Origin of the sequence: Microcoleus sp. N3A4 (assembly GCF_036701805.1) — a bacterium.
Classification (GTDB): Bacteria; Cyanobacteriota; Cyanobacteriia; order Cyanobacteriales; family Microcoleaceae; genus Microcoleus.
Genome location: NZ_JAUBRJ010000018.1, coordinates 1 through 56,809, shown reverse-complemented (window position 1 = coordinate 56,809; position 56,809 = coordinate 1). Strand labels below are relative to the sequence as shown.

At 46.0% G+C, this 56,809-nt stretch carries 58 protein-coding genes and 1 tRNA gene (1 of these 59 cut by a window edge); 29 read left to right on the top strand and 30 right to left on the bottom strand.

What is annotated here, in order from left to right; translation table 11 throughout:
• Positions 1-146, top strand: partial view of a pyroglutamyl-peptidase I family protein gene (locus QUA56_RS13090; protein ID WP_445242904.1) — the 3' portion only. It extends 433 nt beyond the left edge of the window; the window shows 146 of its 579 coding nt (coding positions 434-579); the start codon falls outside the window, past its left edge; it ends in the stop codon at positions 144-146.
• A 220-nt stretch (positions 147-366) separates the two neighbouring features.
• On the opposite strand, the gene QUA56_RS13085 is transcribed toward QUA56_RS13090, so the two are convergent.
• The 4 genes from QUA56_RS13085 to lgt form a co-directional block, all read right to left on the bottom strand.
• Positions 367-849 carry a flavin reductase family protein gene (locus QUA56_RS13085; protein ID WP_333358104.1) on the bottom strand — a complete coding sequence of 161 codons (483 nt, stop codon included), beginning with the start codon at positions 847-849 and terminating at the stop codon, positions 367-369.
• A 152-nt stretch (positions 850-1,001) separates the two neighbouring features.
• A complete protein-coding gene (locus QUA56_RS13080; protein WP_333358101.1) occupies positions 1,002-1,838 on the bottom strand; it encodes a dienelactone hydrolase family protein in 837 nt (278 codons plus the stop codon).
• Between the two features lie 109 nt (positions 1,839-1,947).
• Complete coding sequence (gene cobM, locus QUA56_RS13075; RefSeq protein WP_333358098.1) at positions 1,948-2,727, bottom strand: precorrin-4 C(11)-methyltransferase; 780 nt, start codon at positions 2,725-2,727, stop codon at positions 1,948-1,950.
• 120 nt (positions 2,728-2,847) lie between these two features.
• Positions 2,848-3,741 carry a prolipoprotein diacylglyceryl transferase gene (gene lgt, locus QUA56_RS13070; RefSeq protein ID WP_333358095.1) on the bottom strand — a complete coding sequence of 298 codons (894 nt, stop codon included), beginning with the start codon at positions 3,739-3,741 and terminating at the stop codon, positions 2,848-2,850.
• A gap of 366 nt (positions 3,742-4,107) precedes the next feature.
• Between lgt and rlmN the strand changes: the two genes are divergently transcribed.
• Complete coding sequence (gene rlmN / locus QUA56_RS13065) at positions 4,108-5,217, top strand: 23S rRNA (adenine(2503)-C(2))-methyltransferase RlmN (protein ID WP_333358091.1); 1,110 nt, start codon at positions 4,108-4,110, stop codon at positions 5,215-5,217.
• A 247-nt stretch (positions 5,218-5,464) separates the two neighbouring features.
• Here the strand turns inward: rlmN and QUA56_RS13060 are convergent, their stop codons facing one another.
• The 4 genes from QUA56_RS13060 to QUA56_RS13045 form a co-directional block, all read right to left on the bottom strand.
• Positions 5,465-6,574, bottom strand: coding sequence for a class I SAM-dependent methyltransferase (locus QUA56_RS13060; protein WP_333358088.1), 1,110 nt, complete (start codon positions 6,572-6,574; stop codon positions 5,465-5,467).
• A complete protein-coding gene (gene purN / locus QUA56_RS13055; protein ID WP_333358085.1) occupies positions 6,567-7,241 on the bottom strand; it encodes a phosphoribosylglycinamide formyltransferase in 675 nt (224 codons plus the stop codon). Before purN ends, QUA56_RS13060 begins: the two co-directional genes overlap by 8 nt.
• A gap of 143 nt (positions 7,242-7,384) precedes the next feature.
• Complete coding sequence (locus QUA56_RS13050) at positions 7,385-8,311, bottom strand: type IV pilin-like G/H family protein (protein ID WP_333358082.1); 927 nt, start codon at positions 8,309-8,311, stop codon at positions 7,385-7,387.
• Between the two features lie 49 nt (positions 8,312-8,360).
• On the bottom strand, positions 8,361-8,936 hold the full coding sequence (locus tag QUA56_RS13045; protein WP_333358080.1) for a GNAT family protein: 576 nt from the start codon (positions 8,934-8,936) through the stop codon (positions 8,361-8,363).
• A 59-nt stretch (positions 8,937-8,995) separates the two neighbouring features.
• On the opposite strand from QUA56_RS13045, the gene QUA56_RS13040 reads away from it, so the two are divergent.
• Positions 8,996-9,886, top strand: a complete 891-nt coding sequence (locus QUA56_RS13040) for a sugar ABC transporter permease (protein WP_333358077.1) — start codon at positions 8,996-8,998, stop codon at positions 9,884-9,886.
• 270 nt (positions 9,887-10,156) lie between these two features.
• Here QUA56_RS13040 and QUA56_RS13035 read toward each other — a convergent pair whose 3' ends face one another.
• A complete protein-coding gene (locus QUA56_RS13035; protein WP_333358074.1) occupies positions 10,157-10,750 on the bottom strand; it encodes a DJ-1/PfpI family protein in 594 nt (197 codons plus the stop codon).
• A 78-nt stretch (positions 10,751-10,828) separates the two neighbouring features.
• On the opposite strand from QUA56_RS13035, the gene QUA56_RS13030 reads away from it, so the two are divergent.
• Positions 10,829-11,197, top strand: a complete 369-nt coding sequence (locus QUA56_RS13030) for a hypothetical protein (protein WP_333358071.1) — start codon at positions 10,829-10,831, stop codon at positions 11,195-11,197.
• A 172-nt stretch (positions 11,198-11,369) separates the two neighbouring features.
• Here QUA56_RS13030 and QUA56_RS13025 read toward each other — a convergent pair whose 3' ends face one another.
• Positions 11,370-11,516 (bottom strand): photosystem I protein PsaX, encoded by a 147-nt coding sequence (locus QUA56_RS13025; RefSeq protein ID WP_333358069.1) that lies wholly within the window; start codon positions 11,514-11,516, stop codon positions 11,370-11,372.
• 122 nt (positions 11,517-11,638) lie between these two features.
• Positions 11,639-12,601: a lipoyl synthase gene (gene lipA / locus QUA56_RS13020; protein ID WP_333358066.1), complete on the bottom strand. Its 963-nt coding sequence runs from the start codon at positions 12,599-12,601 to the stop codon at positions 11,639-11,641.
• Positions 12,602-12,795: 194 nt separating this feature from the next.
• Between lipA and QUA56_RS13015 the strand changes: the two genes are divergently transcribed.
• A complete protein-coding gene (locus tag QUA56_RS13015) occupies positions 12,796-13,347 on the top strand; it encodes a response regulator (protein ID WP_333358063.1) in 552 nt (183 codons plus the stop codon).
• A gap of 301 nt (positions 13,348-13,648) precedes the next feature.
• Positions 13,649-14,740 carry a PfkB family carbohydrate kinase gene (locus tag QUA56_RS13010; RefSeq protein ID WP_333358061.1) on the top strand — a complete coding sequence of 364 codons (1,092 nt, stop codon included), beginning with the start codon at positions 13,649-13,651 and terminating at the stop codon, positions 14,738-14,740.
• 213 nt (positions 14,741-14,953) lie between these two features.
• Here QUA56_RS13010 and QUA56_RS13005 read toward each other — a convergent pair whose 3' ends face one another.
• Entirely contained in the window at positions 14,954-16,708 is a 1,755-nt protein-coding gene (locus tag QUA56_RS13005; protein WP_333358059.1) for a CapA family protein, read from the bottom strand.
• A 461-nt stretch (positions 16,709-17,169) separates the two neighbouring features.
• Between QUA56_RS13005 and QUA56_RS13000 the strand changes: the two genes are divergently transcribed.
• The 9 genes from QUA56_RS13000 (at position 17,170) to QUA56_RS12960 (ending at position 28,481) form a co-directional block, all read left to right on the top strand.
• The gene (locus QUA56_RS13000) at positions 17,170-17,349 is read left to right on the top strand and encodes a hypothetical protein (RefSeq protein WP_333358056.1); all 180 of its coding nucleotides are present in this window, start codon (positions 17,170-17,172) and stop codon (positions 17,347-17,349) included.
• A gap of 202 nt (positions 17,350-17,551) precedes the next feature.
• On the top strand, positions 17,552-18,751 hold the full coding sequence (locus QUA56_RS12995) for a HEAT repeat domain-containing protein (protein WP_333358053.1): 1,200 nt from the start codon (positions 17,552-17,554) through the stop codon (positions 18,749-18,751).
• Between the two features lie 260 nt (positions 18,752-19,011).
• Positions 19,012-20,097, top strand: coding sequence for a glycosyltransferase family 4 protein (locus QUA56_RS12990; protein WP_333358050.1), 1,086 nt, complete (start codon positions 19,012-19,014; stop codon positions 20,095-20,097).
• Positions 20,098-20,232: 135 nt separating this feature from the next.
• On the top strand, positions 20,233-20,994 hold the full coding sequence (gene map / locus QUA56_RS12985) for a type I methionyl aminopeptidase (protein ID WP_333358047.1): 762 nt from the start codon (positions 20,233-20,235) through the stop codon (positions 20,992-20,994).
• Positions 20,995-21,763: 769 nt separating this feature from the next.
• Positions 21,764-22,693 carry an LD-carboxypeptidase gene (locus QUA56_RS12980; protein ID WP_333358045.1) on the top strand — a complete coding sequence of 310 codons (930 nt, stop codon included), beginning with the start codon at positions 21,764-21,766 and terminating at the stop codon, positions 22,691-22,693.
• A 165-nt stretch (positions 22,694-22,858) separates the two neighbouring features.
• Positions 22,859-23,644 carry a hypothetical protein gene (locus tag QUA56_RS12975; protein ID WP_333358042.1) on the top strand — a complete coding sequence of 262 codons (786 nt, stop codon included), beginning with the start codon at positions 22,859-22,861 and terminating at the stop codon, positions 23,642-23,644.
• A gap of 535 nt (positions 23,645-24,179) precedes the next feature.
• Positions 24,180-25,244, top strand: coding sequence for a uroporphyrinogen decarboxylase (hemE, locus tag QUA56_RS12970; protein ID WP_172190091.1), 1,065 nt, complete (start codon positions 24,180-24,182; stop codon positions 25,242-25,244).
• Between the two features lie 295 nt (positions 25,245-25,539).
• A complete protein-coding gene (locus QUA56_RS12965; protein WP_333358039.1) occupies positions 25,540-26,505 on the top strand; it encodes an NAD(P)-dependent oxidoreductase in 966 nt (321 codons plus the stop codon).
• Positions 26,506-26,888: 383 nt separating this feature from the next.
• Positions 26,889-28,481, top strand: a complete 1,593-nt coding sequence (locus tag QUA56_RS12960; RefSeq protein ID WP_333358036.1) for a DUF4070 domain-containing protein — start codon at positions 26,889-26,891, stop codon at positions 28,479-28,481.
• 100 nt (positions 28,482-28,581) lie between these two features.
• Here the strand turns inward: QUA56_RS12960 and QUA56_RS12955 are convergent, their stop codons facing one another.
• The 3 genes from QUA56_RS12955 to QUA56_RS12945 all read right to left on the bottom strand — a co-directional run bounded on the left by QUA56_RS12955 (position 28,582) and on the right by QUA56_RS12945 (position 29,895).
• Positions 28,582-29,106 (bottom strand): hypothetical protein, encoded by a 525-nt coding sequence (locus QUA56_RS12955; RefSeq protein ID WP_333358033.1) that lies wholly within the window; start codon positions 29,104-29,106, stop codon positions 28,582-28,584.
• A 30-nt stretch (positions 29,107-29,136) separates the two neighbouring features.
• Complete coding sequence (locus QUA56_RS12950; RefSeq protein ID WP_333358030.1) at positions 29,137-29,580, bottom strand: Tse2 family ADP-ribosyltransferase toxin; 444 nt, start codon at positions 29,578-29,580, stop codon at positions 29,137-29,139.
• Between the two features lie 90 nt (positions 29,581-29,670).
• A complete protein-coding gene (locus QUA56_RS12945) occupies positions 29,671-29,895 on the bottom strand; it encodes a hypothetical protein (RefSeq protein ID WP_333358027.1) in 225 nt (74 codons plus the stop codon).
• Between QUA56_RS12945 and QUA56_RS12940 the strand changes: the two genes are divergently transcribed.
• From QUA56_RS12940 to QUA56_RS12915, 6 genes are all read left to right on the top strand, one after another.
• Positions 29,883-30,779, top strand: coding sequence for a M48 family metalloprotease (locus QUA56_RS12940; protein WP_333358025.1), 897 nt, complete (start codon positions 29,883-29,885; stop codon positions 30,777-30,779). The two genes, QUA56_RS12945 and QUA56_RS12940, sit on opposite strands and share 13 nt — an antisense overlap.
• Before the next feature lie 128 nt (positions 30,780-30,907).
• Positions 30,908-31,354 carry a DUF6932 family protein gene (locus QUA56_RS12935; RefSeq protein WP_333358023.1) on the top strand — a complete coding sequence of 149 codons (447 nt, stop codon included), beginning with the start codon at positions 30,908-30,910 and terminating at the stop codon, positions 31,352-31,354.
• Positions 31,351-31,869 (top strand): helix-turn-helix transcriptional regulator, encoded by a 519-nt coding sequence (locus tag QUA56_RS12930; protein ID WP_333358020.1) that lies wholly within the window; start codon positions 31,351-31,353, stop codon positions 31,867-31,869. The genes QUA56_RS12935 and QUA56_RS12930 overlap by 4 nt, the downstream gene beginning before the upstream one ends.
• A gap of 231 nt (positions 31,870-32,100) precedes the next feature.
• A complete protein-coding gene (locus QUA56_RS12925; protein ID WP_333358017.1) occupies positions 32,101-32,484 on the top strand; it encodes a papain fold toxin domain-containing protein in 384 nt (127 codons plus the stop codon).
• Between the two features lie 42 nt (positions 32,485-32,526).
• Positions 32,527-32,895, top strand: a complete 369-nt coding sequence (locus QUA56_RS12920) for a hypothetical protein (protein ID WP_333358014.1) — start codon at positions 32,527-32,529, stop codon at positions 32,893-32,895.
• Between the two features lie 119 nt (positions 32,896-33,014).
• Complete coding sequence (locus QUA56_RS12915; RefSeq protein ID WP_333358011.1) at positions 33,015-33,368, top strand: hypothetical protein; 354 nt, start codon at positions 33,015-33,017, stop codon at positions 33,366-33,368.
• A 128-nt stretch (positions 33,369-33,496) separates the two neighbouring features.
• Here QUA56_RS12915 and QUA56_RS12910 read toward each other — a convergent pair whose 3' ends face one another.
• The gene (locus QUA56_RS12910) at positions 33,497-34,075 is read right to left on the bottom strand and encodes a hypothetical protein (protein ID WP_333358008.1); all 579 of its coding nucleotides are present in this window, start codon (positions 34,073-34,075) and stop codon (positions 33,497-33,499) included.
• Complete coding sequence (locus tag QUA56_RS12905) at positions 34,065-34,595, bottom strand: hypothetical protein (RefSeq protein WP_333358005.1); 531 nt, start codon at positions 34,593-34,595, stop codon at positions 34,065-34,067. The genes QUA56_RS12910 and QUA56_RS12905 overlap by 11 nt, the downstream gene beginning before the upstream one ends.
• A 383-nt stretch (positions 34,596-34,978) precedes the next feature.
• On the opposite strand from QUA56_RS12905, the gene QUA56_RS12900 reads away from it, so the two are divergent.
• The 3 genes from QUA56_RS12900 (at position 34,979) to QUA56_RS12890 (ending at position 36,918) form a co-directional block, all read left to right on the top strand.
• Positions 34,979-36,355: an NB-ARC domain-containing protein gene (locus QUA56_RS12900; RefSeq protein ID WP_333358003.1), complete on the top strand. Its 1,377-nt coding sequence runs from the start codon at positions 34,979-34,981 to the stop codon at positions 36,353-36,355.
• An 82-nt stretch (positions 36,356-36,437) separates the two neighbouring features.
• Complete coding sequence (locus QUA56_RS12895) at positions 36,438-36,692, top strand: DUF4160 domain-containing protein (RefSeq protein ID WP_293145823.1); 255 nt, start codon at positions 36,438-36,440, stop codon at positions 36,690-36,692.
• A complete protein-coding gene (locus QUA56_RS12890; RefSeq protein ID WP_333329517.1) occupies positions 36,655-36,918 on the top strand; it encodes a DUF2442 domain-containing protein in 264 nt (87 codons plus the stop codon). Before QUA56_RS12895 ends, QUA56_RS12890 begins: the two co-directional genes overlap by 38 nt.
• A gap of 87 nt (positions 36,919-37,005) precedes the next feature.
• On the opposite strand, the gene ftsH4 is transcribed toward QUA56_RS12890, so the two are convergent.
• Complete coding sequence (ftsH4, locus tag QUA56_RS12885) at positions 37,006-38,871, bottom strand: ATP-dependent zinc metalloprotease FtsH4 (RefSeq protein ID WP_333358256.1); 1,866 nt, start codon at positions 38,869-38,871, stop codon at positions 37,006-37,008.
• Between the two features lie 356 nt (positions 38,872-39,227).
• The gene (locus QUA56_RS12880) at positions 39,228-40,073 is read right to left on the bottom strand and encodes a M48 family metalloprotease (protein WP_333357999.1); all 846 of its coding nucleotides are present in this window, start codon (positions 40,071-40,073) and stop codon (positions 39,228-39,230) included.
• 288 nt (positions 40,074-40,361) lie between these two features.
• On the opposite strand from QUA56_RS12880, the gene QUA56_RS12875 reads away from it, so the two are divergent.
• Complete coding sequence (locus QUA56_RS12875; RefSeq protein ID WP_333357996.1) at positions 40,362-41,963, top strand: HAMP domain-containing sensor histidine kinase; 1,602 nt, start codon at positions 40,362-40,364, stop codon at positions 41,961-41,963.
• A gap of 181 nt (positions 41,964-42,144) precedes the next feature.
• Positions 42,145-42,711, top strand: coding sequence for a hypothetical protein (locus QUA56_RS12870; protein ID WP_333357993.1), 567 nt, complete (start codon positions 42,145-42,147; stop codon positions 42,709-42,711).
• A 403-nt stretch (positions 42,712-43,114) separates the two neighbouring features.
• Here the strand turns inward: QUA56_RS12870 and QUA56_RS12865 are convergent, their stop codons facing one another.
• From QUA56_RS12865 to QUA56_RS12825, 9 genes are all read right to left on the bottom strand, one after another.
• Entirely contained in the window at positions 43,115-44,311 is a 1,197-nt protein-coding gene (locus tag QUA56_RS12865; RefSeq protein WP_333357990.1) for a GNAT family N-acetyltransferase, read from the bottom strand.
• Positions 44,312-44,518: 207 nt separating this feature from the next.
• Positions 44,519-45,394 (bottom strand): dihydrofolate reductase family protein, encoded by an 876-nt coding sequence (locus QUA56_RS12860; protein ID WP_333357988.1) that lies wholly within the window; start codon positions 45,392-45,394, stop codon positions 44,519-44,521.
• A 512-nt stretch (positions 45,395-45,906) separates the two neighbouring features.
• Complete coding sequence (locus QUA56_RS12855) at positions 45,907-46,446, bottom strand: redoxin domain-containing protein (RefSeq protein ID WP_333358253.1); 540 nt, start codon at positions 46,444-46,446, stop codon at positions 45,907-45,909.
• A 111-nt stretch (positions 46,447-46,557) separates the two neighbouring features.
• Positions 46,558-47,157: a peroxiredoxin gene (locus tag QUA56_RS12850; protein WP_333357985.1), complete on the bottom strand. Its 600-nt coding sequence runs from the start codon at positions 47,155-47,157 to the stop codon at positions 46,558-46,560.
• Between the two features lie 126 nt (positions 47,158-47,283).
• Positions 47,284-47,356: transfer RNA gene (locus QUA56_RS12845), tRNA-Met, on the bottom strand.
• A gap of 138 nt (positions 47,357-47,494) precedes the next feature.
• Positions 47,495-49,987: a peptidoglycan DD-metalloendopeptidase family protein gene (locus QUA56_RS12840; protein WP_333357983.1), complete on the bottom strand. Its 2,493-nt coding sequence runs from the start codon at positions 49,985-49,987 to the stop codon at positions 47,495-47,497.
• Between the two features lie 582 nt (positions 49,988-50,569).
• A complete protein-coding gene (locus QUA56_RS12835; protein WP_333357980.1) occupies positions 50,570-51,031 on the bottom strand; it encodes a tRNA (cytidine(34)-2'-O)-methyltransferase in 462 nt (153 codons plus the stop codon).
• 240 nt (positions 51,032-51,271) lie between these two features.
• On the bottom strand, positions 51,272-52,423 hold the full coding sequence (gshA, locus tag QUA56_RS12830) for a glutamate--cysteine ligase (RefSeq protein WP_333357978.1): 1,152 nt from the start codon (positions 52,421-52,423) through the stop codon (positions 51,272-51,274).
• A 309-nt stretch (positions 52,424-52,732) separates the two neighbouring features.
• On the bottom strand, positions 52,733-52,900 hold the full coding sequence (locus QUA56_RS12825) for a hypothetical protein (RefSeq protein WP_333357975.1): 168 nt from the start codon (positions 52,898-52,900) through the stop codon (positions 52,733-52,735).
• 104 nt (positions 52,901-53,004) lie between these two features.
• Here QUA56_RS12825 and QUA56_RS12820 point away from each other — a divergent pair, with 104 nt between their 5' ends.
• On the top strand, positions 53,005-54,048 hold the full coding sequence (locus QUA56_RS12820; protein ID WP_333357972.1) for an AI-2E family transporter: 1,044 nt from the start codon (positions 53,005-53,007) through the stop codon (positions 54,046-54,048).
• 171 nt (positions 54,049-54,219) lie between these two features.
• Here the strand turns inward: QUA56_RS12820 and QUA56_RS12815 are convergent, their stop codons facing one another.
• Positions 54,220-55,035, bottom strand: a complete 816-nt coding sequence (locus QUA56_RS12815) for a cobyrinic acid a,c-diamide synthase (RefSeq protein ID WP_333357970.1) — start codon at positions 55,033-55,035, stop codon at positions 54,220-54,222.
• A gap of 422 nt (positions 55,036-55,457) precedes the next feature.
• Here QUA56_RS12815 and QUA56_RS12810 point away from each other — a divergent pair, with 422 nt between their 5' ends.
• On the top strand, positions 55,458-55,616 hold the full coding sequence (locus QUA56_RS12810; protein ID WP_333357967.1) for a Mo-dependent nitrogenase C-terminal domain-containing protein: 159 nt from the start codon (positions 55,458-55,460) through the stop codon (positions 55,614-55,616).
• A gap of 48 nt (positions 55,617-55,664) precedes the next feature.
• Here the strand turns inward: QUA56_RS12810 and tnpA are convergent, their stop codons facing one another.
• Positions 55,665-56,078 carry an IS200/IS605 family transposase gene (tnpA, locus tag QUA56_RS12805; RefSeq protein WP_333357964.1) on the bottom strand — a complete coding sequence of 138 codons (414 nt, stop codon included), beginning with the start codon at positions 56,076-56,078 and terminating at the stop codon, positions 55,665-55,667.
• A gap of 61 nt (positions 56,079-56,139) precedes the next feature.
• On the opposite strand from tnpA, the gene QUA56_RS12800 reads away from it, so the two are divergent.
• Positions 56,140-56,809 (top strand): transposase (locus QUA56_RS12800; RefSeq protein WP_333357962.1); only part of this gene is annotated, 670 nt, incomplete at its 3' end.

Here is a 56,809-nt window from a genome sequence, read left to right as displayed (position 1 = left end):
CGGTTTTAAAACATATTTGCGATTCTCAAACAGCCGCTCAATGTATTTTCGTCCACGTACCAATTTTAACTACCGAAAACACTGACAAGATTGTCGCCGATTTTGTATTAATTATGCACCGCTTAACTCTCGCAGCTCATAAATAATATCAAATCCGGTAGCATCGGAATTATGAGTGCGAGCGTCTCGCTCGCGATCTGTAGCCGCGAGCGAGACGCTCGCACTGCTATCATCCAAATATATGATTCCGATGCAACCGGAAATGATATAAGTCGCTATAATCTGACATCTGGCACAATTCTCAAGAACAGGCAAGATGCCTGTTCCACAAAGAGTTTTTACTGACAATTGCCAATTGCCAACTTTCTAACCGCCGTAATTCCAACCGGTGCTTTCTAGCAGCAACGGATTGCCTTCTCGGTGGACGCCGGCGGCCAAAACTTCTCCCACATAAACCGTGTGATCCCCGTGTTCCACAGCACCGACAACTTTGCACTCGATGTAACCCAGAGAATCCGAGATAATCGGACAACCAGTTTCCGCGCCGGGATAAAATTCTACATCCTCAAATTTATTGCCAACGCGGCGCTGCTGTTTGAAGAATTTCTGGGCTAACTCTTTCTGTCCTGCTTCTAGGAAACTCAAAGCAAAGACACCGCTGGCTTTGATCATGCTGTGGGATTTGGAGTCTTGCTTGACGCAGTTGACAACTAAGGGAGGGGTAAAGGAAGATTGCATCACCCAGCTAGCGGTGAAACCGTTGACTTCCTCCCCGTCTTTGACACCGCAGATGTACAATCCGTGAGGGATTTTCCGCAAGATGGTCTTTTTAGCTTGTTCGTCTAGCACGGGCTTACCTGTTCGATCGATAATTCTACACCGCTCAGTTTACCAATGTCGGACCCACAAACCCACCTGTCTTAAGGGCTATTCGCTAATATTGCCTTTTTCGTTCCCAAACTTGACACCAGTTTTAAGTGAAAATTAACAACTCAAAACTATTATGAAACTCCATACTTTTTAAACCAATCTTGCATCCGTTTCCAACCATCCTCAGCTTCTTTTTTCCGGTAACTGGGGCGATAGTCGGCGTTAAAAGCGTGCGGCGCATCTGGATAAAGCACAATTTCGGAACCGCTGCTACCAGTTTTGAGAACTTCCCGCATTTTCTCGACGGTATCGTTGGGAATTGACTCGTCTTTGCCACCGTAAAGCCCCAATACAGGCACTTTCAAACTTGCTGCAAGGTCGATCGGCTGTTTGGGAGTTAAAGCCGTAGAAGCGGCAACCAAACGCCCGTACCAAGCCACTCCAGCTTTGACTTTTGGGTTGTGAGAAGAGTACAGCCAAACAATTCTGCCACCCCAGCAAAATCCTGTAATTCCCAACTTATTAATATTGCCTTTTCCTGACTTTTGTGCCCACTCTACGGTAGCATCTAAATCGGACATCACTTGAGCGTCGGGAACTTTCGAGACAACTTTACTCCTAATTTCTTGAACCTCGGTGATTTTAGAAACATCACCTTGACGGGCAAACATTTCTGGGGCGATCGCTAAATAACCTAATTTAGCAAAACGGCGGCAAATATCTTGAATGTGGGCGTGAACTCCGAAGATTTCTTGAATTACTAAAATTACTGGAAAATTGCTGCCGCTGGCTGGCATTGCTCTGTAGGCTGGAATTGAGCCGTCTTTCACGGGAATTTTTACCTCACCTGCTATTAAACCAGCAGCATCGGTATTGATAACGGCAGCCGCAATAGGATGAACTGCTAAGGCAAATCCGGCGCTTAATGCGGTGACAATGATAAATTGTCTGCGAGTTAAGTCTTTCATTTGTTTATTGGTTATTGGTTATTGGTTATTGGTTATTAGTTTTTATTCTGTAGGTTGGGTTGAGGAACGAAACCCAACGGACAACTGCCAACGGACAACTGCCTGCTGACTACTGACGGAAAAGCCGATCGTGCTCTGGATGGTACAAGCGCGATCGCCCTTCTGCTGATTTTCCCAACGCCGGACTAATAACATACATTGTCGTTCTGATCAAATTATTTTCGCGCGTAGCAACGGCCATTTTGTCAAGGGGAACTAGCACAATTTTTTCATCCGGCCAGCCCAACCGATAACAAATCGCTACAGGCAAATCAGATGGGTAATGTTCCATCAATTTAGCTTGAGCCTGTTCGACATGGCGGGCGCTCAAATACAGGCACAAACTCGCTTGATGAGCCGCTAAACTCGCCAATTCTTCGCGTTCCGGTACTTCGGTTCTGCCGCTAATTCGCGTCAAAATAATTGTCTGCACTAATCCGGGAACTGTCAACTCAATTTTAAGTTTAGCCGCCGCAAGTTGGAAAGCGCTAATTCCCGGGATTACCTCAAAAGCAATTCCCTCGGAGGCCAAAGCTTGCATTTGTTCGCCGACAGCCCCGTAGAGACAGGGATCGCCGGAATGGAGGCGGACGACGCTTTTTCCGTCGCGCACTCGTTCCACCATCAAAGGTACAATCTCTTCGAGGGTCTTATCCGCAGTTTGGATAACTTCAGCATCCGCGCGTACCCCCTGCAAAATTTGCTCTGGGACTAGCGAATCAGCAAATAATATGACATCAGCAGCAGCCAGTAATTTTTGAGCCTTAACGGTCAACAAATCCGGGTCTCCCGGGCCTGCACCTACAATGTATACACCTGGAATTAGGGATTCAATCTCTGTCAAACTCATTGCGGCTAAAAAATTTTCTAAATTTACGGGCGCTTCCGGATGCACCTATTTTGGTTGGAAGTAAGGGATGGTAGATGCACCCTGGTTTTAAACCCTAGAGACTAACCTCTCTGGGGTTTTTTATTTATCCTCTGGGAATTTTTGAGCGATCTTTGCCCGATCGCTATTGGGGGAGACAACATCGGGCAAAGGTCGATCGAGCGCATAAAGCCAAGTCAACCCGCCTAACCCTAAAACAATCCCAGTCAAGCTTACCATCTGTGCAGCCCGCAGCGGCCCAAACATCAAACTGTCAGTTCGCAACCCTTCAATCCAGACTCTACCGGAACTGTAAGCTGCGATGTAAACCAAAAATAAAGCACCGGTTTTCAAGCGAATTTTGCCCTGCAAATCGCGGAAAAACAAAGTCAGAAGCAACCCAAATACTGTCAAATTCCACAGGGATTCGTAGAGAAATGTGGGGTGGAAGTATTCAAAATTAGCATAAGCGGGCGGGCGGCTGTTTGGGGGAATATAGAGTTTCCAAGGCAAATCCGTAGGACTGCCAAAAGCTTCGGAGTTAAAGAAATTTCCCCAGCGTCCCATCGCCTGACCGAGAATTGCCGAAGGCGCGATTAAATCTGCCAATTGCCAAAAAGAAACTCGCTGGATTTTCGCAAAAATTAAAGCTGCGATCGTGCCACCCAAAATCGCACCGTGAATGGCAATTCCGCCTTTCCAAATCGCAATAATATCTTCAGGCCTCTGGGCGTATTGCTGCCACTCGAAAGCCACGTAATAAATTCGAGCGCAGGGAATAGCGCCCAGAACCAGCCAAATTGCCAAATCGCCCAGCAATTCCGGGTTGACGCGGCGCTTTTGGGCCAAGTATTGGGACAGACTCACCCCAATCAAGACGGCAGAAGCTATCAACAGCCCGTACCAGCGGATGGCTAGGGGGCCGAGTTGAAAGATAATCGGGCCCGGCGATGTAAATTGAAACCCCAAGGGTAGCGCAAGAATATTTAGCACCATAAAAGTTGCATTAATTGTGGTAGAAAGCTGTCAAATTTGCACACCCTTTAACAAACTACAGAGTTTATTTTAGGTGGCGGCGGTCATTTACACGCAATATTTGGGGAATTTTACCAAAAATTAACTGGATTCTTGATTTTGCAGATTGCTGTCTGGAGTTTTTTTTGTGAGTCCACAATAAGAGCCCCCTAACCCCCCTTTTTTTAGGGGGGAACCGGATTATTCTTAAACTTGCCCTTATTAAGGGATTTAGCCGGATCGAGTTTCCGCCTTCTGCTTTCTGCATAAGTGCCTTCTGGAGGATTAACGGCCGCTTTGGTCGATAAGTTTTAATATAGAGGGTAGCTTTAAATTTTCTGATGACTTATGTCTCCTACTTCCGTTTCTCAGGTGTACTCTTCTGGTAATTCCAGGGGTGCGAATCAGTCTCGCAAGACTGCTGCTTTGGCTGTTGAGTCTGGTAAAATTCCGCCTTTGCTGGGGGCGAGTTTAGCTGAGTTAACGGAGTGGGTGCAGCAGCAGGGACAACCGGCTTATCGGGGAAAGCAGTTGTACCAGTGGATTTATGAGAAAGGTGCGCGATCGATCTCTGACATTTCTGTATTCTCGAAACAGTGGCGCGAGACTGTTGCTAAAATTCCGATCGGGCGATCGACCATTCACTATCGATCGGTCGCACCAGACGCCACGGTAAAGTATCTCTTAAAATTGGCAGACGGTCAAATCATTGAAACAGTAGGCATTCCCACCGAAAAACGGCTGACTGTGTGCGTCTCAGCCCAAGTTGGCTGCGCGATGGGCTGCGACTTTTGCGCTACCGGAAAAGGCGGTTTCAAGCGCAATTTAGAAGTAAACGAAATCGTCGATCAAGTCTTGACTGTACAGCAAGATTTCGGCCGCCGAGTCAGCCACATCGTATTTATGGGAATGGGCGAACCCCTGCTGAATTTCGATAATGTTGTAGCTGCTGTCAAGTGTTTGAATCAAGACGTAGGAATTGGACAGCGAAACATCACCATTTCCACAGTAGGAATTCGCAATCGCATCAGCCAATTAGCCGAACATCAACTGCAAGTTACCCTCGCCGTCAGCCTCCACGCTTCCAATCAAAGATTGCGCGAAGAGTTAATTCCTAGCGCCCGCCCTTATGTTTTGGGTGAGTTAATCGCAGAATGTCGGGAATATGTGCGATCGACTGGGCGCAGATTGAGTTTTGAATACGTACTTTTAGCAGGTGTGAATGACTTGCCGGAACACGCAGCCGAGTTAGCAACTCACTTGCGCGGTTTTCAGTGTCACGTTAATTTGATTCCTTACAATCCGATTCAGGAAGCTGAATATAAGCGACCGACTCCCAATCGAATTAACAGTTTCGTTTCGGTTTTGAAGGAAAAGAAAATTGCAGTTAGCGTCCGGTATTCTCGCGGCTTAGAAGCAGATGCCGCCTGCGGACAATTGCGGGCATCCGAGGTGTAAGTTTAGGTTTTTCAATGCGAAAAATTATCGTAGGGTGCGTCAGATTGCATGATTTTATCAAAAATCAACCAGCTACGATCTGACGCACCCTACTACTAGCCGTAGGGTGCGTCAGATTGCGTGATTTTATCAAAAATCAACCAGCTACGATCTGACGCACCCTACTACTAAAAATTGCTGTAGGGTGCGTCAGATTGCGTGATTTTATCAAAAATCAATCAGCTACGATCTGACGCACCCTACTACTTTACAAGCGTTTAACAAGTATCCACCGCAACTCTAACGGCGGTGTTTGTTGCACGGGAAATAAATCGCGCCCGCTGGCCCAACTGACAAACCAAGGTGTCGGCGGCCACGCAGAGTCAGGCAAATGTTTTTGTTCGTATTCAATTACAGATTCATCAGAAATAATTTCTAACGGCAAACCCTCTATTGCTGCTTGCAATTCTGGTCTGGTAATCAGATAAGACCAAGATAATTCAGACATTTGTTTTGCCATCTCGTCGGGTTCGTACCCATCAACTGCTAAGAAAGCACTGAATAAGATAAACCCGCCACTTAACACGGCATCGGACATTTTGCCGAGGAAAAGACGCACTTGTTCGGGGTAGCGGAAATGAGAGAGAACTTCGGTAGCAATGGCTAATTTGTACCGATAAGTTTTCATCCTCAATAATGGGTCTAAAACGTCGCCTTGGGTGACATTTACCGGTAAGTTTTCGGCGGTGGCTGCAGATGATAGTTTCTCGGCAAATATGGGTGTTAGTTCGATCGCATCTACGGAATGACCTAACCTTGCTAAAGGCAGACTATTGCGCCCAGGGCCCGCACCGACATCTAAAATAGGTGCTTTTCCCGGTTCGCCTAATTCGGCGGCAGTGGCGATAACTTTGGCATCGGGATGGCTGCCGAATAAAGGTTCGGGGCGAATATCCGGCCAGGTATGATATTTCTGGGCCATCGATTCGACTTGAATCTTGGTATTCATAGTAATGCCGCCGGCTAAACCTGTTTGGGAATTCGCGGGAAAGTATGAGACTATTAGATTAGCGTGGGGGGAATGTTTGAATCCTTCTACTAAGGCGTTGGCGATTAATGTTCGCAAGTTTTCGGTTTGGGCAGCGTCGATGTTTTGCCCGAGAATGTTTAAGAAGTCTGACAGTAATTTTAGATAGTCGTCTAGCATCGATGGCAAGCAAGGCAGATAGAATTCTCCGTTGATGCCGATGCTCTTTTTGAGCCTTTCTTTGAGAATTAATTTCAGGCGATTCGAGTCTATCAGCGGCGGGCCTGTTTCGGGTGATTCGCTGACGGGCAATTCGGGGATAGATGCGGCACTGGTGAGGTTTTTAGTCACAATATTTTTGATTGGATTCGGCAATAAGTGCGATCGCACCGAGCATAATCTTGTGCTCTTGCACCTGAATTCTCGCGTGCAGCGTTTCTGCGGTATCATCAGGCAATACCGGCACCGCAGCCTGCATTAAAATCGGCCCGCTGTCAACTTCTAAACGGGCGATATGCACCGTACATCCGGTGATTTTAACCTTAGCTGCCAGTGCTTGCTCGACGGCGCGAATTCCTGGGAAACTCGGCAGTAAGCTGGGGTGAATGTTAATAACGCGATCGGCAAAAGCATCGAGCAAAACTTTGGTAACGATCCGCATCCAACCCGCCATCACCACCCATTCTACATCATATTCTTGGAAAGTTTTGACAATTTTTGTATCTAATTCTTCGCGGCTTTTGCAGTCGCGGTGATTGAGAAGAATCGCGGGAATACCGTATTTTTCGGCTCTGGCTGCGGCTTTGGCTTCGGGGTTGTTGTAAATTAATACTGGGATTGTAGCATTGAGTTCTTGGTTTTGGATGGCTTGGGCAATTACCTCGAAGTTGCTGCCGCTTCCTGATGCTAGAATTCCTAGTTTTAAGGGCTTACTAAGAGAAACATTTTTTTCGACTTTGGCGGTAGGAATTGGGGGAACAATCAAACAATCTCTGGAATTGGTATTTGCTGTTATCATAAAATTTTTACCTTCATATCACAATAGTCCGAACAGTTTTCAATTCGTAGCCTGAAACACTTTATTTTCCGTTCGTAGCTCGATTATCGAATCGCCTTGAAACCCTTATTCTGTGGTTGGTAATAAATATCTGTCCCAGTTATTTATATCAAAGAGGAATTAATTGGGCATCTAAAGTTGGCTTTGTCGTTATTTATCGGAACTATAGGTCTAGGTGGAGGTATAGTAGAAGGTTTATCGGTTTCGCAAATAAATCCAACGCTAGTTTGAGCATTATCGTCATCGTCTTTAACTTTAACTAAAAAAACTGCACCTGTATAACTTCTAAATTGAGGCTTTTTAGCTTGAACGGTCATAATTACACCTTCGGTTGAACCACTTTCCGGTAAAATTTGATAGCGATAATTTTCTGTATCTAATCTCATTCCTATGCCCAGTTCTTCAAGGGTTGTAGCAAATTTGGTATGTTCTGCGTAGAAGCTTTGTTGCGCCCTAATCGCATACCTAATAAATTCTTCGCCTTCATACACTCGTCGCGGATTTTCTGGTTCTAATAGATTAAATCTTTCGATTTTTGTATTTCGCGGTAAAGCTGTAACTGTAGAAACTTTTTCGAGAAAAATTGCCCCTGCCGTAAAAGTATTTGGTCTGGGTTCTCCTGGCTTTAAACCCATGAGTTCTACACGCAGTTGACCGCGATTGTTGAATTCAAAAATTGTCCGCAAAGTTTCATCGCTGCTAGCTAAATCAATTTGCATGGGTTGGAAGAGCGAGTTAATTTTGTAGCTAAATTCATAGGCGCTAGGATTAGGGAAAGGATAGCCCTTGAGTATAAATAATTTGCCTTCTAGTGTGATAATTACTGTTAAAGGAGTGGGTGATAAATATTTCAGTTGCCACTGTCCTACCAATTTTTCTGCTACAGTTTTGGCTGGGGGATTTGCTTGAGAGATAATTGCCGATCGCAAAGTTGGTCGTTGGGCGATCGCACTCGTACCTACTCTGCTCCAATGTAACAGGCAACAGGCACAAATCAGCAATCTGGAAATATTTAACTTTTTTATACTCATCAATACTAAAGCCCGATCTTCAAAATAATTGTACCACCTGTAACCGGTGCTAATCTGGTCGATCGCTCAAAAAATCTTCCCTGAGAATCGAATAAATTTTGAGATCCCAATATTTGCCTTTCACAAATAGCTGCTGTCGCAAGATCCCTTCCATTTGCATCCCCACTTTTTCCATCACCCGAGCCGAAGCAATATTGTTAACTTCACATCGAGCCACAATTCGATTCAGCAGCATCTCCCGAAAGCCGAATTCAATTATTGCATTAACAGCCTCGCTCATGTATCCTTCTCCCCAATATCTTCTCGAAAGTGCGTAGCCAATTTCCGCGCGGCTGTGCGTCATGCTCCATTCTACAAATCCGCAAGTGCCGATAAATTTTTTCTCGGCTTTGTGGACGATTCCCCAATCTACCAGTTCTCGTCTTTTGTACATTTTAATAATTGACTTGAGAAAGTATCTAGTGTCCTCGATCGAGGTGTGAGTTGACCACATTGTGTATTCTGATACTTCGGGATTTGAGGCATACTCAAACATATCGCTGGCATCGTTTAAAGTGATTTTTCGGAGCAGGAGCCTTTCAGTTTGAATAGTGGGTAAATTGGCTAATATATCGAGAAGGTTCATTTTGACATAGACCTAGATTGTGATACCATTTAAAACTAAAAGCTAAAATTTACAAGCCAATGGTTCAGATTAAATTTGGGCGTTTTAACTGGTTGGATAATGATTCGATCGCAGCTTGGACTTTTCTGGCCCCGGCTTTGCTGTTTCTGGGTACTTTTTTGATTGGGCCGATCGCCTATTTATTTTACCTCAGCTTTACCAGCGGCAGCTTTACCCAGTCGGGAGTGCGTTTGATTGGCTTGAACAACTACTGGCGCCTAGTCACTAACCCGGATTTTTGGCAAGTTCTCGAAAACACAATCTATTTTACTACTGCTACAGTCATTCCCAGTTTAGTGATTCCTTTGGGTTTGGCAGTTTTGTTAAATCGCTCGTTTGCTTGGCGAGGAGCTCTCCGCACCGCTTATTTTATCCCTTCGATTACCTCTTTAGTTGCAGTTGGCTTGGGTTGGCGGTGGTTGTTTCAAACCGAAGGCCCGGTGAATAGTCTGTTAATGGCGATCGGCTTAAATCAAATTCCTTGGCTTAGCAGCACAGTTTGGGCAATGCCAGTGATAATTCTGCTCAGTATTTGGAAACAATTAGGCTTTAATATGGTAGTATTTTTAGCAGGATTGCAAGCAATTCCGGTAAATCGTTACGAAGCCGCTGAATTGGATGGAGCTAATGCTTGGCAGCAATTTTTGTACATCACTTTACCTGGTTTGCGACCGACTTTAGTATTTGCTACCGTCACTACTGCTATTTTTACCCTGCGGAGTTTCGAGCAAGTTTACGTCATCACCGGCGGCGGCCCTTTGAACTCTACTAATTTGCTAGTTTATTATATTTACGAGCAAGCTTTTTCGCAATTTGATTTTGGCTATGCAGCCGCTGCGGCAACTTTCCTGATGGCTGTAGCTTTGATATTAGTTTATGTTCAGCTTCGAGTTTGGGGCGAAGATGCTTGATATCACATTGGGTAGCATCCTTCGTGTATGGGCGGGGCGGGTTTACGAGATTGTTTGTTTTAGCTCAGATGTTGCACCATTGTCAAGAACGGGCTCTCCGGCCCGTTCCACAAAGAATGAGTTTTCTCGCTTCACAGGCCGGAAAGCCTGTTCCTAAACAAGTAATTGAGAATGGTGCAAGATGTGAGTTTTAGGCATGATGGTTGATAAAACCCCACCCTAAGATCGCGCAAATTATACAATTAACAATGCCCAATTCCCAATGCCCAATTACCAATTCCCAATTTTATATTCCATGTGCTCTGCTGTTTGTTCGGCTTGTGCTGTTCCCAAAAGCTTGCCGACAACGTGCAAAGACATATCAATTCCCGCAGCAATTCCCCCAGAAGTGATGATTTTGCCGTTATCGACAAAGCGCTGATTTTCGATAATAGTTGTGTTGGGAGCTAATTCTCTCAATGACTCCAATACCTGATGGTGTGTAGTTGCTTCCAAACCTTCCAACAAGCCAGCTTTTGCCAAAAGCAGCGAACCCGTACAGACAGAAAGCACTAATTCTGCTGTTCGCGCACAATCTTTAATCCAATTAATAACTGCTGAATTATCGATTAATTTTCTCGTACCTAGTCCTCCCGGTACAATTAAAATATCCGGTGGGGGACAATCGGAAATGGTGCAGTCGGGATTTACGCTCAAACCGTTGCGGGCGCTAACAGCACCTGGATGTTCGGCTACGGTAGAGACTGCAAAAGGTCGATCGTCCTTATTTAATTCTGATGTCACCGAAAACACTTCAAAAGGGCCTGCAAAGTCCAGTACCTCGACATCATCGAACATTAAAATAGCTACGTTTCTAGTTGGCATAAGACATACTTCTGATAGAGGTCAAAAATAGCTGGGATTTGTTACGTTATAAATTGTATAATTTAAATTATTAAAGCTATGCCGAAAAATATTCGCCATCGCGCCATAAAAATCTGTCTTTTGTGTCTGGCTTGCGCCTTAGCAATTGCTGTTGCGCCAATTGTCACGCCCGCTCAATCCACAAGTCAATTAGAGTTTCGCATTACTCAATTAGAAAGTCAAATTTCTGAACTCAGGGGACAAATCTACAGTTTGCAAAACCAAGGTTCTAGAGTTAACCGGCCTCAGTCTCCGAACCTTCCGAGTTCTGGTCGGACAAATCCTAGAACGCTGTCGGGAGACCCGATGTTTGACAATTTAGCAACTTTGGCGATCGAGACCAAGCAAGACGTAATTAAAATCAAAGAGCGACTCTCGAAGCTGGAGTCAGCCAATTTTAGATTTTAGATTTTAGATTTTAGATTAGGTACGGGCTTTTGGGCCTGTTCCAGAAAAAACTCGATCGATCGCGGAACGGGCCCAAAAGCCCGTTCCGCGATCGCAGTTGCCGATCCCCGCCAGCCAAAAACAGGGTTAAGTGCAGGCGGGAACAGAGGCTGCTAACAGTCAAATTGCAGAACTACTGGACGATATGGAAATAGTAGCCTGCAACGAGAAAATTGATACCTAACAGCAACAGAAACCAGGCCATCCGAAAGGTGTAAGGCGGTTTGCCCGTTTTCATAACGGAGTCAGAGTTTAATTGATTCTTCGCTATCTCTGCCATAAGTCAAACTCCAAATTTATTTGTTGTAACTCTATTCACAAATAGCAGAGAGCGTCGCACATCAGCACACTCCTCTAGTGTTATTTTTTGTAACTAGGAGTTTATACCGAGTTGAATGCAGATTAATTTCCATCGCTCTCTCCGGCGTGGTAGGAACTGCGGACGAGAGGCCCCGATCGCACGCGCTCAAACCCCATCTCCCGGGCGATCGACCCAAAACGGTCAAATTCGGCCGGCGTCCAGTATTTACGCACTGGGAGGTGTTCTAGAGATGGTCTCATGTATTGACCGAGGGTGAGCCGATCGCACTTGGCATCCCGCAAATCGGCCATCGCTTCGACTATCTCGGCTTCGGTTTCCCCGTGTCCCAACATCAAACCGGATTTGGTGGGAATGCTGGGGTCAAGTTGCTTGACAGTACGGAGAACGTCGATCGAGCGATCGTACTTGGCCCCTCTCCGCACGGGCCCTTGCAACCGGCGCACCGTCTCAATATTGTGGTTGTAACAAGCCGGTTTAGCCTCTACCACCGTGCCAATCCGCTCTCGCTGCAACTCATCGAGTCCAGAATTCTCCCCCTCTGAACTCCTCCCGATTCCCCCCCAAAAATCCGGCGTCAGCACCTCAACTTCAGTATCTGGGTTCAGAAGGCGGATTTGGGCGATCGTCCTGGCAAACCAACCAGCACCCCCATCCGGCAAATCGTCCCTCGCCACCGAAGTCAGCACCGCATAGCGCAAACCCAACAACTGCACAGCCTCTGCCACCTTTTGCGGTTCCTCCGGGTCTAGGGGCATCGGAGAATGACCTTTATCTACTTGACAAAAAGCACAAGCGCGGGTGCAAGTCGGCCCCATCAACAAAAAAGTCGCCGTTTTTTGCGCGTAGCACTCGCCGCGGTTGGGACATCTGCCCTCCTCGCAAATCGTGTGAATTTGCCGCTGTTTAATAATTTTTTGCACTTCGGAAAGTTCGCTAGCTTTGCCGATGGGGCGGCGCAACCACTCCGGCATCGCCTCGATTTCACCCCGCATTTGGGCTGCAACTGCTTTGACTGTAGGAGTTTGAGGAGTTTGGGGGGACATATAATTAAGTGGCGATCGAGTTTATGCCTTCGATCGTATCCGAAATCCCAGTCCCTGAACTTGTAGGATTATCACCTCAAATCAGAATCGCACTCAGTTGCAGCAAAATTAAAATCGCCCAGAATTCTGGGTAGAATTCTGTTAGGGATATACTAAAGGTTGCGAATCATCACTCATTACTGAAGGAGTCAGTCGTGGCTGGTCAAAAAATCTTGGTAATCGATGACAGTAAAGTCATCCGGGTCCGAGTCAGAGAGATGTTGCCTCAAGGTAACTTTGAAGTTCTAGAAGCAAAAGACGGCGAAGAGGGACTCAAACTGATCCGTCAAGCCCGTCCGAATCTAATTATGTTAGATTTCCTACTGCCCAAAGTCAGTGGTTGGGAAGTGTATCAAAAAGTTCAAGCCCATGCCGAACTTTCCAAGATACCCTTGGTGATCATGTCGGGTCGCGAAGAAGAGGTGATGGAGAAAATTCCTAAACCCTTTGAGAAGCATTTTTTTGCATTTATCGCCAAACCCTTCGAGAAAAAACAGCTAACCGAGGCGATCAAATCGGCGATGGTACTGGCCAAAAAGAAACCGGTGCCGGAAGCCCCAGCCGCCGCGGCTGCACCCACTTCTGGAGCCGGGGCTGCCGAAATTCAGGCAATGACTCTGAAAATGGCGAAAATGCAAGCGGAAATTGATGCACTTAAAAAACAAATGACTCAGGTGATTACGATCATCAAGCAGAAATTAAAATAATTCTGCTGTTTTTTGAAGGCACCGATCTAGAAGGTTCTTATGTAGAAGGAAACTTCCACACCGTGAAACTTTGTCTTGAGTCTCAATGGCTGCGCTTCGATCCGCATTTTTTTGCCGCATTGGTTGAGCGAGTGCGATCGCCAACAGCCTGCAACTGGTTTCTCAAAATTACAGTGAGAAAATCAATTAAAAGTTAAAAATCAAACAAGGGAGGAAATTAATTATTAATTTATATTAGGATTTTTAATTCCCGCTCGTTCCACGCTCAATTATCAACTCCTCAGTCTCATTTTTTTGGTTAATGACTAACGACTATTCCGATTTTTTGCCTCAACTGCGTGCCTCAACTGAGCAATTATTGAAAAGATTAGACTGCTTCGATCGAGCCCAGGTATTAGCGATCGGAGATTTGACCTTGGACGAATTTCTTACCGGACAAGTAGAGCGAATTTCCCGCGAAGCACCTGTGTTGATTTTGCGCTACGAAAATACTCAGCAAGTACCCGGAGGTGGCGCAAATGCTGTCTACAATTTAGCCAAACTGGGAGGCAAAGTAAAAGTTGCTGGTTTGGTGGGAAAAGACGACCAGGGAAAGGCTTTGTGCGGTATTTTTGAGGCGGCGGGAATTGACACGGCTGGCATTTTAATCGATTCGCAGCGTCCAACAGTCACCAAAACTCGAATTTCCGGGCACGCGCGGCAGTCGGTGACTCAGCAAATTGTCCGAGTCGATCGCAAATCGGACGAGTTGCCGGATTTAGATTTGCAGTTGCAATTAGCAGACTACATTCGGCAGCAAATACCGACAGTAGATGCAGTGGTTTGTTCCGACTACGGGGACGGAGTTTTGACTCGTTTGGCGATCGAATCGGCGGTGGTTCCCGGCAAAACAATTGTAGACGCTCAAACCAATTTGCAGCGATATTCTGGAGCGATGCTGTTTACTCCGAACTTGCCGGAAGCCGAGCAAGCAGTCGGATATGCTATCAAAAACCCTCAAACTTTAACGCAAGCAGGACGGGATTTGTTGAACTTAACTCAAGCTCAAAAAATCCTGATTACTCGCGGCGAAGAAGGGATGACTTTGTTTGAAAGGGTGAACGGCGAAGAAATCAAAAATTCACCCCCTCCAACCTCCACTTGTGAAAACGGGGAATTTGCCATTCAAAGTTGGGACATTCCCCCTTTTAACAAGACTGATGTCTTCGACGTAACAGGTGCTGGAGATACAGTCGTAGCAGCAATGACTTTAGCTTTGTGCGTGGGTGCATCCGGTTGGGAAGCGGCAGTTTTGGGCAATTTGGCGGCTAGCATTGTCGTGCGTCAATTCGGTACGGCGACGACGACAGCAGACGAAATGAAAGAAGCTTTGAAAACGATGATATATGAGTAGTCAGTTGGCAGTTGGCAGTTGGTAGTTGGCAGTTGGTGGTTGGCAGTTGCTTGTTACTTGTTACTTATTGGTTCTAATTCCGAATTACCAATTCCAACTAACTACTGCCAACTAACTAATAACTACTAACTAATGACTACTAACTACTAACTAATGACTACTAACTACTAACTAATGACTACTAACTACTAACTACTGACTACTGACTACTGACTACTTACTTTTTTTCAAAATTTGTCCCTTGTCATCAATTGTCAAACCGCTATTAGGAAAATCGCTTTTTGTCAAACTGCGAATCAACCCCACACTCCTAAAATCGTCATCAATAGATGGGATGCCTTGCCGGTTAAGTTCCACTGGGATAATCTTACCAGAAACAAAATCCCCTTGCGGAGTCATTTTCACATCCAAAATTAGAGATTGACCGAGTGCTCCTGCTGTGGACAAAGTGCGATAACCCAAAAAATTGCCCAGCGAATAAGCAATCAATTTCCCTTTATAAAGTTCCATAGCTCTGGTAACGTGCGGCCCGTGTCCCAAAATCAAATCTGCTCCCGCATCAATCATCGTCCGCGAAAACAAAACCATATTTCCTCGGTTTTCTCCGTAAAATAATTCGTTTTTATTTCTCACATTCAGAGCTCCCGTTCCTTCAGCTCCAGCATGAACTGATATCACTACAATATCAGCGTTTTGCTTCGCTTTTTTGACAAGTTCTGCCCCCGCTTTCAATTCCAGCAAGGAATTGTGAACTTCGCCGTAGTTGCTGAAACCGATAAAGGCAAAATTCACACCTTTGACATTTTGATAAACAATTTGACCTCTTTTGCCAACAGCCTTCATGCCGTTGCTGTCGATGTTTTTAATCGTGTCCTTAAATCCTTGCTCGTTAAAATCGTAAGAGTGATTGTTGGCAACATTCAAAATATCAAAACCAACATCTTTGAAGATTTTGGCATAACTCGGAGGCGTCCGAAAGGCAAACAGCATTCGTCCGCCGCCTCCTTTGGAACTGTAAGGATAGTCGGTCATCGTGCTTTCAAAATTGCCAAACAGAATATCAGCTCCTTTGAGGTACGGTTTTACCGACTCCAATAAAAGCTCTTTTTTTGCCGGTAGTTTGTTGTAGGGAAAATTTGTGCCGGGGATCATGTCGCCAACTGCTTTGATGCTGACAGTTGCGGGCACAATGGCAGGTTTTTTTGCAGCCTCGGATGGCGATTTTGGAGCTGGAAGGGGTTTGGCTGCGGTTGCAGGCGCGGGTGTCGAACTCTCTTTTTGTACCGCAGGCTTTGACGTTAGAGGGTTAATAGTAGCGGTGGTTGAGGATTTGTAAAATTGAGAAGCCAGAACAAAGCCGGATATCGGCACGAGAATCAGACTCAGAACACCGACTGAGATCCCAGATTTTTTAGTTTTAGTGCGGGCTAACTCGGGCTGCGGTGATGGCTTTTGTTGCCGTTGGTTTGTGGGTTTTGGAGTTGGGATTTTAGGGGGTTTGGGCGGGGATTTGTCTGGTGTTTTAGTGGGCGCAATTGTGGCATTTTGAGTTTTTTCTAGCTTTGGCAAAGCCACAGGAATTGGGGAAGCGGGTAAACTCGCGGCAACTGCTGCACTAGCGGAAACTGCTGCACTCACAGCAACTGCTGCACTCACGGGTGCGGAAGTCAAGCGTTTTTTTAATTCTACTGTCTGAGTCCAAGCGGGCAATTGCTGGCCGCTCCGCCGCCCGTAAACTGTTACGGAGTAAACGTTATTTGGTTGCAGCCGCTGCAACCCTTTGACTGCAACTCGGAGACAGGCTTCTTCTGCAGGCAATTGTTCTGCTTCCAGCAGCAGGTGCAGGGTGTCATTTTCCTGGCTGGCTTTAGCCGTGACGCCGAAGCTTTGGAGTGCTTGGCCGATCAGAAATGCGATCGCCCTGGCATCGCCTTCTTTTGCTAAATTTAAAATATCTTGTTGGCTCACAAATGCCTCTACTCTCTCACACTAGAAATTTAGCTCGATCTTATATCAAATTTGGCGGCACAGGATTAAATACTGATTGATTTCACTTACGTAAGTGGGTACAAATAAACAGAACGCGGGGAGAGGGTGCGTGCGTGAAATAGTCTACTAGCTCTCACTATAGCTCCTAACTAAACCCGCCCCCTGTTCTACAAAAGAGTATGATTTTTGGCGCTTGCTTGCTGAATACAATATTTCCTAACGGTTATCTTAGTCGATCGCCCAAACACTTCTATCCGGCATAATTGCCCCATTCAAATTAACATCGGTCAAATCAGCGCTCTCTTTCTTAGCGCTAGGGAAAATCAGGAGCGCTGAAATTAATCTTATTGACAGTCTTCCGGTGAGATTAAGACAAAAATGAAAATGATCGAGTCGCCGACTCGGAAGCTTGTTAAACTCTTGTTCATGCCACGCTATCGGTGAGAAATGACAGCGAGCAACAATCGCCCGCCTGCGGCCCGGAGGCCCCGCCAAGCTGTTTCGCTCGCGGCGCAGCGCCTGCACTGCACGTAGTTGAAGCTTTGCTTGCTGAGGCGAGCAGCAATCAACTTTCTGTATGCCGCGGCTTTACTCGCAGCCGCCGATCTAGCTCGTTTTAAACTAATTAGTTAAAGGAGTTGCACGTCGTTGACACAATTATGTTAATCAGATCCGGCTCGCTGACCTCTCAAACCAGGATTTTTTGCGAGTCTGGTGTTATTTGTGAATTAGTTGAGCGCATAGCAGCTAGGATCGAGCTAACTCAAGGTTACACTAAAGCTCGTCATGCGGCGTTGCCTCTCAAAACCCCAATTGAGTCTTATGGCGCACTACCGCTCCACTGTATGTTTATTTATCTGCATTGCCTGTCTGGGCGCTGCCTTCACTCCAAGTGCGGACGGAAGGCAACAGACCCTCAATGCGTCCTACCGGGCTGTTTCCCAAAAAATTGCTCAGGCGAACTCTCTCCCGGACGATCGCCCGGACTCCAATCCTCAAAAACCCTCTCCAGCGCCCGATAAAAGCAAATCTCAGCCGTCCAAAACGCCAAAATCCAATTCCAAAATACCGAAATCAATCTCTAATATAATCGTCATTTTGTCTCACCAGCGGGGGTTTTTAATCTTGGGTTTGGTAGCAGTTGTCGTCACGGCAGCGGCAGTATTTATGATGCTCAAATTAGTTAGCAGCGGCGAGTCAAATCATTCTAAGCGAAGACGGGGAAGAGCCGATCGGCACTACCAAATAAACCCTCAATTCACTAATCCCAATTCTCAGACAAACTTGCACGAAATTGGACAGCAAGAAGTTGCTTCTGGGGGAAAAAAAGGACTGCCAGCATTGCCCTACCCTTGGAATTTCGGAAAGGGCTACAGTCACGACAGCAGCGATCGACCTTTACCGTCGATCCTGGAATCGGGGGAACCAGAATCCGAGGATGCAGCAGTCGAGGGCGATCGAATTAATTCCGACACCGCGCCCTCGGAAACTAACAGCAACGGCTACAGCGACACAGGTTTCAACATTCCCGAAACAACTAATCGAGCCGATTCGCTAGCGAGTCGGAAGAAAGATATTACCCTTTCCGAAACGGATGGCAGACCTAAAGTTGATATTATTGAAGCACTGATTGAAGATTTGCAGCACTTAAATCCGGTAAAAAGGCGCAAAGCAATTTGGGAACTCGGCCAGCAGGGAGATTCCAGAGCAGTTGAGCCGTTGCTCGATTTGCTGCCAAATTCCGACTCGAAGCAGTACAGTTTAATTTTGGCAAGTCTCTCGGAAATTGGCATTCGCACGCTCAAACCAATGAATAATGCCTGGTCAATTTCGCTGCAAAATGAAAACCCCGAAGTGCGTAAAAATGCGATTCGCGATTTGACGCGAATTTACGAATTGGTGAATCAAATCAGTCACTTGTTGCACCGTGCGACGGACGATCCCGATGCAGAAGTTCAGGAAACAGCTCGCTGGGCAATCAATCAGTTGAACCGCATCCGTCCGCGTTCTGGGAGGGATTGATATATAGCCTTTCTCAGTAACATGAGGTACTATAGGGGATAGGGCATAGGGCATAGGGCATAGGGCATAGGGCATAGGGCATAGGGCATAGGGCATACCTCACTTTCTTAAGAACCGCTATATCTAGCTATTTTCAAGTAATTGGAAATTGGAAATTTGAGAGGGGAGAATTGAGAATTTAGATTGTCTTACAATTAATGACTAATGACTAATGACTAATGACTAATGACTAAGAACTAATAACTAATGACTAATAACTAATGACTGCTGACTCTTTGAAAATATTGTTCCTGTCAACTTCTGTCGGTCAACTCGGTTCGGGGTTGGGCGGCGGAGTCGAACTTACAGTCCTCAACATTGCTAAAGAATTGCACCGCCGAGGTCATAAAATAGCAGTGGTAGCACCAGTAGGTTCAGTCTTAGAATCAATTCCAGTAATCGAAATAACGGGGGATTTGCAAGTAACCGCCCAAACACAAGATTACAATGCTGCTATTGTGATGCCCGCCGATGCTGTGCTGGCGAATATGTGGGAATATGCTCGCAAAGTTCAGGATGAATGGGATGTTATTGTTAACTTTGCCTACGATTGGCTGCCGTTTTATTTGACGCCATTTTTTAGGACTCCGATCGCCCATTTTATCAGTATGGGATCGCTTTCGCGATCGCTCGATCGCATTGCCGAACAAATAGCAGTAGAGTTTCCCGGTACGATCGGAGTTTACACCCTTTCCCAAGCCGAAACCTTTGCCTTTGCCGACAAATGTCAGTTGTTGGGAAGCGGCATCGATTTATCGCTGTACGAATTTGGCAGCCAACCGGAACCCAAATTAGCTTGGCTGGGCCGCATCGCCCCGGAGAAAGGCTTAGAAGATGCAGTAGCGGCAGCGAAAATTACAGGCATTCCCCTCAAAATTATGGGCAAAATGCAAGATGAGGATTATTGGGAAAAAATTTGTGCAGATTACCCGGATGCTCCGGTAGAATATTTAGGGTTTCTGACAACAACCCAAATGCAAGAGCAAGTCCGGCAGTGCCGAGCATTGTTGATGACGCCGCGCTGGGTGGAAGCTTTTGGAAATGTCGCGATCGAGGCTTTAGCGTGCGGTGTGCCTGTGATTGCTTACGAGCGCGGGGGGCCGGCAGAAATTGTTCGAGACGGACTGACGGGCTTTTTAGTGGAGCCTGACAGCGTAAATGGCTTGGTAGGTGCGATCGCCCGCTTAGACCAAATTGACCGCAGCGCTTGCCGGCGACAAGCAGAGGTAGAATACTCTTTGGGAGCTTTGGGCGATCGTTTCGATCGCTGGTTCAAATCTATCACTGGTAGTAGGGTGCGTCAGTAATAATACTGGCAAATTTTTAGAAATATCCGCTGACTGACGCACCTTACAAGTTTATTGAACACCAATTCAAATCTATTCTAAAATTGAGTTAAATAAACTCTTAATCGAACCCAAAAAAAGAAAACAGAAAAAACTATGGCAACCGAACGTTTAGTGCTTTTATCCAGTAGAGAAATCGAAAAAATGCGCCAAGCCGGCCGTTTAGCTGCCGAACTTCTCCTACACCTAGAACCGATGGTAAAACCTGGTGTCAGCACTCTGGAAATTAACGACGAAGCCGAACGCTGGACTTTGGCACGCGGAGCAAAAAGCGCTCCGCTAGGTTATAAAGGATTTCCAAAATCTCTGTGCGCTAGTGTGAATGAAGTAGTCTGTCACGGCATCCCCAATGCGAAACAAATTCTCAGAGAAGGCGACATTATTAATATTGATGTAACGCCTTTAGTAGATGGTTATCACGGCGATACTTCCAAGACTTTTTTTGTGGGCAAACCTTCACCTGTAGCTAAAAGGTTAGTTGAAGTAACCGAAGAATGTTTGAGAAGAGGAATTGCGGAAGTTAAACCGGGTGCTCGTACCGGCGACATCGGTGCAGCGATTCAAGAATATGCTGAAGCACAGGGTTTTTCCGTAGTGCGAAATTTTGCCGGACACGGGGTTCACCGAGTCTTTCACACTGAACCGGAAATTCTGCACTACGGTAAGCGGGGCACCGGAAAGAAGCTCAGACAAGGCATGGTTTTTACGATCGAGCCGATGATTAATGAGGGTACTTGGGAAGTGGAAATTTTGGGCGACGGTTGGACTGCTGTTACTCTAGATGGAAAGCTTTCGGCTCAATTTGAACACACGTTAGCTGTGACAGATTCTGGGGTGGAAATTCTGACTTTGCCTTAGCAATCATTAACAAACAATCTCAAGAGTCCACTCCTAAATCAATAATTACAGCATATTCCATGTATGTGCGGTACACACAAGAAGAGCGCTCGCCCGTGTAAGGTGCGTCGCCATCCGTAAATCTGCAAGTTTTATCAAATATGAAGCAGCGACGCACCCTACTGATTAACACCACACAATATAGCTGAAAAGTGTACTTCATGAACCTGGAATATGCTGTAACATTCATCCCGTAGGGGCGGTTTCACAGACAATATCTAACGATTACCAACAATCTAGATAAACCCGCCCCGCCACAACCGATAACCCACATCCACCTGAAATTTGCATCGAATCCGAAAATGTAGGTTTGTATTTATGGGTGGGTGGGGGCGGGTTTGCGAGATTGTCTGTTTCAGTCAGAAATTGTCTGTAATATCGTTTCCGGTTGGATCGGAATTATATATTTGGATGGTCAGTGCGAGCGTCTCGCTCGCGGCATGGATCGCGAGCGAGACGCTCGCACTACTACTGTATGATTCCGACGTAACCGGATTTGATATAAAACCCGCCCATACGGAATTACGATCGATTCACCAAACACGATCTAACAAATAGCAAATAAAAAATAACAAATAATATCAAATCCGGTAGCATCGGAATTATGAGCGCGCTCACTCACGTCGTCTCGCTCGCGGCTACAGATCGCGAGCGAGACGCTCCCACTGCTATCATCCAAATATATTATTCCCATGCAACCGGAAACGATATGACTAATATAAAATAACAAATGACTAATATAAAATTTCTGCAACCGGGAGATTTGCTGCGGGCGATCGCACCTAGCGGCACTCTGCGAGAATTAACTAACTTTCAACGCAGTATAGAAATTTGGAAATCTCGCGGCTATCGAGTTGAATTAACACCGGGTTTTGACGATCGCTGGGGCTATTTGGCAGGTTCCGACGAAAACCGCGTCCGACAGCTAGCAGATGCCCTCAATGACCCGGATTGTCGCGGTATTCTGTGTGCTCGTGGCGGTTTCGGCAGCACTCGACTTTTGGAAAAAGGAAAAGTGGGAGATTGGGCAAATTCCCAATTCCCAACTCCCGATTCCCATTCGCCGAAATGGCTGATCGGCTTTTCCGACATTACTGCTTTGCTGTGGAATCACGACAAATTGGGTGTTTGGGGCGTTCACGGGCCGATGCTGACAACTTTGGCTGCTGAACCGGATTGGTCTGTCGATCGACTTTTTGACTGCATCGAAGGTCGTCCCTTACAATCTTTGCAAGGTAAAGGATGGGGCAGCGGAAAAGCCACGGGACGGCTGTTTCCGGCGAATCTGACGGTGGCTTCTCACTTGCTCGGAACCCCGTATCAACCGGATTTGACGGGGGTTATTCTCGCATTTGAGGATGTTTCTGAGGCTCCTTACAGGGTCGATCGGATGCTGACTTTGTGGCGGATGGCGGGGGCTTTGGCTGGGGTGCGGGGCATTGCTTTGGGGCGCTTCAGCCGCTGCGAGATTGACCCGAGTATTCCCAGTTTTAGCATTGAAGAGGTTTTGCGCGATCGGCTGGGGGACTTGAATATTCCCATTGTCTCGGATTTGCCCTTCGGCCACGAGGGGGTTAACGCTGCTTTACCTATGGGAATTAGGGCTTGTCTCGACGCTGAATCGGGATTGCTGATTTGCGCCGATAAATCGCAACTTTAGATTAGGGATCAACGTCTGTAACTTTAGCTTGAGATTTTGCACCAGCTAAATAGCCGGGTTGGGTGAGATTGACACGGTTGGCAGAAATTAGATTTAAAATGGATTGTGTATCCAAATGTCGGCGCCAATAAGGCAAAAAGATTTTAAAAGTTTCGAGAGGTTGATATGAAAGCACACAACTTGTTAAACAGTATTGCTGCCGCTGTGCTAGTTGCAGGATTGGCACTCACTGGCATTTCGTCTAGTGCAGTTGGCGAACAGATACGGAATAACGATCGCATAAATGGAGTAATTCGCCGCACTTCCCCGATTTACCGTTTCCGGAATATGTGGGTTCCGGGTTCTCCGACGGAAGAATTGCGCGGCGAAGAATACACATTTAGCGCTCGGGAAGGCGACAACATTGAAGTGTTTTTAGATACAGATAGAAGTCGCGGTTTTACTCCCGTAATGGTGCTGTTTTACGGTAACAACAAACAAGTCGCTTTTACGCAAGACCGTTCTTTTAATTATCAAATTCCCCGTAGCGGTGATTACAAGCTTTTAGTATTAGCAAAAGATGCTGCCAGGGGCGGTAACTACACGCTGGAAGTTGCGGGAATTGATGGGGGCGACAGACGATCGAGCAATTCGCGGGACGATTGGTACAGCGGGCGAGATAACGGCCGAAATGACGGCCGATATGACAGAGCACAGCTTCTGCAAGATGATTTTGGCTTGCGATCGATCAACTGTAGCGAGAGACGTTCTATGGTGAGAGTGAGGTTTGATGATAATAATCAAGACTCGACTTACTGCGCTGTCCCGACTAGAAACTTTCCGGCGGGAGATTATTACTACAATTCGCGGACTAGAGATTTAGATTCGGCGAGGGTGGATGATAATAGGAGGTTCGATGAGGGCCGCGATCAATGTCGGGTAGTGGTAGGCGGAGTCTGCGTGACGAGGTAAGTAGGTCAAGCTGTAGCGCGGGCTCGGAAACCGGGTTTCTACGAAGAAACCCGGTTTCTTTGCGTATACACAAGATTTATACAGTCGAACTCTGGACATCGCCTCACTTTCTTTGGCAATGACCAAAATTTTGGGTACAAGCCCCGTCATTTTATGACGGCTTTCTCTTGACACATTCTGGAATACTATGTTAAGAGAGAAATGGCAACGCGATAAAACGCCTAGATAGCCAATATAGGGTTCTCCCCGTCTACAATGCTCAGCTACGTGCGACATAGTGTAGGAAAGAGGAACAAACAATTAAGTAAATCATTTCAAATGCGGTCGGGCAGTCCGTGTGCGCTTGTGGACGTATCCAAACAGGGGATTAGCAATAATCCTAGAGAGGACGGATGAAGCAAGAATCCCCACACCTTTAGGTTGGGGAGTGTCAAAAAATACACATTTGTACACACAACGATTTTGTCGAAAAGGACGATCGCACAGTGGTAAGCTACCAAAGGCATTGAAATATCTAAGGTAGAGAAAAGTTAAAATGTCGGCATTAAATGAAGTTCCCTTGTTGTTGCGGGCAGCCCGCGGCGAAACCCTAGACCGCCCGCCCGTATGGATGATGCGCCAAGCCGGCCGCTACATGAAGGCTTATCGAGATTTGCGAGAAAAGTATCCCTCATTTCGCGAACGTTCCGAAATTCCAGAAGTGGCGATCGAAGTTTCCCTTCAGCCGTGGCGCGCGTTTCAACCCGACGGCGTAATTCTGTTTTCCGATATTGTCACCCCCATGCCCGGTTTGGGCATCGACATGGACATCGCCGAAGGCAAAGGCCCGATTATCCACGCACCCATCCGCACTCAGCAGCAAATCGACAACCTGCAACCGCTGAACCCGGAAGAAAGCTTGCCGTTTATCAAAACCATCCTCAAATCCCTGCGCGAGGAAGTCGGCAACAAATCCACCGTGCTCGGTTTTGTCGGCGCGCCGTGGACGCTGGCGGCCTATGCGGTTGAGGGCAAAGGTTCTAAGGATTATGCGATCATCAAAAACATGGCATTTTCCGATCCAACTTTACTGCATCAGTTGCTGTCGAAATTCGCCGATGCGATCGCCGTTTACGTGCGCTATCAAATCGACTGCGGCGCGCAAGTCGTGCAAATGTTCGACTCGTGGGCAGGCCAACTTTCCCCCCAAGACTACGACACCTTCGCTTTACCTTACCAGAAACAGGTATTCGAGCAAGTCAAAAAAACCCATCCCGACACCCCGCTAATTCTGTTAGTCACTGGAAGTGCCGGCATCCTCGAACGCATGGCAACATCCGGCGCGGATATCGTCAGCGTCGATTGGACAGTGGATATGGCCGACGCGCGCCGACGTTTGGGCCCGAATATGAACGTTCAAGGAAATCTCGATCCGGGCGTGTTGTTTGGTTCTCAACCGTTTATTCGCGATCGAATTCTTGATACAATTCGCAAAGCCGGTCATCGCGGACACATCCTCAATTTGGGACACGGCGTATTACCGGGAACTCCCGAAGATAACGTGCGTTTCTTCTTTGAAACCGCAAAACAAGCGGACAAATTGCTTGCAGTTGCTGCTTGAAATTGATTGCGAACTGGTTTTAACTGGTTCCCAGGCTCTGCCTGGTGAACCCATATCCAGAGGCTCTGCCTCGCGTAAAATGGAGGCAGAGCCTCCTGATCTGCCTTACCAGGTCAGAGCCTGGTAACGAGTAACAACCCCTGACAAATCTCGCTTATAACCGAGTAGAGATCCCCCTAAATCCCCCTTAAGAAGGGGGACTTTGACAATAATCTTGTCCCCCCCTTAAGAAGGGGGGCGAGGGGGGATCTTAGCCTCAGCATCAAGTCAAAAAACCCTCTTCCCCTGCGGCAAAATGAACTCCAAAAAAATTTTTGTGACGGGTGCAAGTGGCTGTATCGGTCACTACATGGCCGAAACTTTGATTCAAGAAACAAACCACGAACTTTACCTCTTAGTTCGCAACCCGGAAAAATTAAAATTTGACTGGAAAGCCCGCCCCGGCATCCATATATTACAAGGCGATATGCGAGATATCGATCGACACGCCGAACTTCTCCAAACAATAAATGTAGCAATTGTAGCTGCCACTGCTTGGGGAGGAACTCAAGAAGTTTTTGATGTTAACGTAACCAAAACTCTCCGGCTAATTCAACTACTTTCGCCACAGACTTGCCAACAAGTAATTTATTTTTCAACTGCCAGCATTCTCGGTCGAGACAACAATTTGCTGAAAGAAGCCGGGGAACTGGGGACAGATTATATTAGCTCAAAATACAACTGCATGGTGCATTTGTCAGCCTTGACAAATGTGCCTCCGATTACGGCGCTTTACCCGACATTAGTATTGGGAGGAGACGCAGAAAAACCCGTCTCTCACTTGTCATCTGGCCTGCCGCTAGTCGCAAAATGGATTGGTTTGATTCGCTGGTTTAAGGCAGATGGCAGTTTTCACTTCATCCACGGCGCAGATATTGCTAAAGTAGTTAATTATTTAGTTGAACATCCGCCTGCTTCCGAGGAACCGCGACATTTTGTGCTAGGAAATCCGGCGATTACAGCTAACGAAGTGGTAGAACAAGCTTGCCAGTATTTGCATAAAAACATATTTTTTCGGATTACTCTGTCACCTTGGCTGGCCGATTTCTTTATTTGGCTGTTCCGAATTCAGGTGGCTGCTTGGGATAGATTTTGCATCAGCTACCGCCATTTTACCTATCAAAATCTTGTGAATCCCGAAAGCATAGGAATGCCGAGTTACTGCGGCACAGTGGCCGATATGTTAAGAACTAGCGGGATTCCCGGCAAAGATTCAAATTAGGCGAGAAGGAGGAAGGAAGAAGGAAGGAGGAAGAGGGAAGAGGGAAGAAGGAAGAAGGAAGAAGGAAGAAGGAATCAGCACCTTACGAATAATGTAAGTGTTTGAAATTCTTTTTTGCCTTAGTTCCATGCTTTTTAAATGCGATTATCGTCAATTAACGGTCAAATACGATAAGATATCAGCATTTGCCAACTTTAACAGGGAACTGCCAGCTAAAAATTGCGCTCATTCTCTTGGCTTTAGGGGGTCTCACCCCTCGCCAGATATTCGATCGAGTGCAAGATCGTAATTTTAGCCTTAACATTAAGTCTTGAGAGTCGATCGAACTCTCAAACACGCCAGGCCGATCGCAACTTGTTTACTGATGTGAGGTTTAACATATAATGCGAGTTCTTCTAGTTTACCCCCTGTTTCCGAAAACATTTTGGTCTTACGAGAAAATCCTAGAATTAGTCGATCGCAAAGTGCTGCTACCACCGCTGGGCTTGGTAACGGTAGCAGCTATTTTACCCCAAGAATGGGAATTTAAGTTAGTCGATCGCAATATCAGACAAATCACAGAAGCAGAATGGGAGTGGGCCGAACTCGTCATTCTGTCCGCAATGATCGTTCAAAAAGAAGATTTGCTAGACATAATTCGCGAAGCCAAACGCCGCGGTAAATCCGTAGCTTGCGGCGGCCCCTACCCGACTTCCGTACCCGAAGAACCTCAAGCAGCGGGCATAGATTACCTGATTCTCGACGAAGGCGAAATCACCTTGCCGATGTTCGTCGAAGCGGTACTGCGGGGCGAAAAAAGTGGAATGTATCGATCGGACGGCGTAAAACCAGATGTTACCACAACCCCCGTTCCCCGCTTCGACTTGCTGGAATTAGACGCCTACGATTCGATGTCGATTCAATTTTCCCGAGGCTGTCCTTTCCAGTGCGAATTCTGCGACATCATCGTCCTCTACGGGCGCAAACCCCGCACCAAAAACCCCCAACAATTGATCGCAGAACTAGACTGTCTCTACAACTTAGGCTGGCGGCGCGGCGTGTTCATGGTAGACGACAACTTTATCGGCAACAAACGCAATGTCAAACTGTTGCTAAAAGACTTAAAAGTCTGGCAAGAAGAACACAAATTCCCGTTTACTTTCAATACAGAAGCATCCATCGATTTAGCCGAAGACCAAGAATTGATGGATATGATGGTATTGTGCAATTTCAATGCAGTGTTTCTAGGGATTGAAACTCCCGATGAAGAAAGCCTGCAAATGACGAAAAAATTCCAAAATACTCGCAATTCCCTGATCGAATCCGTAGAGTTAATTGCCAAATCCGGTTTGCGAGTAATGGCAGGATTTATCATCGGATTTGACGGCGAAAAACCCGGTGCCGGTCAGCGGATTGTCAAGTTTGCCGAAGCAGCAGCCATTCCGAGCACAACCTTTGGAATGCTGCAAGCTTTGCCGCACACTGCATTGTCCCACAGACTAGCAAAAGAAGGGCGGTTGCGCGACAAATCTGGCAACCTCAACCAGACTACTTTGATGAACTTTATTCCGACGAGGCCTCTCGAAGATATTGCCCGCGAATATGTCGAGGCATTTTGCGAAGTGTACGATGCCGAGAAATATTTAGACCGCACTTATCGCCATTTCTTAATGTTAGGTGCACCGACAGCAAACATACCTGCTAGAGTTCCTAGTTTGATCGATTTGCGAGCACTGTTAACTGTGGTTTGGCGGCAAGGAGTCAAGCGCAAAACTCGGTGGAAGTTTTGGCATCATTTGTTCAGCATTTTCAAGCGCAATCCTGCGGTTTGGGATCATTATTTGACTGTGTGCGCTCACAACGAGCATTTTCTGGAATACCGCCAAATTGTGCGGGATGAAATTGAAGCTCAATTGGCTGACTTTTTGGCTAATGAGTCTCAAACTGTATATCAAGAACCTGTTGCTGTTGAGGAAAAGCAAGTGCAAGCGGTTTAGGGTTGGAGAATTCAACCGAATAGCCAGATACCCGACTTCTTAAACAAGTCGGGTATCTAAATTGCTGGAACAAAAATATCCTCTGGGTGATTGAAGAGATTTACCCCACACTCAGCAATTCATCAAGCTTGTTCTTTAGGTCAGGCGATGCGATTAGTGGTCTATAAGTTTCACCTTCATAGGGCTTCCAAACATATCCAAGACTGAACGCTCGAAAAACCGAAGACGATCCAGTTGCTTGCCAAACAGCTTCAGCTAAAACCAAACCTGGAAAAACTAACGCAGGCTCTTCAATCAATTCGCTGTAGGTTCTAAACTCATCTACTTCCACACCAACTAAAGCATACCGAAACGGTGGAGCAAACCGCAAACTCTGATACAGAAAAATACCTATTTCTGTCATTAAATAAGCACTTTCTGGAGTGTCAATCCCAATCTCACTGATGCCACTTGGACAAACTCTACACCACCAATTTTCTTCTATATCCTTAAAAGTTTCTGCCCGACATTGGGAATGTCTATCGTTTGACAGAACCCAAGAAATTTCATTGAAATATTGAGCAAATTGCTCTGCTTCAGATTTCTGTGTCCCACATTCAGCCGATAAGCTAAATACCCATGCCATTGCTCTTCTCCCGTTGACTAAATTAAACTATCAAACTTTCTCCCATTCGCTCTGTGTCTGGGCCAGCGCTGCTTCATATTTCTCTAAAAGCATTGTAGCGCTTGGCAAAATACTGACATGAGTTGGACTATCTTGTACAGCTTCAATATCTCCAACGATCTTGCTGTCGTCAATCTGCCAAAGAGGATCTTTTCCTGTTCCGCCAAATTTTGGGGGTTTGCGGAATGGTGGTAAGCCTTCGATGGAGAGGGATACGGACATTCCTTTTGTGTTTCTAATAACTACAGTGACAGACTCCTCTGAAGACTTGCGCTCTGTTTGCGATCGTAAATAACCTTGTTCATCCAACCATTCTTTGGGTACTTGCTCAACATCAATGTCAATAATCGGTCTGACTCCCAGTAGCCTAGCACTGCGTCCCATTTTGGGTTTACCGTTTGCTTCTGCCATGCCTCGATAATAGAGTCTTGCCATTAGTCTTTTATCAGCCGAACTCGATCGCCATACCAATCATAAGATAGTTGCTGCAACAGAAAAGCATGAATATCTCAAAGGGATTCCATGTTACATATATTCCTTTAAATCTTCCAGCGGTAGATCGAAATCATCAGACATAACGATCTGACAGGCTAAACTACCATAACCACGAGTAGGGGAAATAATACTACTATTGGCGGCAGCAGTTATTTCGGCAGATAGAGGCGCGATCGCCCGCAAATATGAAAATCTAATCACAAGCTCAAAAATATCAAAATAGCGATCGCCCTCAACCCGCCATGCTAGGAACAAATCAACTCAGAACAGCCGCTCTCTTAGGACTCCTAAGCGGCCTTCTCGTTTTAGGAAGTTATTATTTAATTGGCAACGAACAAGGACTTTACATCGGTTTAGCGCTAGCCGCCTTCTCAAGTTTTAGCTCTTGGTACTATTCCGACACCGCAGCTTTGATGGCTTACCGCGCTCAGCCGATCGCCCGCAGCGAAGCACCAGAAATCTACGATATGGTAGCATCGCTGAGTGAAAAAGCCCAAATTCCGGTACCTAAAATCTTTGTAGTTCCCACTCAATCTCCGAACGCATTCGCCACAGGAAGAGACCCGGAACACGCGACAATAGCAGTTACTGAAGGCATCATGAAGCTGCTTTCCCGCGAAGAATTGGAAGGCGTTTTAGCGCACGAACTTACGCACATCCGCAACCGCGACACCTTGACTCAAGCAGTTGCAGGAACAATTGCCGGCGCGATTACATTTGTCGGGCGAATTCTGACTTTTGGAGCGCTTTACGGCCCGGTGACGCGGGATAGCAGACAAGGCCCGAATCCGTTTGGTTTGCTGTTTTTAATCATTTTAGCACCGCTATCAGCAACCGTAATTCAATTGGCGATTTCTCGGACGCGGGAATTTGCAGCAGACAGCGGTGCGGTGGAAATTACCAATAACCCGATCGGCTTAGCAAACGCGCTGCAAAAATTGGAGAAAATCGGTCATGAAATTCCCATGCACGGCAATCCTGCGATGTCGCCGCTGCTAATTGTGAATCCTTTTTCGACTAAAGGTTTGCAGTCACTTTTCCGCACTCACCCCTCTACCGAAGAGCGAATTCAGCGTCTTTTGGAAATCGCGCAGCAGCAGCAAGGTTCTCCTGTTATGGCCTACGTGCCCGGAATTTAGTCGGTTGAAAATGCAGCAAGAATATTGAAAAACCAGGTTGTTTGTAGCAGCCGGGTTTCTGTTTGTTTATAATGATAGCTGTGGTACGATCGACTCGCACAATTAATTTACGTCGCGGGTGTGAGTAAGTGATTCCAGAATTCGATGAAAACGGCAATCTACCACCGGGAGTTCATTTTTGCGAATGGGAGGAGTTTGAGGAGAGATTTGGCACGACTGTTAAAAGAGAGAACATGATACGGGGCTTGAAACTGGCAATGAGCCAGTTAAAAGCAGCGGGTGCTAGAACTATCTATATTGATGGTAGTTTTGTTACCAGCAAACAAACCCCTAATGATTTTGATGCTTGTTACGATCGCGAAACTGTAGATAGGGAGTATTTGAGAATTAATGCTCCTAGATTGTTCAATCATTACGATCGAAATGCCCAAAAAGCTAAGTATAGAGGAGAGATTTTTCCCTCCGACGAACCTGTAGGCAATTACGGGGACAATTCCTTTGATTTTTTTCAAAAAGATAGAACACAAAGGAAGAAAGGAATTATAGCAATAGATTTAATGAGGTGGGAACCATGATTAAAGATGAACTAGAGTATGAAGTTAGCAAAGAATGGGTTGAGAAATTTAACAAAACTTTAGCAGCAATGGAGCGAGATGAAGAAGCAAAAAGAAAGGATTTTCTCAAATGGGATGCAGGTAGAGGTTCGATCCAGTGCCATTTGGATCAATTACATGAAGAAATAGCAGAATATGAAAGATTGATGGCGTGGGACAAAAGCAAGCCGATCGAAATTGTAGTTGAGAATTTCAATAAACTGTCAGAGGCTTTAATTAAAGCTCGGATGGCTGCCAAAATGAGTGAGGAAGAACTAGCAAAAATTTTGGATATTGACCCAGAACGCATCAAGGAATACGAGCAAAAAAATTATCAAAGTGCGAATTTGACGGAACTAATTAATATTAGTTGTGCTTTGGGTTTGGAGTTTAAAACTGCTGTGATGCAGGTAGATTTTGAGGAAATAGAGTTTACCAAGCAAACAGTAGCAGAACGGCGAGAAAGAAACAGGAAGAAGGCCAGTAAAACAGCCTAAATATTTGAGGGGCGACATCCTTCGCCATTCAAGAGCACCTATACTAATCGTCCAGATACTGGTAAAGGCGAACAGCTTTGAGGTAAACTAAAATTCCTCGAAGTTTCTGGAGTCTGACTGGGAAAAAATGAAACTGATCTCGCATATTGGATGTGATGGCATATTGCTTCTCCAAATGCCCGCGATTTTGAGATACACTTGTACCTAAAGATAGGAGGTAAACTTTCCACTTTGAGTTTAGAGCAGAGTAGTTTAGATGAAATTCGAGAGGATATCGCTAAAATAGCCAGCCTTTATGGGGTTTTTCAATGTGTTGAATGCAGTCAGGCTATCAAAGAGTTCTTGACGGTCAGAAATCTACATGGTAAGCAGATTAAACTGGATTTAGAAAGGCAAGACCTACCTTGGTCAGTGATTTATGATTTACGACGACAGCAGCAAATTGCTACTAATGGCTACCATCAAGGGATATCAATTACCATTGACGAACAGGAAATTGTTTTTGATAATATAGATTGTAGTGGTGTGACTCGGCAGGAATGGCTGCAAAATTTAACATCTCCTACTCTGGAACTGGACATGGGAAGTTTTAAGGTTATAGAAGAGGAATTTTGAGCGGCAAAATTTGCAGTTATTTGAAAAATATTGAGGTAAAAAATGCACGATTTATATACACTGATTGAGAAAATTAAGAAAGCTCCTTCAATGTACTTGGGACGACATTCAATTATTTGTCTTCAGGCTTTTTTATCTGGTTACAGCGTTGCTAAATATGAGTTGGGAGAACAGCCAACTAAACAAGATAGCGATTTTATGCAGTTTCCTGAGTGGATACGAAAAAGATTCAATGTGCAGACTAGCCAATCTTGGGCTAACGTCATTCTGTTTTATTCTGAGGATGAAAGCAAAGCACTCGATCAGTTTTTTGCGCTGTTAAGTGAGTTTATCGATCGTCATTCTTCGACTGATACTTTAGGCGAAGGGGGATTGGAGATAGAGGAAAAAGTGCAAGTTTTTAGGAATTGATATAAAGCGCGAGAGCCTTCCCCATTCAATAGCACCTATACGATCGCTCAAGATACTGGTAAAGGTGAACAGCTTTGACAACAAGTTGCTCAGATAGTTCAACAGTTATTAGGAGGATTATGAGAGATTGGAATACTTTAAAGGAACGCTATTTGCGAGACGAACTACCTATTCGTTTGGGAAATTTAGCATCTAATTTGGCACGAATTAAGTCTCGCTGTCAAAATGTAGCTAATGGCGCAATAATTGAAAGTCTGCTGCAAGAAAGTAAGCTGCTTATTGAATGGACGGCTCAAGATGCAGAAATAGAAATAGCTGCTGAGTTAGTTGAGTTGCAGATTCAGTTAGCTTGCTGGCAATATTCTTGGGCAGGAATTTGGGAGGATGCGGAACAACGAATGAGAGTTGGAGAACAGGGAAGGATTTGGTCAGAAAAAGTGCTGAATATGTCGGGTTTGTTGGCTGTGAATTAGATAAGGGCGATCGCCTTTTGTGCGTGAAGGGCGATCGCAACTGGTACAACGATCGCAGTGTTTCGTATTTGGTGCTAAGGGCGATCGCTCTTTTTTACTCAAGCATCGCAACTCGCACAATCATCGCACTACTTTTTTTCTTTAGGATTTGCTGGATAAGTTGGGTTAGGACTCTCCTCCATCAAGATTTTTAAGATTCTGGAAAATTTTGTGTTTGGTACAGCAGCCGTAGTTGTAAACACAATTAGTGCAATAACAAATGAATATATTACTGATGCAAATAAATTAGTCCCTATCGCAGACCAAAAGCTTGTACGTTTTTGAATAATTTGTTCGATGGGCTCTAAAATTTCTTGGCGTATTTCCTTTTCCAAGTATTCCTCAGCATACTCATTTAGTAATATATTTGATTGCATTTTTAATGACAATAGAGCAGCACTATTTTCATTTTTGTAAGACATAATTGCCGATTTTAAGGCATCTTCTGTGGGCATTGTCCCCTGTGACTGTTGGTAGTCTTTCACAAATTGATGTTTATGAATCGAGTATTGAGCATACGCTATCATTCCAGATACTTTATCAAGTTTTGAAAGATTTGTATTAGGAGGATTAAGAAGTTCAAATACTTTTTCATCGGCTTGAAGTAGAAAGGGGTCGCGACCAAGATTGCTAGTATTACTACCAGGATTGTTCGGGCTATTTGTCATCTCTTTGTACCGATTCTATTACATCCCCAAAAACATTGCCCCCAACGTAACTATCGTATATATTATTGACACTAACATGGCTATTAGTAATACTTATCTGAATCATTAATTTTTTTTCTGTTTCTGTTTCAAAAAATTCATATATCACTGAAATAACGTTCTTTATGCCACGCCTGTCAATTGTAGTAAATAGAATCTTATTTCCAGAACTAAAAGTTAGTAATAATCCATAATGTTTTGGCTTCATGAAATTCCATAAGAACCCAAAAAATGCAGATAAAGTCAATAGCAGACCTAATGTAACGTTGTAACTACTAATAATCGCACCAACCATAAATAAAATTACTATAATCCAAAAAGGAATTGTTGCGATATCAACTTCTCCTTCACTAAAACTTTCAATATTATGAGATAGACAAACATTTTGGGAAAAATGTATTGTTCGTTTGGTAATGGTAATAACCTTATTACTTGCTAAGGCAATGCTATGAATCCCTGTCAGTTTATCCGCAATTTTCATAATTTATAAATAATCAATTAAAAATTCAAAAAATTAAGCTTAGAAAAAAATGTTTTTGTTCAAAGACTAAGCTTCAATAGATAACGGTGATGAACTTGCTCTACTGAAGAATGAGCAGCATAACTTTTAATCATACAGCAACTACGATCTGATACACTATTGAGGGATATAAAACGCTAGGCGTTTAATTACTAAATTTACGTTTCAATATCACTTCCATCATACTTAATAAATTGGATCTTTGTCTAGCCCAAAATGCTCGATTTTGTTAGCAGTTTTGTATGATACTCCAACTCGCCTTATGTAAAAAATGTTAAAAAATGCCAGAAAATGTTGGAAAAAGTTAGGTATAATACGGAAAATCACAACACCCACCATACTGCATGAATCTTAAGGAAGTGTTAAAAATGGCTGACGAGATGGTGTTTGCCAAGACGGGTGAGCACCTCGATAACTTACAAGAGGCAATTCTGCGAGGAACCATGCAAGGTGAGAAATATACCAAAATTGCCGAGGAGATTCACTGTAACGAGAGTTATGTTAGGCAAGTTGGTTCGCAATTATGGCAGATACTTTCAGAAGAGTTGGGAGAAGATGTTAATAAAAATAATTTTCGATCTGCAATTAAGAGGTTCCAAGTATCTAATTCTTCAAATTTTGCACAAGGCGTTTTAGCCATCGGTAATTTCAACACCTGTGGGGAAGCTAGACACCCGCCAAATATCCCAAACTCACACCCACCAAATCAGGAAACATCTAACTCAAAACAAACCACAACTCTACATCAAGATTTAAGCGAAATGCCAGAGTTGGGTGATTTCTACGATCGCACCGCCCAACTAGACACCCTCACCACATGGATTTTACAACAACGCAGTCGCCTCATAGCCCTGACAGGCATCAGCGGAATCGGCAAAACATCGTTAGCAGTGCAACTCGTACAACAAATTAAAGACGAGTTTGAGTACGTCGTTTGGCGTAATCTCGACACCTCTCCCACTCTCCCTGAATTTGAAGCTAACTTAATACAGCTTTTTTCCCAGTCAGAAAACCTAAATTCACCGGCAAGAAACCAGAAACGCTTACCGCTGATTAAATATTTGCAAAACCATCGCTGTTTAATAGTCTTGGATGACGTTCACAACCTTTTCTGTAGCGGCGAATTGGCAGGAAAATATAAACCCGAGTACGAAGAATATCGCTCCCTATTCAAACAGATAGAAAAATTATCCCATCAAAGTTGCTTTCTGCTAATCGGTTGGGAACAACCCAGAGAAGTGACTCAATTTAAAAGCCCAAATACTCTTATTCGTACCTTACAACTCAAGGGTTTAGACATCGCAGCCGGACGGGAAATACTCAGAGATTATGGGTTAGAAGAAAGCGACAACAGTGAAGCACTCATTCACCGCTACCAAGGCAACCCCCTATGGTTAAAAAGCGTGGCGAATCTGATTGAAGAGTTGGGAATCAGCGCGACAGAATTATTACTAGATGATACCATATTGTTGCCGGAAGATTTGAAAGATGTTTTACAGCAGCAGTACGATCGCACTTCCGAACTAGAAAAACAAGTTATGTCTTTGTTGGCTAGCGAAAACCAGCCAGTCAACCTAGCAAAATTGCTAGAAAAAGGACAAATATCATCATCAGATTTACTCAACGCGCTCCAATCTTTATCACGGCGCTGCTTGATAGAAAAACAGGAAAGTCTTTACACTCTCCCACCTGTATTGAGGCAGTATATCAAAGGGTTGTAACCAAAATATAAAATCGCCCTGTGCTACCATAGAATACAAAACTTACAGATATTCGCATTGAAATGTTGTATAACCTGAAATTATGCCAACTATTTTACGAGTAGGCCCTTACCGACTTTACTTTTACAGCCATGAACCGAATGAACCACCTCATGTTCACATTGACAGAGACAAATCATCAGTTAAATTTTGGTTGGAGCCAGTCAGTTTAGCAAACAACCTTGGTTTTAGTGCTAAAGAACTTCGGAAAATACAGTCGGTAGTACAAGAAAATCAACAAACGCTTTTGGAGGCTTGGTATGGGTATTTTGGCGATTCGAGCGGACGAGAGAGTTAAGGAGATTCATTTTACAGAAGAAACAATTAGTGTTGATTTGATGGATGGACGAACCATTACTGTGCCTTTAATTTGGTATCCCAGATTGTTTAATGCAACGCCCGAGCAAAGGGCAAAATGGGAAGTATGCGGAGGAGGCTATGGCATTCACTGGGAAGAAATCGATGAAGACCTCAGTACAGAAGGAATGCTGCGGGGGGCACCAGCTCCGAAGCCTTCTGCTTGAAAATTTACGAGCTAAGAAATACAAAAAAACGCAGATGATATTGCAATCATCTGCGTTCATTTGCGGTTTAATTAAACGGTTTTAAACTCAAGCCGCAGCCTTCTCTAAAGGCAGCACTTGAGCGAGGAATTTGTGCAGTTGCTCCCCTTCCACCACTTCAGTTTCCAACAGTTTCTGCGTAATTGTTTCCAACAATTCTCGATTTGCTTTCAGAATATCCAAAGCTTGCTGGTGTGCAGTTTCGACAATTTCCTTCACTTCTTGGTCGATCGCCTCAGCAGTTTGGGCACTCACCGCACGACGCGCATTTCCCATACCATCGCCGAGGAACGATTGTTGACTCCGATCGTAAGCAAGAGGCCCCAAAACCTTACTCATCCCGTAAGTTGTCACCATCCGTTCAGCTAAATCAGTCGCCCTTTGCAAGTCGTTGGAAGCGCCAGTAGTAATGCTACCAAACACCACTTCCTCAGCCGATCGCCCGCCCAGCAAAGTTGCAATTTGACCGCGCAGTTCCGACTCATCCAACAAGAAACGGTCTTCTGTCGGTACTTGCAACGTGTAACCCAATGCAGCCATACCGCGCGGGACGATCGATATTTTGGCCACTTCGCCGCCGCCGGTCATCGCAGCACCCACCATCGCGTGCCCGACTTCGTGGTAAGCCACAATCTTTTTCTCTTTTTCGTTGAGCACCCGGCTTTTCTTTTCCAAGCCAGCGACAACGCGCTCAAACGCCTCTAAAAAGTCTTCCTGTGCCACAGCGAGGCGGCGGTTGCGGGCCGCCAACAAGGCAGCTTCATTGACCAAATTTGCCAAATCTGCGCCCGAAAAACCGGGGGTGCGAGTGGCGATCGCCTTCAAGTCAATATCTGGGCCCAACTTCACTTTTTGAGAGTGAATGTTCAAAATTGCTTCGCGGCCGGATAAGTCGGGGCGATCGACTAAAACTTGGCGATCGAAACGGCCGGGGCGCAACAAAGCAGCATCCAAACTTTCCGGGCGGTTAGTTGCAGCCAGCACAATTACCGTAGTATTGCCCGCCGCAAAACCATCCATTTCAGTTAATAGTTGATTGAGAGTTTGTTCGCGTTCGTCATTCCCACCGAATGCAGCGTTAGTGCTGCGAGATTTGCCGATCGCGTCCAATTCATCAATGAAAATAATACAAGGAGCCTGTTTCTTAGCCTGCTCGAATAAATCTCTTACCCTCGCAGAACCAACACCTACAAACAGTTCCACAAACTCCGAACCCGAAATGCTAAAAAACGGTACGCCAGCTTCACCAGCCACTGCTTTTGCTAACAGCGTTTTGCCAGTTCCCGGCGGCCCGACTAACAGCACGCCTTTCGGAATTCTCGCACCGATTGCCGTAAATCTGTCGGGAGTTTTCAGGAACTCAACAACTTCGACCAATTCAGTTTTAGCCTCTTCTACTCCAGCCACATCAGCAAAAGTAATTTTCGCCGATTCGCCTTCCACGTAGACCTTAGCTTTGCTTTTGCCGATCGACAGTGCACCCTGCGGCCCGCCACCGCCCCGGTTCATGAAAAATTGAAAAATCGCCACAAAAATCAGCGGCGGAATCACCCAGCTCAAAACACTGCCGATCCAGCCATTTTTAGCCGGGGGAGTTGCCGCAAATTCAACGCCTTTTGCTTCCAAAAGTTTAGGCAGTTCCAGGTCAAAAATCGGCGTAGTTGACAGCACTTGACCGGGTTTGTCGCCTTCGCCTTTTAGTTGGTAGCGAATTTCATTTTGACCTACCGAAGCTCTGACTACATCTTGTTCTTGAACCTGATGGACGAACAAGCTGTAAGGCACTTGCGGAATTTGCGGCCCGAACAAATTCGGCAAAAAGATATTTGCCAGCAGAAACAAACTTGAGAGCAATAACAAAATATTGCTAATTTGCCTAAAACGAGGTGGTTGGGGCTGGTCTTTAATTGCCATTGATAACGATCGTCCTTGAATTTTAGTCAATTTTATTCATTTATTTTCTCATCAAATAGGCACGCAGTGTCAAGCGGATTTCCTCACTCGATCAGTCGGTTAACCGGGCTGCACTGATTTGGGATTAAAAACGAACCGCGAAGACGGGAAGGACACGAAGGAAGAGAAGAAGAGAAGATCGTTATAGTTATAAATTATTGGTTAATAGTTAGTTAATGGTTATTGCTTCCACATCGCTTTAAGATTCTCTCTCTGTTTTCTTACTTCGTGTCCTTCGCGTCTTCGCGGTTTGATATCGCGTCAGCCAAAAGTAACAAAGCCGCGATTTGAGAAATCTCTGAATAGTAGAATTATGTCTAACCGCCAGACACATTCTTCGCAAACTCTTCGCGTCCAGACACCAAATTAGCCGGTACGCCGTTAGGGTAGTTTTGTGCTATTAAAGCTTGCAATTTTTGAACTCGGTTTTCAGGGTTCGGGTGAGAACTCAAAAACTCCGGCGGCGCTTCGCCCTTCCTAGCTGCACCGAGAATTTGCATCACCTCAACAATACCTCTAGGATCGTAACCTGCCTCTGTCATAAACCGAAAACCGAGCCGATCGCTCTCAAGTTCGTCCGATCTACCGTACCGCAAACCGACAACTTGATTGACAGCTTGAGCAATTAATGCTGCCTGCTGACCGCCCCCGCGATCGTCGCTAGTAGCCACTCCAACCGCCGTTACCAAAGCCCTGCCCAACTGCTGTTTTGCCAAATGTTCCGCAGCGTGGCGCCCTACAACGTGACCGCTTTCGTGCCCGAGTACAGCAGCCAACTGAGCCTCGGAATTCAGCCGCCGCAGCAGCCCTGCTGTAATGAAAACTTGTCCTCCCGGCAAAGCAAAAGCATTGACAGTTTGGGGGTCTCGCAGCAGGTGGAATTCAAACGGATAACCTGCTTTTTTGGCATCCGAACCGTTGACAACTTTTTCTCCTACTCGATCGACATACTGCTGAATACTCTGACTCGGATAAAGCCCCCCGTATTTGGCTGCCATTTGATCTCGCGCCTGCAATCCCAAAACTATCTCTTGGCGGGGAGAAAGCTGCACCCGCTGTCTCTCTCCAGTTACCGGATTTTGTACGTCGTTTGTAAAATAGGTGATTGCTCCAAAAAATGCCATTAATAGCCCGATCGCGGCTCGAAATAAAAATTTGTTCACACGCTTTCACCTAAAAAGTTTAGCGAGTAGATTACCAGGCTGACAGCTACCTCGACATCTGTCTGAAGTATTAATAATGGTAATTGGGAATTGGTAATTGGGAATTGGTAATTGGGAATTGGTAATTGATTGCGACAACAGTGCGAGCTTCTAGCTCGCGTTCCGATAGCTCGCGAGCTAGAAGCTCGCACTACACAACAACAACGCTCGGCGGCGATTACCCGCACATGATAAAACAAATAACAAGTAACAAATAACAAGCAACCAATAACCAATTCCCAAATTCCCATGTTTCAAACTACCCGCCGCCGCCTCGCTATTTGGTACACAGCCGTTACTGCTGTATTGTTACTTGTATTCGCCACTGGTTTCTATTTCTACGTCCGCAATACTTTGATCGATCGCATTGACGACACTCTCAATCATGTTGTCGAAGTAATAGAGCGAACTCTCGTTATCGAACCGCTAACTTTCCCTACTACTGAAGATAAAATTAAGTTGCAAGTTAATATTCAAGCCAGTTTTCGAGACAGCACCGATGCAGTAGAAGACGACCACATCGATTTAGAATGGTTCAGTCCTACGGGTGAATTGCTGTGGTCTACTTTATCGGAACCGCTGAATATTCCGATTCACGCTAACCGCACGGGCGAAACTGTTTGGGTTAATCATAAGTTGCGGTTTGAAGGTACAAATCAAGTACAAGAAAGGTTGGCAGCGGGCAATGTACCGGATGTCACGGATTTAAGGGATAGAGGGAAGAGGGATTTAACCGCAGAGGCGCAGAGGGTACAGAGGGGAGAAATCAGAGATTTTGATGGCGGTTTGAATGCAGGTTTGCAGGAAAATCTAAATTTAGGTAGTGAAAAGTCGATCGCACAAAATACAAATCGCGTTTCTACCAAACCGATTAGCATTCGGACAACTCAAAACTATTCCCTCAGACAAGTAACGCAGCGAGTGGAAATCGGCCGCCAAGTTCTGGGATATTTGCGAGTCAGCCATCCTTGGTTTGAAGTGACAAAACCCATCCGCCAATTAATTCTCGATTTGATTTTGGGCGCGGGTTTAACTCTAATTGGCGTGGCGGCTATTGGCTGGCTGCTGTCGGGATTGGCGATGGCACCGATACGAGAGTCTTACGGGCGTCTCAAACAGTTTACGGCTGACGCTTCTCACGAACTCAGAAATCCGATCGCCACTATTCAAACTAACGTCCAAGTAGCTTTGGCGGAACCGGATATCGAACCGCAGCAGCATCAACAGCTACAAGTTATCGAACGCCTGACGCGCCGTTTGGGGCGCTTGGTTGACGATTTGCTGTTTTTAGCCAGACAAGACAGCGGTATCGTGCAGCAGCAGTGGATTGATGTTCCTCTCGATGCTTTGCTGATGGAGATAATTGAAGAACAACAGGCGATCGCCACTACCCAAAATCTCTCTCTTTCTTTGGAAATTGTCGATGTGCCCCACGCTGAGGACAACTTTACACTCTTGGGCGACTGGGATCAATTAGCCCGACTGTTTACCAATATCGTCAGCAACGCCGTGCAGTATACGCCCTCTGGCGGTCAAATTCAAGTAGAATTGCAGCTTGCAGCTAAAAACAAAAGAAATTCGCCGATGTTACATCCAGCGCTGCAAGTAAAAGTAACAGACACCGGCATCGGAATTGCCGCAGAAGCCCTGCCGCATTTATTCGATCGATTCTACCGCGCCGATCCCGCCCGCACCCACCGCAGCGCCGCCGGTTCGGGTTTAGGATTAGCCATCGCTAAAGCAATTGTCGAAAATCACCGCGGCCAAATCCGCATTGACAGCCAAGTCGATCGAGGAACCGCCGTTACCGTCACCCTCCCCGCCCACAAATCACCAGAAATCGGCCTCTAAAATTCCTCTTTTCCTGTTTTCCTCTCTTCCTGTGCGCCCTAGAAAGGTTAATCACAAAATCTATCCCTCAAGCCTGATTCTTCCTACCTCGCGCCCAAACCCAGCTATTAAAATTCAATTCCAGCATAGATTAACATGAACTTTGTTAGAAAACCTCGATCGAACTCGTGAGGAGTTATTTATGTTTCGCCACAATCTACCGTTCAAAAAAATCTGCTTGCTAGCAGCCACCTGCGGGGGTTTACTCGTTAGTCTCGCAACACTTTCCCAGGCCGGCGGCCCCCCGCCCCAAAAAGGAAAACCCGTTTCCCAACCCGCAGCCACTCCCGCAGCCACTGAAGAACCCGTCAGCCAACCGACTCCCGCTGCGAGTCCGGGCCCCAGCGGGATGCCCTCTATACCCACAGACGCGCCTCCCCGCTTCCCGATGCCGAGTGCGCGAGTTACGCCTGCCGAAGGCATGATAGTAATTAAACTGGTGAATACCACCAATGCTGTCATCAATTATCAAATCGTAGGCGTGACCCCTCCGCGCACTCTGGGCGAACAATCGGAAATTTTGCTCAAAACCATCAAAGTGCCAATCACCCTCACTTACCAGCGCCCAGACGGGGGATTGCTGCTGGTTCGCCCCCATGCAACCGCGATGCCGGGAATGTTGCAAGTCAGTTTCGGCGCGACAACTGAGTTGGGCGCTGATACAAAATCGCTGGAAATTCAGGAAGATGGCAAGGTAATTTTGAATTAGTCATTAGTTATTAGTTATTAGTTATTAGTTATTAGTTATTAGTTCGCTGTTGTCACTAACCAATAACCAATAACTAATACCTAATCTGACTTATTTCTTAGTCCGCGCAGGCGGACTTTGTTTTTGTAGACGCGATTTCAATATCCGAATTAACCATCGACAACAGGGCTATTGAGGACACCGCACCCTGCCGTTTCCCTACGCGAAAATATCGATACCGAAAACGTCGTAGCACGGGCGAGTCCTCGCCCGCCCTCGCTTGGATGTAACCATCCCCCTAATTGTAGGGAAACGGCACTGCCGTGTCCTGATTTCGGGTAACGGGTAAAATCAACCGGATTGGATGAAATTGCCTGCGAGTGCGATCGGATATAACGGAGACTTGGTTTGACAAGAAGCGATTTCAATCGCCGAGTAACAAAGGAGGTAACTTAGTAAAAGGTAAATCCTCGTTCATTGCATCTATTTCTTCCTGTTCTCTTTCGTTGATTTGACCGATATAAGACTTGAGAATTTGCGCCAGACGGTTGTTATAAAATCGGTGCAAACTATAATTTGGCGTAGCTGGAAAGCCGCGCCGTTTTTTGTGCCTGCCGCCGGCACCCGGATCGAAGCTTTTGATGCCCCGATCGATCGCCCATTCGATCGGCGTATAGTAACAAGCATCGAAGTGCAAGCAGTCGATTTCCTGCAAACTTCCCCAATAACGCCCGTACAGCCGATCGCCCTTATACAAACAAAAAGACATACCTACCGGTTGTCTCTCATCTTCCTTGTCGTAGGCGGCTACAAATAAAACTCGATCGCGATAATTGTGGTGCAACTGTTCAAAAAATCGCTTAGTCAGATACTTGCTTCCCCACCAACCAAATTTGTCGCAAGTATTCTCATAAAAAGCATACATTTGAGCAAACATGGCTTGGGGAATTTCATCGCCAGTCAGCGTTTTTACTAACAAACCAGCTTGGTCAACTGCTTTGCGTTCGCGCTTGATATTGCGGCGCTGGTTGGCATTAAATGCGCCTAAATAATTGTCAAAATTTTGATAGCCTTGATTTTGCCAAATATAGCTGTGGTGCAGCCAAGTGCTGAAACCGTGGCGTTCCATTCTTTCGCGCCATTCGGGATCGACGTAGAGGAAATTGCAACCGGAGAGATTGTGCCGATCGCAAAAATGGTCGATCGCGCTTACCATTACTCCCGTTAACTCATCTTCATCTTCCCCCTCCGCTATCAAAAACCGATAGCCTTCTGCGGGAGTAAACGGCGTCATTCCCATTAATTTCGGATAGTATTGGATGCCCAAACGCTGGGCTAAATCGGCCCACTGATTGTCGAATACAAATTCGCCGTAACTGTGACTTTTGACATAAAGTGGCGCACAAGCAATCAACTGTTTGTCTCGCCACACAGTCAAGTGATGCGGCAGCCAACCGGTTTTACCTGTCGCAGAGCCCGATATTTCGAGATTGTTCAGCCAATCCCATTCCAGAAAAGGAGTTTTTAGCGGCATCGCCAAGGCATCCCACGACGCTTGCGGGATTTCGCCTATTTTGCTAATCCAGGCTACAGAATATTGAGGTTTTGGCTGTTCCAGCATAGGGAGATTTGAGCGTAGAGCGATCGAACTTCATTTAAGTTAATATAATTTCCCCTGTTCGACACTTGTTACCAGGCTCTGCCTGGTAACGCAGATCCAGAGGCTCTGCCTCGATTTTCCTTGCGCTTGCGAGGCAGAGCCTCGCTTACATGGGTTCCCAGGCAGAGCCTGGGAACCAGTTAGCCCGGGAACCAGTTAATGCGCTCCTCATCGATCGACCCGATAATGCAAAAATACCTCTTGCCCCACCTGTTTTACAGCCAAAAGCTCCAATTTCGGCGCTAAATGCGCTAAAAAACCCTTTCCCTCCACAGGTGTCGGTGCATCCGCGCCGCCCAAAATTAACGGGCAAACCGTCAACCAGAGTTCGTCTATCAAGCCAACAGCAAGCAAAGACGCGACGAGTTTTCCCCCGCCCAGAATCGCCAAACGTTTGATACCGAGAGTTTCTAGCTGTTGAAACGCATCAATCAAATCAATTTCTTCCTCTGCGGTTTTCGCATAGATAATTCGATCGAATTGAGATGTTGCACCATTCTCAATAAGCCTTTTATCAACAGGCAAGATGCCTGTGAAGCGAGAAAATTCATCTTTAGTGGAACGGGCATCTTGCCCGTTCTTGAGAATGGTGCCAGATGCGCGATCGAACTTACTGTTTGTCATCGGGTAGGGAAACGGCAATGCCGTTTCCCCGTCTTTCGTCGCAAGAGGAGACGGGAATCCCGTGTCCCTACTGTCTTGCCGCGTCAGCAGCCAGCGAGGCACCGGTTGCTGGAAAAATCGCAAGTTTGGGTCAAATTTGGGCGATCGCGAACACACAATTTGCACCGGTTGTGGGGGCTTTCCTTGCAATTCTCTCTGTTTGAGCAATTCCGGCGAAATCACTCTCATCGTCGTCCCATAAGCCTGTAAAGTGCCGTTGCCGAACAAAACCGCGTCACTTGCTGCTACTTGCTGTTCGAGGTGGGCTTTGTCGTTGGCAGAACCGAATCTCGCGGGCGATCGTACTGCATCTGAAATTTTACCGTCAGCACTGATCGCGAGTATTACTGTTGCGTGAGGTCGATCGATTTTATCTATCATTAATTTATGAAACTTTGGCACGACATCCTATTTAACTAAGTAACTTCACGGATGTATACCGTATTATTGTTGGCGATGCGGACGTAATCGCAAAATCTTACAATCAATCTCCCATTACGCTTTTGACATAATTAAATTTCTCCATACTCATCTGCTTAGCAACTAGGGTTATAATACTTAAAATCACCAATTTTAGTCAAAACAGTCGAGAATAGAATCTCGGAGAAGGTGTGGTAGCACATCAAACAAGAATTAAGCTGGAAAATTCATGAAAACTTAGATGCTATTAAACAAAAAGTTCGCGCTGAGCTTGAAGAATTTTAAACAGAAATACTCTTCATCTATAACCGGATGGGATTACATATTATCAGCCGTGGCTGCTGTTGCAAAATTTTTAATAATTAGTATTAGATTGGGAAAGACTTACTGAGTGCGATCGAACTAACAGTATTAATGCCACAGATTTTGGGTTGTCAGCTAGGGACACGGCAATGCCGTGTCCTTATCGGTACCTACCGATCGACATATTGCAGCAAAGTGTCCACACTAGCATTGTGGTCTATGAAAGAAAACAAATGTTTGAAGAGGAGTTTTCCATCTGCATCCAAAACAAACTGAGCGGGCAAAGGAGCACCTAAAGCCTGACCGACTTGATAAGCCCGAAACACTCTTAGGCCTGGATCGGACAGCAGAGGCATTTTCAAGCCTAAATCTCTAACCACAATTTGGCTTTGGCGATCGTCGGTACTGGCAACCATCAATAATTCTATATTGCGATCGGCAAATTTTTCCCAGTTTTCATTCAAAGCTTTAATGTGAGGAAAACAGAAAGGGCAATATTGCTTTTCAGTAAAAATCCGCGTAAAAGCCACAATTACCGGCTTATCGCCCCGATAATTCGACAGCCGCACTAATTTGCCATTATTAATATCCGGCAATTCAAAATCTGGCGTCATCTGTCCCAGCTTCAGAATATTAGTCGCGGGAACAGGCAATAAATTTTGGAAAAACCGCTCATTTAACAAGCCGCTAAAATTAGTAGAAGTCAGCATATTTCCTAATTGAGTAATTGCTAATTGGTAATTGGTAATTAAAAATCCGTTAAACAAATGCCCCTGCGGGTAGGGACACGGAAGTGCCGTGTCCCTACAAATATAATGTGCTTAAACCGCAGCAAAGAATACCTTAGACTTGACTGGATCGGGAGTCATAGTCTTGTCACCGGGCTGCCAGCCAGCGGGACAAACTTCATCGGGGTGAGACTGGACGTACTGGATAGCTTGCAAAGTGCGGAGAGTTTCGTCCACGTTGCGGCCGAAGGCAAGATTGTTGATAGTAGAGTGTTGGATGATGCCTTCTTTGTCGATGATGAACAGACCTCTGAGGGCAATGCCTGCTTCTGGGTCGAGGACGTTGTAGTCAGAACTAATTGTTTTTTTGAGGTCAGCAACTAAGGGATAGTTGAGGTCGCCGACACCGCCTGATTTGCGGTCTGTTTGTATCCAAGCGAGGTGGGAGAATTCGCTGTCAACGGATACGCCGAGGATTTCGGTATCGATGTTCTTGAAGTCCTCGAAGCGATCGCTAAATGCTGTAATCTCAGTCGGGCACACAAAGGTGAAGTCCAAGGGGTAGAAGAACAGGACTACATACTTTTTGCCTTTATAGTCTGACAGTTTAACTGTCTTGAATTCCTGATCCACTACGGCTGTTGCTGCGAAATCGGGTGCAGCTTGACCAACCCGGAGGCATTCACTTGTCATAGATTTTGTTTCCTTTTTTACGAACTGTTACAAATATATCATACTCATAACGACTACAAGTATCTTCTATAGAAATCAAAAAAACACGCTCTCACAATTGAGAGCGCGGTTTTTTTGATTAAATCATGGCTCAGGCGGGATTTGAACCTGCGACCTTGGGCTTATGAGTCCCCTGCGCTAACCACTGCGCCACTGAGCCAAACTTACTTCACGATTTACTATCATAGCACGGTAGGGCGGGCTATGTCTTCTTTCCAAAGAACAGAATTTATAATAACTTCCAGTAAAAGTTATGAGTTTTGATAATCATTCAAAACCCATAACTTCCGACCAGTCGTTACCGAGAAGCGCTGGACGCATCGTCGGGCAGAAAAGCCATTGGATTGACCGCACCCTGTCCGGCGGGATGGACTTCAAAGTGCAAGTGCGGCCCGGTACTGAAGCCGGTGCTGCCCATTTCTGAAATCTGTTCCCCTTGAGCGACCTTCTGACCCTTTTGCACCAAAATTCGGCTGTTGTGGGCGTAGAGCGTCTCAGAGCCGTCTGCATGGGTAATTTCCACCAGATAGCCGTAGCCGCCGTCGTTCCACTGTGCATAGGTCACCACCCCGTCAAAGGCTGCCACAATTGGCGTGCCGATCGGCCCTGCAATATCAATTCCCTTGTGCATCCGTCCCCAACGCCAGCCGTAGCCAGAAGTAAGAACTCCCTTAGACGGCCAAATAAACCCGTTAGCCGACTGTTGTTTGCCGTTAGGCAGATAAGTATCAGGGCCCGAAAGCGGAGGCAGTTCGGGAGAAACCATGCGCCCCAAATACGGGTTGCTCAGGGGGTCGTAACCCTCGGCTCCCAAAGGAGCAGTTGCTACCACCGGCCGCTCCTGAGCAGAGGTTGGCGTCAGGTCGATCGGTTGCAGTTCCGCTGCGCTAGCGGGGTTATAACGCTCTTGCTGCTGCTTCTGAACCTGCTCAGACCAGGCTCTAGACGGCGGTCTGCTGATTTCATTCTGCACCGCCTCAGTATAGTCGGGGGTGTAGAGATAGGGATTGACACTTGGGATTTCCTCAGACGGGTTGCTCGATGCTCCTGGCGCCGAGGGCCCGTCAGTTGGAGCCAGAGACACCGCATTTGCCCCGATCGAGTTGCGCTCGGCGCGATATTCCGATCGCAGCCTGACAACTTCTGCCCTCAAGCGTTCTGCATAAGGGTTGAGATCCTGCGGTGCGGGGAGAGCTTCGCGATTCGACGACTCAGGTAAAGCGCTAGTTGGAGCAGCATTTAAACCGTGGGCGCTAGCATTTGGGACGAAGCTGACCGGCTGGGGGTATTCTTCCTTAGCGATGGCGGTAGCAGTTGCACTTGCTGGCATTGGCAGAGCACTGGTGTCAACTGCACCTGTAAATGTTGGTTCGCCTTGAAGCTCCAGTTTCCCGGAGTCGCTAATGGTTTGAGAAACTTGAGTTAGCGGAATGCTGTTAATTTGGGGAACCATCGGCGCTGAAATATTGTTCAGACCTTCCAAGTTCGCCAAGGGAGAGACAACCGGCACTGTAGGCGCGGGTGCTGCAACGCCAGCATCGGCTATTTCCGGGGTAGACGAACTGGGGTTCAAAGATGCGGGAACCGAAGCCGCCGACCAAAGAGATGTAGAGTTGGAGGCAGAATAAGAGGCTGCCGCCTGCACCGCTGGATTATTTGAGCCAACTTGGGGAATTTTCAGCCGTTGATTTACATTCAGCAAGTTGGGGTTGCCGAGCTTGTTGACCGAGATCAGCTCTTTGGGGGATACGCCGTAACCTTTGGCGATCGCATCTACGGTATCTCCCGGACGCACGCTGTAGAGCATCTGGGCCGGCGCGGCGGTACTTCCCGCAGGGGAGACTACCACAGCCGAAGGCAAACGGGGTGTTGCCAGAGACTGTTCAATTGACTCGAATGCTCGATCGGACGATGCTGCTTGACCTACCCCGGCATTTGGAATTACAGGTGTGGCCCCAAGGTCGGGAATGGTTGTCTGAGTTGCAAAGCCGGGGGATGCCAGCGTCGGTGCTGACTCCGGCAAAAATGCCGCAGGTGTAGATGAATTTGCTCCCCCCTCAGACCCCAACAAAGTTCGATCGGATTCTGTGGTGCGGTTTTCCTGTTTTTTCAAACTGTCGATTGCCCCGTCTGCGTTGAGGCTGTCGATCGAACTTTGTTCCGGTACCGTCGTAGCCAGCGGGGTCGCTGCTGTTGATGGCTGCCCGGACAGGGCTGCACTATCCAATGGCTCGGAGCCAGTCAGATTTAACTCTTGTTCGGGATTGACCGTCGCTGCGCGCTCTAGCGAAGCCGATGCGGTATTGCCGGCGTTCTGTTGTGGCGCGGCTTCCGTCGCAGTCGGAATTCTGAGCTCTTGGCCTACTTGGAGTAGGGTATCGGGTTTGATGCTGTTGGCAGTTGCTAGTGCCAAAGGTTCAACTTGATAGTCCCGAGACAGCTCCCAAATGGTTTGTCCCTGCTGCACCTTAACCGCCACCTGGTCAGAAGGCGATCCTGCCTGTTCGGCTGGGGAACCGTCAACTTTTGCGGAGGTAGCGGGCCCATTGGCCGATACTGGCTGTACTTCAGCGGTGGATTCTGATGTCGGTGCGAGTTCAGACGCGCGAGCGCTGTCTCCATTTCTCGGTAGCAGGATGCCAGAAGCACCTACCGATATTGCCAGCCCGATCGTGGCGAGAGAGCGAACTCTGCCTGTGCTGAGCGTTGTCTGTTTGGACGGCTCCGTAGAACCGTCTCTGTCGATTTCACTAGCCTGAACAGGCTTAATTTGGGGATATGTTCGTTTCAAAAAAACGACCTCCTACTGAGAAGCGCTAACTGTCCTTGGAAACACTCAAGGGGATCACATGACGCTGAATTTAAATCAACAAGCAAAAATATTCTGATTGTTGACAGCTATCATGCTTAGGCAAGATTACCTTGCTTTTTAAATTTAGACAAGCTCAAACCGTCATAAATTTTAAAATTGTCGGTCAAACCTGCTGCAATTACACCCCAAAAGCCTTACACCGCAATAGCTGGAACGAATACATAAAATCTGCGTTCCGGTAAGGCTAGGACTCTTACCTATTATTCGACTTTATGCTAATTTCCGGACAGTCTACAACCGTATATTTACTAGATATAGCGTTCAGACTCAGGCTTGTGCTCGCTCACGCCCTAAATCGCTAAAATCCTCTGTTTTTGTTGCTGAATCATCTTGCGAGTAATTTGGTGTTGCTGATAACAATCTGTTTTTGAATGAATAAAATATATTAATCTCGGCTATCTAGATTTTCACCGCTTTGATACAAATTTCTTATATTTAAACGGAGATTTGGCAGCCTCCGGCAGCTATTAAATCTCTATATATTTATGTGTTGATAATGATTTATCCCAGTTCGCCCAACTGTCGTTTAGCCTCAAATAAACCTACAGCGGCGCTGACGGAGAGGTTCAAACTCCTGACTCCAGGCTGGCTCATGGGAATAAAAACTGTGGCGTCGCAGGCATCTAAGACGAATTGGGGAATGCCTGCAGTTTCCGAGCCAAACATCAGCCAGTCGTTGGCTTGAAATTGGAATTGGGCGTAACTGCATCGCCCGCCAGTGCTGAATCCGATCGATCTTCCCCCGCGCTGCTGCCGACAGCCCATAAAAGCCGCTAAGTCTTCGTGGCAGTGGAGATTGACGTAGGGCCAGTAATCTAAGCCGGCTCGTTTAAGGTAGCGATCGCTAATTTCAAACCCCAGCGGGCCCACTAAATGGAGTTCCGTGCCAGTGGCAGCGCAAGTGCGGGCGATATTGCCAGTATTCGGGGGGATTTGCGGGTGAATCAAGACAAGTTGGGGCATGAAGCTAATGAAAAGCCTGATATACAGCAAGTGAGAAATTTATAAAACTACCCAAAGGTAGATATAACTTATAGCTTTTATTTATAACCTTTGTCTAGTTCCATTGATTAGATATTCTGATTTGTTTTTAGGCGCCGCTCTGCAACTTTTTCGCGGGAGGTTCCGGCTATTTGTATTGTTGGCCCAGTACGCACAGCCAGGGGGCTAGTGAAAGCCCCCGTTATAATAACGGCGGGTACTTCACGCAACTAACTGGGCGCACAAGTTGTCTTCGAGCTCCCATTCTTGGTGAGCCATCCCCTGAATTCCTTGCAGAATAATACTGCGGGTGTCAGAACCGCCCTCGTGCAGCTTCAACCACTGCTGGGCGGTGTTGCCTTCCCGGAGAATCTTTTTGAGCGGCGAGAGAAAGCAGCTAAAGCCGCGTTTTTTGGCGATCGGCCAGACTTCCCGGTAAATTTCCTCAATCCAATCTCGTGCCAGAATAGTTCTGCCGTCTTGCCAGTGGGTGAGTTCAGCATCCAAACTTTGCCGGGATGCAGCAATTTCGTTGGCGTCTGTGAGGGCCACTAAGTCTTCGTTACGGGTAGCCGCTGGCAACGTGCACAGTTCCAAGGGGTCTAAGCTGGGGTCTTCCATCATCTGCCAAATGCGAGCTTCGAGCAAGGCAGTGATGGCCAACAAAGCCAGAGGATTGACTTCGAGGTCGCAAATTCTCAGTTCGAGGCGGTTGAGACAGTAGGGGCGGCGATCGCCATTTGGGCGCACGGCCGACCACAAATGGCGGACGTTTTGCATGGTGCCGAGTTCTAGCTGTTCTTCAGTCCACTGAATGTAATGTCTGTGACTTTCAAACAGGGGGACGATGGCGGGAGTTTTGGGAAACAAACCCCACCGAGTGGAATGATAGCCCGTGACTTCGCCGTCAAGGAAGGGAGAAGAGGCGCTCAAGGCAAGGTAGAGGGGTGCTTCGACGCGGGCGAGGCGGATGGCGCGCATCAGCAGTTCTGGTTGGGAGATGCCGATGTTGATGTGAATGCTGGCGGTGACGACTTTGGTGCCGTAGGTTTGCTCGATGTAGGTGTGGTAGGGGTTGTTGGGATCGGATCGGTAAAATCGATCGCTCCCTCCGAGAGATAGGGTACTTCCAGGCAGCAAGGTATAGTCGCCCATTTGTTTGAGATACTCGCGCAGCCGGACTCGCGGCTTGACTAAGGCGCACAGCAGGCGATCGTAGCTGCACAGCGGGGCGGTCGTGTACTCCACATTGCGGCTATCAGGCTCCCGCACAAATCCCTCTAGATCGGCGACTATGCGATCGGAGAGACCGACCACATCACCTTGTGGCGTGCCGGTATACATTTCTACTTCAAAGCCTTTCGATAGCAGCACGTTTGTTCCTCAGCTAAGTTGAGTGCTAGTTTCTAGTATCCCAAAAATTGACCTGTTCATACTATCTTCCAAGAGGCAGAGTTGAAATTTTTCGCGACTGGCACTGAAACCGGGTTTTTCGGCGCCAGCAAGTTTGAACGTTTGTGTGTTAGTTGCGATCCTTGGGCGACAAATACTACCATCGCAAAGAGTTTCCGAGGCGGTTTTAGAGTCAGAAAAGCTGTTTGTTCGATCGCGGGCGTGTTTCATTCGGCCTTCGTGACGATCGTACTTATGGTGAAGAGAACCCACCCCTGCCTCAGACAAAAGTTAGAAAACACTGCCTACTACCTTCCTCCTAGCTTTTGTCTGCTGCCTTCGTTCCTTCTTCCTTCTTTCCTCTACCTTCTTTCCTCTACCTTCTTTCCTCTTCCTTCTTCCTTCTTCCTTCTTCCCTCTTCCCTCTTCCTTCTTCCCTCTTCCTTCTTCCTTCGACATATGTTTTCAGCCTTGAGGGGGATAGCCGCAGATATATCTCGGGTGCGATCCTAAAAGAGGACTCTGCAATATTTTTGAGTTATTATTAATCCCTGGAAATCCCTGTGAAAGAGCAAGAAAGAATTCCTCCCAATTTTTGGAATATGCTAAGCAATTTAGCTTTAGTGCGGTTTTTGCTTTTATTTGCTTCTGGTTGGGCTGGACTACAACTTTTAGCCTACTTTGAAACTGCTGTCGCGGTTTTCACGATTGCTGCACTCGTGGCTTTTTTGCTCAACTATCCGGTGCGAACTCTCCAGCGATTTTTACCGCGAAGTTTAGCTGTCGCCTTCGTTGTCTTGCTCACGATTTTAGTGTTTGGCGGTCTCACCGTCACCCTAGGGGTCACTCTTTTATCTCAAGGACAGCAATTAATTGACAGCATGACTGAATTTGTGAATGCTCTGGCACCTCTGTCGGAGCGCATCGAAGCCTTCCTGCGGGCGAGAAACCTGCAAGTTAACCTGCGAGTTATTGAGGAACAACTGCGAAATCAAGCTTTGGCTGGAGTTGTTTCGAGTATTGCTTTTTTACAAGTATTTTTAACCAACTTATTGAATTTAATATTAATTATGGTGGTGGCTTCTTTCATGTTACTTGATGGAGAGAGGCTGTGGCTGTTGGTTCTCAAATTTATCCCCCGACACCTGCACAGGCGTTTAAGTGTAACAATAGAGCGAAACTTTTTAGGATTTTTTCAGGCACAAATTCTGTTAATGTTATTTTTGACAACTGCAAGCTTTTTAATTTTCCTACTGTTAGATGTGAAATTTCCTTTAATTTTAGCATTTATTATCGGATTTTTTGATTTAGTTCCGGGGATTGGAGCGACCCTGGGAATTAGCTTAGTTTGTTTTATTGTATTGTCTCAAAGTGTGTGGCTAGCTTTAAAAGTATTGGCAGCTTGCATTGTTTTGCAGCAAATTCAAGACAACTTTATTCATCCGAGACTCATGCAAAATTCGCTTAACCTCAATCCGGTAGTAGTATTTTTTGCACTGTTACTCGGGGCGAGATCGGCAGGACTTTTAGGCATATTTCTGGCTATTCCGCTAGCGGGAGTGATAGTTAGCTGGTTTGAAATTGAAGAAATGCAAGCGGAAGGTTAATTGATACAGCCATCCTATTTATATCAAATCAGGCTTAAAAACCCGGTTTTAAGCTGCCGACTAGAAGCCCAATGCCTTGAAAAAACTCTCCTTTGCGTAACGCGAAACTAAAAATCAAGAGAAAAAAGCAACGTAGGGTGCAGCGATCCGTGTGAACCTTACTCCGTAAAGTCAATGAATAAATTGCAAGTCAGTAGGAAATCTTTCTTCTTCAGGTTCTGGATCGTAAATGTAATCACAGTCAAAGCGCAGAGATTGAGCGTGGACGATGATGGAAAATCCGCAGTGAGTAACCATTTCTGTAGTAAAAGTTGCCATGACTAACTCAATGAGCTTTCTGTAAGAGATGTTAGGCAGTTGAACGTAATAGGCGCGTCTGGCAAAAAATATTCTCTCATCTTTCGGTAGAATTATGCCATTAATTCTGTGTGCGTGTTGAATCGGCTTGATATAGGTTTCAATAAACTGCGACTGATTTTTTTGCAGTCTCGCTAATCTTTCGTGTTGCAACCAGCTCATTTGAAACACAATTTTAATAAATTCAAAGCCCAAAATATAGTTAAAAACATTATTGCGTTCTTCTGTACTCAAGACGAAGCGGAGTGCAGATTCTAAATATTGGTCAGTTTTCCGGCACGCTTGTTGAGCTGAGTGGATATAAAATTGTTTGATGTAGCTTCTTAAATCTGATTCGTTTAATTCTTTTTTGACTCGAAATCTGATTAAATACTCTTTGACTCGGTGTAGAGTATCTACATCTTCAAACATTTTTGAGACTAAACCGTCGGCTGTGTAATCATCTAAAAATTCTGCTTGCAAGTCGGGAGTAGATGCACACAATATGTAGCAGAGGGACAAGACATAGCGTCGCTGGTTCCAAGGCAAGCTTTGGGCCCATTTTTTTACTTCTATAGGAAGTTTTTCCAGCACGATATCTGTGTGTTGGCGTTGAGCAAGGTCGGCATCTCTATTTTTTTCTTGAATCATTGCCTGAAACCTTTATCAGTAAGTAGACAGAGTAGTAGATCGCAGATGAGAGGGGGAAGCTGCGATCGAGGGTGGGAAGTTATTCTGTCTTATTTTCTTGCCATCTATCTGAATATACATTCTGTAGGGAACAGGGGGCGTGATCTGTCTCACACTTTTGCGAATTTTAAATCACAAATGCTAGCTCTTCGCATCACATTTTGGGGCGGCGAGTGTCACGCAGAAGACTTATTCATGTCACCCGAGCAGCAGCGGGTTTCGTTGATGATTAAGTGGGGTGATTCATAACTGTTTGTTAGTAATAATTACTGAGGTCAATCATGAACTCAACTACAAGTATTTTTCCTAACAATCAGTGCCAAGACTTAACTTTTCCCGATCGCCTCGTCCAACCAGGGTGCCAGTGACTCGTCAACATTGCAGTGGGAGATCCACAATTAGCTAGGTGGTTGTGCCAACTTATACCCGCACAGTGTCCTTTTGATAGAGATATCCAGTTATTGGGACACCATGTTTTCCAGATACCGCCTATGTGCAAACTGAATCCTATAGCGCGTCGCGTGAGAACCCCGGTCTTTTAAGCTCTTGATGAAACGCAGTTGTAGCCTTTAGGCTACGAGTGTTCCAAATTATTTATTTCTCTGTTCTTCAATATATTTTCTCACAGTTTCGGTTGAGACATTGCCAACACTACCGACAAAATAACTAGGAGTCCACAAGGTCGGCAATCTTAACAATTCAGGAAACTCCTTTCTCAAGTAACTCGAAGCCCTACCTTTGACCCTTTGCATAACAAAGCTAGCGGAATCAGTCGGCTTAACGTTAACCAATAAATGTACGTGATCTGGCATGATTTCCAAAGCAATAATTTTCCATCTGTTTTCCGTCACTACCTCGAAAATAATTTCTTGCAGCCGTTGGGCGATTTTGCCTACCAGGACGGCTTTACGGCGTTTTGGGATAAAAACAAAGTGCATATTGATCGGTGAAACGGCGTTACTCTCGTGCCGATACTCTAGATCCTTTTTCGACAAACTCGCCATAGAGTGATTGACTCCGTTGATTGATGGTGTATAATCAACATATCACAGCGACGAAACTTAAATGTTTGGATGCCAACAAATACTACTCAAGCCTGATAAAGAACTCAAGGCGGTTCTAGAATATATTTGTCAAGAATCGAACAAACTGCACAATTGTGCGGTCTACTACGCTCGCCAAATATACTTCAAGGCTCATACTTTCGTCCGCCCATTTGACGTGATCAACGCATTAAAGCGCAATCCTCATTACGGGGCTTTATGCGCTCAAGCTGCTCAGCAGACTTGTGGTGCTGTTGGGGAATCGGTAAAATCTTTCAAAGAACTAATTAAATTATTTTGGGAAGGCAAACTTGAATGGGAGCCAAAATTCCCCAATTACCGTACTCCTGGCGGATTTCATTTGATCGCTTATCCGAAGCAAGCGCTTGGAAAAAAGTTGATTGACGGTCAAATTTCAATCCCTCTCGGTCAAAAAGTAAAAGCTTGGTTTGGACTGAAGAATTTCCAAGTCCCCATGCCTACTAATTTAGATTATGTCGCTCTTCGAGAAATTAGAATTCTCCCCAGAAATGGCTGTTTTTACGCCGAGTTTGTTTACAAAATATCCAGCGTTCAAACTGTTACAGACAGTCAGAAAGCTTTAGGTATTGATCGCGGTATCAATAACTGGCTTACTTGCGTCAGCAACTCAGGGACAAGCTTTATCGTTGATGGCAATCACTTGAAGTCGG

What these genes read in the sequence shown, in the direction of transcription:
- QUA56_RS12870 (WP_333357993.1), top strand. Translation starts at nt 42,145, where the DNA reads ATGTTTCGCCACAATCTACCGTTCAAAAAAATCTGCTTGCTAGCAGCC.
- QUA56_RS12910 (WP_333358008.1), bottom strand. Translation starts at nt 34,075, where the DNA reads ATGACAAATAGCCCGAACAATCCTGGTAGTAATACTAGCAATCTTGGT.
- lipA (WP_333358066.1), bottom strand. Translation starts at nt 12,601, where the DNA reads ATGTCCCCCCAAACTCCTCAAACTCCTACAGTCAAAGCAGTTGCAGCC.
- QUA56_RS12865 (WP_333357990.1), bottom strand. Translation starts at nt 44,311, where the DNA reads ATGCTGGAACAGCCAAAACCTCAATATTCTGTAGCCTGGATTAGCAAA.
- map (WP_333358047.1), top strand. Translation starts at nt 20,233, where the DNA reads ATGGCAACCGAACGTTTAGTGCTTTTATCCAGTAGAGAAATCGAAAAA.
- QUA56_RS12835 (WP_333357980.1), bottom strand. Translation starts at nt 51,031, where the DNA reads ATGCCCCAACTTGTCTTGATTCACCCGCAAATCCCCCCGAATACTGGC.
- purN (WP_333358085.1), bottom strand. Translation starts at nt 7,241, where the DNA reads ATGATAACAGCAAATACCAATTCCAGAGATTGTTTGATTGTTCCCCCA.
- QUA56_RS12915 (WP_333358011.1), top strand. Translation starts at nt 33,015, where the DNA reads ATGAGAGATTGGAATACTTTAAAGGAACGCTATTTGCGAGACGAACTA.
- QUA56_RS12850 (WP_333357985.1), bottom strand. Translation starts at nt 47,157, where the DNA reads ATGACAAGTGAATGCCTCCGGGTTGGTCAAGCTGCACCCGATTTCGCA.
- QUA56_RS12900 (WP_333358003.1), top strand. Translation starts at nt 34,979, where the DNA reads ATGAATCTTAAGGAAGTGTTAAAAATGGCTGACGAGATGGTGTTTGCC.
- QUA56_RS12940 (WP_333358025.1), top strand. Translation starts at nt 29,883, where the DNA reads ATGCTAGGAACAAATCAACTCAGAACAGCCGCTCTCTTAGGACTCCTA.
- QUA56_RS13050 (WP_333358082.1), bottom strand. Translation starts at nt 8,311, where the DNA reads ATGAGTATAAAAAAGTTAAATATTTCCAGATTGCTGATTTGTGCCTGT.
- QUA56_RS12920 (WP_333358014.1), top strand. Translation starts at nt 32,527, where the DNA reads ATGCACGATTTATATACACTGATTGAGAAAATTAAGAAAGCTCCTTCA.
- QUA56_RS12995 (WP_333358053.1), top strand. Translation starts at nt 17,552, where the DNA reads ATGGCGCACTACCGCTCCACTGTATGTTTATTTATCTGCATTGCCTGT.
- QUA56_RS12905 (WP_333358005.1), bottom strand. Translation starts at nt 34,595, where the DNA reads ATGAAAATTGCGGATAAACTGACAGGGATTCATAGCATTGCCTTAGCA.
- QUA56_RS13040 (WP_333358077.1), top strand. Translation starts at nt 8,996, where the DNA reads ATGGTTCAGATTAAATTTGGGCGTTTTAACTGGTTGGATAATGATTCG.
- QUA56_RS12965 (WP_333358039.1), top strand. Translation starts at nt 25,540, where the DNA reads ATGAACTCCAAAAAAATTTTTGTGACGGGTGCAAGTGGCTGTATCGGT.
- QUA56_RS12980 (WP_333358045.1), top strand. Translation starts at nt 21,764, where the DNA reads ATGACTAATATAAAATTTCTGCAACCGGGAGATTTGCTGCGGGCGATC.
- QUA56_RS12815 (WP_333357970.1), bottom strand. Translation starts at nt 55,035, where the DNA reads ATGATTCAAGAAAAAAATAGAGATGCCGACCTTGCTCAACGCCAACAC.
- QUA56_RS12890 (WP_333329517.1), top strand. Translation starts at nt 36,655, where the DNA reads ATGGGTATTTTGGCGATTCGAGCGGACGAGAGAGTTAAGGAGATTCAT.
- cobM (WP_333358098.1), bottom strand. Translation starts at nt 2,727, where the DNA reads ATGAGTTTGACAGAGATTGAATCCCTAATTCCAGGTGTATACATTGTA.
- QUA56_RS13025 (WP_333358069.1), bottom strand. Translation starts at nt 11,516, where the DNA reads ATGGCAGAGATAGCGAAGAATCAATTAAACTCTGACTCCGTTATGAAA.
- QUA56_RS12895 (WP_293145823.1), top strand. Translation starts at nt 36,438, where the DNA reads ATGCCAACTATTTTACGAGTAGGCCCTTACCGACTTTACTTTTACAGC.
- tnpA (WP_333357964.1), bottom strand. Translation starts at nt 56,078, where the DNA reads ATGGCGAGTTTGTCGAAAAAGGATCTAGAGTATCGGCACGAGAGTAAC.
- QUA56_RS12950 (WP_333358030.1), bottom strand. Translation starts at nt 29,580, where the DNA reads ATGGCAAGACTCTATTATCGAGGCATGGCAGAAGCAAACGGTAAACCC.
- QUA56_RS13080 (WP_333358101.1), bottom strand. Translation starts at nt 1,838, where the DNA reads ATGAAAGACTTAACTCGCAGACAATTTATCATTGTCACCGCATTAAGC.
- QUA56_RS12860 (WP_333357988.1), bottom strand. Translation starts at nt 45,394, where the DNA reads ATGATAGATAAAATCGATCGACCTCACGCAACAGTAATACTCGCGATC.
- QUA56_RS13030 (WP_333358071.1), top strand. Translation starts at nt 10,829, where the DNA reads ATGCCGAAAAATATTCGCCATCGCGCCATAAAAATCTGTCTTTTGTGT.
- QUA56_RS13045 (WP_333358080.1), bottom strand. Translation starts at nt 8,936, where the DNA reads ATGAACCTTCTCGATATATTAGCCAATTTACCCACTATTCAAACTGAA.
- QUA56_RS12825 (WP_333357975.1), bottom strand. Translation starts at nt 52,900, where the DNA reads ATGTCGAAGGAAGAAGGAAGAGGGAAGAAGGAAGAGGGAAGAGGGAAG.
- rlmN (WP_333358091.1), top strand. Translation starts at nt 4,108, where the DNA reads ATGTCTCCTACTTCCGTTTCTCAGGTGTACTCTTCTGGTAATTCCAGG.
- lgt (WP_333358095.1), bottom strand. Translation starts at nt 3,741, where the DNA reads ATGGTGCTAAATATTCTTGCGCTACCCTTGGGGTTTCAATTTACATCG.
- QUA56_RS12955 (WP_333358033.1), bottom strand. Translation starts at nt 29,106, where the DNA reads ATGGCATGGGTATTTAGCTTATCGGCTGAATGTGGGACACAGAAATCT.
- hemE (WP_172190091.1), top strand. Translation starts at nt 24,180, where the DNA reads ATGTCGGCATTAAATGAAGTTCCCTTGTTGTTGCGGGCAGCCCGCGGC.
- QUA56_RS12990 (WP_333358050.1), top strand. Translation starts at nt 19,012, where the DNA reads ATGACTGCTGACTCTTTGAAAATATTGTTCCTGTCAACTTCTGTCGGT.
- QUA56_RS13010 (WP_333358061.1), top strand. Translation starts at nt 13,649, where the DNA reads ATGACTAACGACTATTCCGATTTTTTGCCTCAACTGCGTGCCTCAACT.
- QUA56_RS12960 (WP_333358036.1), top strand. Translation starts at nt 26,889, where the DNA reads ATGCGAGTTCTTCTAGTTTACCCCCTGTTTCCGAAAACATTTTGGTCT.
- QUA56_RS13035 (WP_333358074.1), bottom strand. Translation starts at nt 10,750, where the DNA reads ATGCCAACTAGAAACGTAGCTATTTTAATGTTCGATGATGTCGAGGTA.
- ftsH4 (WP_333358256.1), bottom strand. Translation starts at nt 38,871, where the DNA reads ATGGCAATTAAAGACCAGCCCCAACCACCTCGTTTTAGGCAAATTAGC.
- QUA56_RS12930 (WP_333358020.1), top strand. Translation starts at nt 31,351, where the DNA reads ATGATTAAAGATGAACTAGAGTATGAAGTTAGCAAAGAATGGGTTGAG.
- QUA56_RS12875 (WP_333357996.1), top strand. Translation starts at nt 40,362, where the DNA reads ATGTTTCAAACTACCCGCCGCCGCCTCGCTATTTGGTACACAGCCGTT.
- QUA56_RS12855 (WP_333358253.1), bottom strand. Translation starts at nt 46,446, where the DNA reads ATGCTGACTTCTACTAATTTTAGCGGCTTGTTAAATGAGCGGTTTTTC.
- QUA56_RS12975 (WP_333358042.1), top strand. Translation starts at nt 22,859, where the DNA reads ATGAAAGCACACAACTTGTTAAACAGTATTGCTGCCGCTGTGCTAGTT.